Source organism: Sphingobium sp. LMA1-1-1.1, assembly GCF_040676365.1.
In the GTDB taxonomy this organism is placed as follows: domain Bacteria; phylum Pseudomonadota; class Alphaproteobacteria; order Sphingomonadales; family Sphingomonadaceae; genus Sphingobium.
The window spans coordinates 112,544-169,155 of sequence record NZ_JBEGHS010000067.1; the positions used below are offsets into that span (position 1 = coordinate 112,544).

Consider the following 56,612-nt stretch of genomic DNA (forward strand, 5'->3'; position numbering starts at 1 on the left):
CCATATGTCAGCCCCTCATCAGGCTCAGCCCGGTAGAGCAACGTAAATGCTTTACCTAATCGTCCCATGTCTATGACAACAGCTTCGCCATGCATCCTTGCACGATAAGGAGCGGTTGCCATCGGACCCGACATCTCTCGCAAGGAAACCTGTCTAACTGCTGATCCAGAAAACTTATGGCCATTAACGTATATTTCTGTTGTTATTCTATAGCTGAATCGAGTCTCTCCGATTGAGCATCCCGACAGGGGCAACAAAAAAGCAAAGGCGAGCATTGAATAGTGAAATGTAGATCGTATTCCCATGCCGGCTTTCGTCCACAATATTTCTAACGAAATTCTATCTTATAACCAAAAAAAGGAGAGGTTAACGAATGTTACCTTGCGGCATTATCGCAATGAAAGCTGCCGGCTCGCTCTCCACCCAAATCAGCCAGCCCGGTAAGGGTTCTTCAGCGATCCGGCTGCAGCAGGATGCCGCTCACCGAACCATTGCGGACCGAGCACACGAAGGGCACGGCGCCGCTGTCGCCAGATGGGCGGACCTCGCCTTCGACTTCCCATCCGGTCGACATGGTGCTGGCGGCGATCCGTCCCAGGATCCTGGCGCCTGGCCCGGCTTCCTCCCGCGCCTTGGCGGCGCAGGCATTGCGTGCTGCCGTCGCTGTCCGGATCGGTCCGTAGCCGGGCGAAACATAGGGTTGGCGCCTTGCGTCGCGCTCGGCCTGGCGGTCGCGGGCGATATCGCTGGCGATCGCGGCGTCCGCAGCGCGGTGGAGGTCGCGATAATCCTGCGCGCGCACGGGCAAGGCCAGTGCCAGGCCCAGTGCGCTCATGGCCACGGCACTCGCGCGCATGGTGAAGATGATCGTCTCTCGCATGATGTTTCTCCCCCGCTTATTTGAACAGGCTGCCCAGGATGCCGCGCACCAGTTGCCCCGCAATTCCGCCCGACCTGCGGCTCGACCCGCCAAAGACCGCGCGGCCCAGTTCATTGGCGACCTGACGCCCGACCGATGAGGCGGCCGAGCGGGTGGCGGACTGGATCGCCTTGTCGAAGGATGATGGCCTGGCGGCTTCGCGCGCGGCGGCGGCGTCCTGCCGGGCCTGTTCCTTGAGTTCAGCCTCGCGCTGTTTGGCCTCGACCTTGGCCTGCGCGGCGGCGGCCCTCTCGGCTTCGGCCTGGGCCTTGGCGGCCTGTGCCGCGGCGACAGCGGCCTGACCTTTCGCGGCAAGGATCTCCTCTGCGGATTCGCGGTTGACCGACACGTCATATTTACCGGCGCAGGGGGATATGGATTGGATGATCGCCCGTTCCTTCGCATCGAGCGGGCCAAGGCGCGAGCGGGGCGGCGCAATCAATGTGCGCTGGACGATGCCGGGCGATCCGTCCTCCTGCAGCAGCGACACCAGCGCCTCCCCCACCTTGAGTTCGGTGATCGCGGTTTCGACGTTCAGGTCCGGATTGACGCGGAAGGTATCCGCCGCTGCCTTGATCGCCTTCTGGTCGCGGGGGGTGAAGGCGCGCAGGGCGTGCTGCACCCTGTTGCCGAGCTGGCCCGCGACATCCTCCGGAATGTCGATCGGGTTCTGCGTCACGAAATAGACGCCCACGCCCTTGGAGCGGATCAGGCGCACGACCTGCTCGATCTTGTCGGTCAGCGCCTTGGGCGCATCGTCGAAGAGGAGATGGGCCTCGTCGAAGAAGAAGACGAGCACCGGCTTGTCCGGATCGCCCACTTCGGGCAGCGTCTCGAACAGTTCGGAAAGCAGCCAGAGCAGGAAGGTGGCGTAGAGCTTGGGGCTCTGCATCAGCTTGTCGGCGGCCAGGATGTTCACATAGCCGCGCCCTTTCTCGTCGACCTTCAGCATGTCGTGAATGTCGAGCGCCGGCTCGCCGAAGAAATGATCGCCGCCCTGCGCATCAAGCTGAAGCAATTGCCGCTGGATCGCGCCGACGCTGGCCTTGGTCACATTGCCGTAGCGGGCGGAGAGGCTGTCGGCATTTTCGGCGCAATAGGTCAGCATCGCCTGCAGGTCGCCCAGGTCGAGCAGCAGCAGCCCTTCCTCATCGGCATATTTGAAGGCGATGGAAAGCACGCCCTCCTGTGTCTCGTTGAGGTCCATCAGGCGGGAAAGCAGCAGCGGTCCCATTTCGCTGACGGTGGTGCGGATGGGATGTCCCTGTTCGCCATACAGATCCCAGAAGATGGCAGGGTTGTCGGCATAGCTGTAATTGTCGATGCCGATTTCCCGGGCGCGGGCGACCAGCTTGTCGGCATTTTTCGCGGTGGGGGAACCGGCCATGGAAATGCCCGCCAGGTCGCCCTTCACATCGGCAAGGAAAACGGGGACGCCCTGCGCGGAGAAGCCCTCGGCAATGCCCTGGAGCGTCACGGTCTTGCCCGTGCCGGTCGCGCCGGCGATCAGCCCGTGGCGGTTGGCCCGGCGCAGGTTCAGCGTCTGGGGGATGCCGCCGTCCTTGTCCGGCGCGCCAAGGCCGATGAAGATGCCGTCGCTCATTTCGCGTCATTCTCCCAAAAGGTGACGGGTCGCGCCCACCGGAGTCTGCCGTCCCTTTGTAGAGGCGAGGCAGCCCTTCCGGCAAGCGCGACCCGTAACGATCGGCTGGTTTTCAGTTCTTTGCCCGACGGGCGGTGCGCGCCTTATTTGTCGCGCAGCCGCACCGGCAGGAACACGGCCGGCTGGCCACGCCGCAGCACCTGAAGCAGGATCGCGCTGCGGCCTTGCGCCGACACCGCCTTCACCTGCGCGTCGAGTTCCGCCTGGGTGGCGACGGGGCGGTTGTTCGCGGTGATGATGACATCGCCGCGCCGCAGCCCCTTGGCGCCCGCATCGGTCGAACCGTCGACGGCGGTGATCACGATTCCCCGCGTATCGGCCGCGATGCCGAGCTGGCGGATGATGGTCGAGGTCAGCGGAATGGCCGAAATGCCGAGCGACTGCTGGCTGGCCTGCCCGTTGCTGGACGGGTTGTCCGGCTGCTGGCTGAAATCATCGTCCTGGCTCTGGGCGAAGGCGTTGAGTTCGTCTTCCGACGGGCGTTCGCCCACGACCGCCGTCACCGACTGGCGCTGGCCGTTACGCAGCAGCACGATGGGGACGCGCGCGCCGATCGGCTGGGAAGCCACGATGGAGGAGAGATTCTGGTCCGGCGTCACTTCCTGGCCCGCGACGCTGACGATCACGTCGCCCGCCTTGATCCCGGCCTTGTCGGCGCCCTTGCCCGGCTCCACGCCCTGGACGAACTCACCGCGATTCTTGGCGAGACCCAGGGAATCGGCCAGATCCTCGCCCAGAGGGCTGATCTGGATACCCAGATAGCCGCGCTTGACGGCCTGGCCCTTGCGCAGGGTGTCCACAATGGGCGCAGCCTGTTCCGAAGGAATGGCGAAGCCGATGCCGACATTGCCGCCGGAGGGCGAGAGGATCTGGCTGTTGATGCCGATCACATTGCCGCGCATGTCGAACATCGGGCCGCCGCTATTGCCCTGGTTGATCGACGCGTCGGTCTGGATGAACTTGTCGTAGGTGCCCCCGGTGCCGCGATGCACGGCGGAGATGATGCCGGCGGTCACCGTGCCCGACAGGGCGAAGGGATTGCCGATGGCGATCACCCAGTCACCGACGCGCGCCTTGGTGCTGTCGCCGAACTTGACGAAGGGCAGGGCCTTCTTCGGCTCGATCTTGAGCACGGCGATGTCGGTCGCGGGGTCGCGGCCCACCAGCTTGGCGGGATATTCCTCGCTGTTGGTCAGCGTGACGGTGATGGAATCGACGCTCGCGCCTTCCGCTCCGGCCGACACCACATGGTTGTTGGTGACGATATAGCCGTCAGCCGAAATGATGAAGCCCGACCCCAGCGATTGCGCCTGTCGGGTCTGGGGCTTTCCGCCCGGAGCGCCGAACAGGTCGCCAAAGGGCGTGCCGGCAAAGGGGTTCTGCACCTGGACGCGCTGCTTGGTGGAAATGTTGACCACCGCCGGTTGCAGCTTTTCGACCATGTCGGCCAGGCTCGCCGGGGCGCCGGCCGGCGCAGCGGCTTGCATGCCCTCATTCTGGGCGATCTGCGCGCCGACATTCGGGCTGGAGGTAACGGCTATGGCGGTGCCGCCGAGCAGCAGGGCGCCGGTAATGGCATAAGCGTAACGCACTCGTGACGGTCCTCTCATGAACTTGGCGAAGGAAAGGCGGGACTCTGCGATGAGCGGGATGCGCCGCCTAGCCTTAACCCTCATTGAATGACGCTGGTTCCGTAATGAAATCAGTGTCCCTGGAACTGCTTCAGGAAATCATTGTCCCGGGAAAGGACCATCGTGGTCGACCCCTGCCGGTCCGGAGCGAAAGTATAGCGATAGGCCTGCATGGCGCGATAGAAATCATAGAATTGGGCGTCCTTGCCGAAGCTTTCCGAATAGATGCGGGCGGCGTTGGCATCCGCTTCGGCGCGGATGATCTGCGCCTGCTTCGCGCCCTGGGCGCGGATGGTGAGCGCTTCCTGCTCCCGCGCCGTGCGCATGCGGGTGAACGCGCTTTCCAGCGGCGCGCCGTCGGGCAGGTCGGCGCGCTTGATCCGCACATCGACGATCTGCGCGCCATATTGCCGGGCGACGCGATTAAGGCCCGCCTCGATATTGTCCATCACCTGGCCCCGTTCAGGGGAGAGCAGCGCCGCGAAAGGCCGCTTGCCCAGTTCGTTGCGCAGCGCGGAGCCCAGAATCGGGCGCAGCGCGTCCGACACCCGGTCTTCGCTGCCCGCCGCGATGTACATGCGCAGCGGATCGACGATGCGGTACCGGGCGAAGGCGTCGACCTGGAGGCGCAACTGGTCGGTGGAAAGCACCTGCTGCCGCTCCATCTCCACCGACAGGACGCGCTTGTCGATCCAGACGACCTGGTCGATGAACGGCCAGCGCAGGATGATGCCCGCACCGGTCTTGCCGAAATCCTCGTTCGGGCGATAACGGTTGATGATCTTCTTGGGATCGCCAAAACGCACGATCACGCCCTGCTTGGTTTCGGGCACGATGGCGATGGTGCTGCCGATCAGCAGCAGCGCGGCGATGGCGAGCAGCGCCAGCGCGACGGGATGGCGGACAAGGTTCTGCATCACTGGCCCTCCACGGTCGCGCTGCCCTGCGCGGCAGTGCTCTGCGCCCGGCGCTTGAGTTCGGGAAGGGGCAGATAGGGCGTGACATTGCCGCTTTCGACGATGGTCTTGTCGACGTTCGACAGAACACCCTCCATGGTTTCATAATACATGCGGCGGCGGGTGACGTCGGGCGCGAGCCTGTACTGCTCATAGACCTTGTCGAAGGCGGCGGCTTCACCCTGCGCCTTGGCGGTCACCTGCTGCGCGGCGGCGCGGGCTTCGTTGAGATAGGTCTGCGCCGTCTGCTGCGCCGCGGACACCGCCTTGAACGCGTCGTTGACGGCGGTCGGCGGATCGGCCTGCTTGATCGCGACGCCCTGCACCCGGATGCCGGATCGGTAGCCGTCCAATATTTCCTGCATCCGCTGCTCGACCTGCTGCTCGATCTCGGTACGACCGGCGCCCAGCGCATCCTCCAGGCTGACGCTGGCGACGACGGAGCGCATGGCGCTTTCGGCGACTTCACGCACGGATGAGTCCGGGTCGGAAAGCTGGAACAGGTAAAGTTCCGGGCTGCGGATGTTCCAGCGCACCGAATAGGCGAGGTCGATGATGTTCTGGTCGCCGGTCAGGACCAGATTCTCGCTCTCTGCCCGGGTCGAACCGATGTCTATGGTGCGGATTTCCTCCACATCCACGGTCGTCACATTCTCCAGCGGCGCGGGCAGCGTCAGGCTGATGCCGGGGGAGAGGGTACGGCTGTATTTGCCCAGCAGGGTGACGACGCCGCGCTCCTGCGGACCCACGCGGTGGAAACAGGTCAGGACCAGCCACAGCACCACCAATATGCCGATGGCGGCGGGCCACAGCGCCTTGCCGGACGGGCGTGGCGGCAGATTGCCGAAGCCGCCGCCGCCCTGGCCGAAGCTTTCCTTGCTGCGGCGGAGCAGTTCCTCGATCGCCGAAGGGCCCTTGGCGCCGGGGCGTCCCGGCTGGGTCCAGGGGTTGCGCGGTCCATCGCGCCCCTTGCCTTCGTCGCCCTTGCCCTGGCCGTCACTGCCGTCCGGGCCGTCGCCCTTGCCGCCCCACGGACCCTGGACCATGGCGTTCGCTATGTCCGGTATCCACCCGAAAAATCTCTTCATACCCTCTCTATAGGTAGGCTCTCCGGCGAAAAACAGTGCCCATCGCAACGATTATTGTTTCGAATGATGTCGGTGGCGAAGAAAAACGGCCGCCTGCCGGTTTCGTCCGATGAGGAAATTCCCTAGATGGCCTGCCATGACTCAGCTTGAAGATTTCGCCGCCCGCCTCAAAACGCTGACCGACGGCCGCGCCAGCGCGCCGCGCCTCAAGGACGGGGTGATGTCGCTGGCGCTGGACGTGGCGGGCCTGTCGCCCGAGCAGCGTGATGCGGTGGCCGCCGCGATCCGCGAGGGCGGGCTGGCCGTGCCCGGCGTCGATGATGTGCGCATCGCCATGACGGCCGAGCGCAAGCCGCTGAGGATCGTTGCCGTCGCATCCGGCAAGGGCGGGGTCGGCAAATCGACCCTCTCGGCCAATCTTGCGGTCGCGCTGCGGCGGCTGGGGGTGAAGGTCGGACTGGTCGACGCCGACATTTACGGCCCCTCGCAGGCGCGCCTGATGGCGAGCGAGGACAGGAAACCGCAGGCGCGGGACAAGCAGCTTATCCCGGTGCAAAGCCCCCTCGGCATTCCGATGCTGTCCATGGGACATCTGGTCGAACCCGGAAAGGCGCTGGCCTGGCGCGGGCCGATGGCGGGCAATGCCCTGGCCCAGCTGATCGAGGCGGATTGGGGCGATGTGGAACTGTTGATCGTCGACATGCCGCCGGGCACGGGCGACGTCCAGCTTTCGATGGTGCAGAAGCACAAGCCGGTCGGCGCCGTCATCGTCTCCACGCCCCAGGATCTCGCGCTGATCGACGCGGTCCGGGCGGTGAGCCTGTTCGAACAGACGCAGGTGCCGATCATCGGTCTGGTCGAGAATATGGCCGGCTATGCCTGTCCCCATTGCGGGGAAATGTCCGATCCCTTCGGGCAGGGCGGTGCGGAAGCCGCCGCCGGGGAGATGGGCATGCCCTTCCTGGGGCGCATTCCGCTGGCCATCGACATTCGTCGCCGCTCCGATGCGGGCGATCCTCCTGCGGCCGACGCGGATGGGTACGGCGCCACCTTCCGCGCCATTGCGGAGAAGGTTGCGGCCTGGCTGGAGGGCAGGGCGGGCTCTTAAGCCTCGCCCGTGGTTGGGGGAACGGCTTGCGTCCCTCCCGCGTCCTTCCCATGTCATGGTAAATATGGAGGACCGCTGCATGCCGCTTACCGACGCGCAGGACATAGCTGATCTGTTGAACGAAACCCGCACTATAGCGCTGGTCGGGATTTCCGACCGGCCCGACCGGCCGAGCTATGGCGTGATGAAGACGCTGCAGGATCATGGTTATCGCGTGCTGCCGGTCAATCCGCAGATCGCCGGCGAGCATGTCCATGGCGAATTCGTCTGGGCCAGCCTGTCGGACATCGGCGTGCCGATCGACATGGTCGACATTTTCCGCCGCAGCGAGGCGGCGGGGGATGCGGTGGACGATGCCATAGCCGCCGGGGCCAAGGCCGTCTGGATGCAACTGGCCGTGATCAATGAGGCGGCCGCCGCCAGGGCGGAGGCGGCGGGACTCAAGGTGGTCATGGATCGCTGTCCCGCGATCGAGATACGCCGCCTCCGGCTCGACCCGGTCACGAACCGTTCGGCAGGCGCGCAATAGGGCTTTGCAGAGCTTCCAAGCCTCTTTATCAGCGGTTTCATGGGGCGCGCACCGCGGAAGCAGGGTCAGCAGACGAAAAGGGGCTTGAACCGGCGCAGCCTGCTTGTCGGCGGGGGCGCGACGGCGGGGCTTTTGCTGGCATGGGCGGTATGGCCCCGATCCTATCGCCCCAATCTCAACACCGCGCCGGGTGAGACGGCTTTCAACGCATTCCTGAAGATCGACCGGACCGGCCAGGTGGTCGTGATCGTGCCGCAGACGGAGATGGGGCAGGGTGTCACCACCCTGCTGCCGCAGATACTGGCGGACGAACTGGGGGCGGACTGGCGAACCGTTGGGGTGCAGAGCGCGCCGATCGGCCCGCTCTATGCCAATGTCCTGCTGGCGCGCGAATGGCTGGCCAGTGACTGGAGCCGGCTGGCGGGCGGAGCGGGCGAATGGACTATCGACCAATATGCGATCCGCCGCGCCCTGATGCTGACCGGAGCGGGCACGTCGATCCCGATGTTCCACCAGGCCTATCGGGAGGCGGGGGCGGCGGCGCGGGTTCTGCTGTGCAAGGCGGCGGCGGCCCGCTGGGACGTCGCCTGGGAAAGCTGCGATATCCAGAACGGCATCATTTCCGACGGCGGACAGCGCAGATTGAAGCTGGGCGAGGTGGTGGAGGATGCGGCCACCTACGACCTGCCCGAGATCCTGCCTTTCCGCCAGTCGGAGGTGGACCGGCTGGCGGGGCAGGAGCTGCCGCGGCTCGACACCCCGTCCAAGATCGACGGCAGCCATAATTTCGCGGCCGACATCCGCCTGCCCGACATGGTCTTCGCCTCCATCCGCCAGGGTCCCATCGGCGACGCCGTCCTGAAAAGCGTCAATGAGCGGGCGGCGAAATCCGTCACCGGATTCCTGAAGCTGGTGCGGCAGGAACGCTGGGTCGCGGTGGTGGCCAGCAACTGGTGGGCGGCAAACAGGGCGCTGGACCTGGCCGATCCCCTCTTCGCGCTGTCCGGCAAGCCGGTGGACAGTGCCGGGATCCAGGCAACGCTGGAGCAGGCCTTTTCCGGTTCCGGCGAACGGCTCTACGCGCAGGGTGATCTGGGGCCGCTGTTCGAGGATGCGACCATCCTCGCCAGTGAATATAGAGTGGCTCCAGGGCTGCACCTGGCGCCGGAGCCGATGTGCGCCACCGCCCGGATCAGCGAGGACAGCGCGGAGGTGTGGATGGCGACGCAGGCGCCCGGCCTGGCGCGCGCCGCCATCGCCCGCGCGCTGGGGCTGCCGGCGCAGGCGGTAACGCTATACCCGCTGCATGCCGGCGGGGGCTATGGACGCCGTATGGACTTCGACGCGGGTGTGCAGGCCGCGCTGCTTTCCCGCGAAATGGGGCGTCCCGTGCAACTGCTCTGGTCCCGGCTCGAGGATGTGATCCAGGACCGGCCCAGCGCCCCCGCCCATGCGCGCATGGCGGGCAAGCTGGGTCGCAACGGAGCGGTCGAAGGCTGGTCGGCGAAGGTTGCCGCCCCCTGCGCCATGACCCAGACATGGGCGCGCATTGCCCACGGCAAACCCGCATATGAAGCCAGCGCCGATGCTGCCGGCACGTCCACCCGGCTGGCGGTGGCGGGCATGGAACTGCCCTATGCCGTGCCCAATTGGGCGGTGGATCACTTTCCGGCCGATGTCGGCCTGCCCCTGGGGTTCGCGCGCGGCAACGCGCATCTGCACGGCGCTTTCTTCACCGAAAGCTTCATGGACGAACTTGCCCATCAGGCGCAGATGGAGGCGATGTCCTTCCGCATCCAGATGCTGGGCGGCAATCCCCGGCTCGCACATTGTCTGACCACGGTGGGCGCGATGGGCGGCTGGCAGGGCGGCATAGAGGGAAGCGGGCAGGGGCTGGCGGCGCATGTGATGAACGGCGCCTTCATCGCCGTCATGGTGGAGGCGGGCATAGCCGAGGGCAAGCTCCAGGTGTCGCGGATCATCGCTGCCGTTGATGGGGGGGAGCAGATCAATCCCGACGTCGCCAGACAGCAGGTCGAAAGCGGCCTGATCCACGGCCTGGCCTTCGCCATGGGTGCGTCCGTCCCCTATGCGAAGGGCATGCCGACGCGGGCGATTCTGGGCCGCATGGGTCTGCCCCGCCTCGGCGATGTGGGGGAGGTTACCGTTGAACTGGTGCGCAGCACCGCCCCCCCCGCCGGGCTGACGGATCTCGGCGCCCCGCTGGTGGCGCCTGCTGTCGCCAATGCACTGTTCACCACTGCCGGGCGGCGTTTCCGCACCGTGCCCCTGCTGATGGAAGGGTGAAGCCTGTGGGCAAGATCGGCCTGCTCCTTATCAATCTCGGCACGCCCGATGGCCCCGACCCTGCGTCGGTGCGGCGCTATCTTGCCGAATTCCTGTCCGACCGCCGCGTCGTGGAAATCCCGCCATTGCTGTGGCAGCCGATATTGCGCGGCCCGATCCTGCTGACGCGTCCCAGGAAATCCGCCCATGCCTATCGCCAGATCTGGATGAAGGAGGGGGGACCGCTCGCGGTTTACACGCGTGATACCGCCCATGCCATGCAGGAACGGATGGGTCCGGACGTGATGGTGGATTGGGCGATGCGCTATGGTAATCCGGCGGTCGGCGCGCGGCTGGAAGCCATGGTCGCCGCCGGGTGCAATCGCATCCTTCTGGCACCGCTTTATCCCCAATATTGCGCGGCGACGACGGCCAGTGCGCTCGACGCCGCCTATGCCGCGCTCGCAAAGATGCGGGCGCAACCGGCGATCCGCACGCTGCCGCCCTATCATGTCGATCCGGCTTATATCGAGGCGCTGCGCGCATCGACGCAGGCGCAACTCGCCTCGCTGGATTTCGCGCCGGACCTGCTGATCGCCAGCTTCCACGGCATGCCGGAGCGCACAAGGCAATTGGGCGATCCCTATCGCGACCAATGCGTCGATAGCGCAAGGCTGCTGGGCGAGGCATTGGGGCGGGAGGTGCGCGTCACCTTTCAATCGCGTTTTGGCCCTGCGAAATGGCTGGGTCCGGCGACGGATGAGGTGCTGCGCCAGCTCCCTTCCGAAAATGTCCGGAATGTTGCTGTCCTGACCCCCGGATTTTCGGCGGACTGCCTGGAAACCCTAGAGGAAATCGCCATTCGCGGTAAAGAGGACTTTATCGCTTCCGGCGGTAATAATTTTGTCCATTTGAGTTGTTTGAACGCGTCTTCGGACGCTATTAATCTGTATGAAGATCTGGCCCGTCGCGAACTGGCTGGCTGGTTGGAGAGATAAGTTTCGTCCCGTTTTTTGAAGGAGAGCCACCATGAGCAAAGTTGCAGTCGTCACGGGCGGAACACGTGGAATTGGCGAGGCAATCAGCCTGGCCCTCAAGGAGATGGGGTTCACGGTCGCGGCCAACTATGCCGGCAATGACGCCAAGGCGCAGGCCTTTTCGGAAAAGACCGGCATAGCCTCCTTCAAATGGGACGTGGGCGACCACCAGGCCTGCCTGGACGGCTGCGCGCAGGTGACAGAGGCGCTGGGACCGATCGATGTCGTGGTCAACAATGCCGGCATCACGCGCGACGGCGTGCTGGCGAAGATGAGCTTTGACGACTGGAACGAGGTGATGCGCATCAATCTGGGTGGTTGCTTCAACATGGCGAAGGCGACCTTCGGGGGAATGCGGGAGCGCGGCTGGGGCCGTTTCGTCAATATTGGTTCGATCAACGGCCAGGCGGGCCAATATGGTCAGGTCAACTATGCCGCCGCCAAGTCGGGCATCCATGGCTTCACCAAGGCGCTGGCGCAGGAAGGCGCAAAATATGGCGTCACCGTCAACGCGATCGCGCCGGGCTATATCGATACGGACATGGTTGCCGCGGTGCCGCCGCCGGTGCTGGAGAAGATCGTGGCCAAGATTCCCGTCGGCCGCCTGGGCCGCGCCGAGGAAATAGCCCGTGGGGTCGCCTTTTTCTGCAGCGAGGACGGCGGTTTCGTGACCGGCAGCACGCTGTCGATCAATGGCGGCCAGCACATGTACTGATGGAAGAGGAGGGGCGTTCCCAAGGCGCTTCGGCGTCGGCGACATCGCCCTTCGCTCCGCCGGTCAAGCGCAGCGTGACCATTGCGGGCCATCAGACCGCGATCAGCCTTGAGCCGATATTCTGGCAAGCCCTTCGCACGGCCGCTGCGCGAGAGGGTTTGCCGGTAAACGCGTTGATCGCGCGCATAGATGTGGCCCGCATGGCGGCGGCCGACCCACCCAACCTTGGCAGCGCCATAAGGTGCTGGCTCTTCGACGATACTATACGATCATAAAATAATAATTATTCGCAATAGCGTTGACTCTGCGAACAAGTCGCAATAGCAGGCCCCTCAAGTTTCAAGAAAGGGGTTCTGTTTTCATGTCCAAAGCACTGTCACGGCCTTCCTTCCTGGCGCTGAGCTGCGTCGGCGCCATGGCGTTCGCATCGTCCGCCCAAGCCCAGGATAATGCGCAGGGGCCCAGGCTCGGCGGGATGACGGTCACCGATACGGCGATCGACGAATCCCCCGTCAAGGTAGAGAAGGCCGAATCGCCCAAATATACTCGCCCGCTGCTCGATACGCCTCAGACCATCACCGTGATCGGCAAGGAAACCATCCAGCAGCAGAACCTGCTGACGCTGCGCGAAGTGCTGTCCACGGTTCCAGGCATCACCTTTGGCGCGGGCGAGGGCGGCTTCGGCTATGGCGATCGCATCATCCTGCGCGGGCAGGACGCGAAGAACGACGTGACGGTCGATGGCGTGCGATCCGGGGCATTCCTGAACCGCAACGAAGTCTATAATATCGAGCAGGTCGAAGTCACCAACGGCGCCAATTCGGTCATGAACGGTGGCGGTTCGGTTGCCGGCACGATCAACCTGGTTACGAAGCGCCCGCTGGCCGACGACCAGATCATCCTCAATGCAGGGATCGGCACCGACAACTATTATCGCGCGACCATCGATGCGAACAAGCGTGTCAACGACCTGATCGCGGTGCGCCTCAATGCCGTCTATCACGCCAATGACGTGCCCGGTCGCGATGTCGAGGATTACAAGCGCTGGGGCGTCGCGCCCGCCATCACGATCGGTATCGACAGCCCGACCAGCCTGACGCTGCAGGGGGAATATCTGGATGACAAGGCGATGCCGCAATATGGCATCCGCTATTTCCCGGCGCTGGGCGGCATCCTCAAGCAGTTCGACCGTTCCGGCTATTACGGCTTCGCCAATCTGGACCGGCAGGACAGCAAGACCAAGTCGTTGCAGGCGATCTTCAGCCATGCCTTCAGCGACACGGTCAAGGTCCGCAACCTGACGCGCTACGAACATATCCGCCAGGATACGGTGACCAGCCAGCCGAACGGCGTCTTCTGCCTCGACAACGGCACGGCGGCCGGCTTCAATCCGGACACCGGCGGCGCCTGCACCCAGCGCATCGGGACAACAGCGGCGGGCGAGACGTTGACCATTCCGGTGGGCTATTATGTACCGACGGGCGGTCGCGGGAACCAGCGTTTCATCACCAATGAGACCGCCTATAACCAGATCGACCTCAGCGCCGATTTCGACACTGGCGGCATCGGCCATACGCTGGTCGTCGGCGGCTCTGCCTTGTGGGAGCGTTACGATCAGTTGCAGGGCAGCCTGGGCCGCACCGCCAACGGCTTCGATCCCTATGCCGCGCCCTTTACGGCCCCGGCAAGCGGCGCGGGTGTGGCCAACCCGGCCTATAATGCCGCCGCCAGCCTGGGCTTCTACCTGCCGCTGGTGAACATAGCCGATCCGTCATCGGGCATCGTCGGCCCGGCCGCGACCACCGGCCTGGCGCGCGCCTATGGCAGCAACAATTATGTCGGCCCCGTCAACTTCACCCTCGGCACGCATAATGTGGGCGAGCAGACCAGCTATGCCGCCTATCTGTTCGACACGATGAAGTTCACCGACTGGTTCGAGATCAACGGCGGTATCCGTTATGAGAAGGTCCGGGGCTTCAACCGCACCTTCACCTACAACACGACCGGCGGGTCGGCGCAGCTCGGCCAGATCAGCACGGTCGGCAACCGGCTGGAGATCGATGACAATCTCTTCTCCTTCCGCGTGGGCGCTGTCGTGAAGCCGACGCCGGACACCAGCCTGTATGTCGCTTTCGGCAACTCCAAGCTGCCATCGAAATCGTCGGTCGACGGCAGCTGTACGGCGGACAATGTGGCCGGCGGTGGCGGCTCCTGCAATGTCAGGCCCGAGACCACGAAGAATTACGAGATCGGCGCGAAGGCGGACCTCTTCGACAAGCAGTTGCTGCTGACGCTGGCGCTGTTCCGCAATGATCGCAACCAGATCAAGGTCGTGTCAGGCGATCCGCTTCTGCCTGATCAGGCGACGGACGGTTTCCAGCGGGTGCAGGGCCTGTCCTTCGGCGCGTCGGGCAACATCACCAGCAACTGGACCATTTCGGCCAACTACATGTATCTCAAGAGCAAGATCAAGCAGGGCGTTTCCGACTATTGCCTTGCCCATCCCGGCGCGACCGATCCGGCGGCCGGCACCTGCGCGAACAGCACTGCCTTCCCCGATCCGACTGCGGGCTATTCGCTGACCAACACGCCGAAGCATTCGGGCAGCTTGTTCACCACCTACCGCTTCGGCTTCGGGCTGGAGCTGGGCTATGGCCTGACCTATCAGGGCAGCTTCCTGATGAACCAGCCTAGTCTCGCCCAGCTCGTCGCCAACAGCTATGTCGGCTACCGGGTGCCCAGCTACACCATTCACCGTTTCATGGCGTCCTATCCGATTACGGAAAAACTGAAGGCGCAGGTGAACGTGCAGAACTTCACCAACGAGAAATATGTGACCACCGTTCGCACCAACATCAACAACAGCTGGGCGCAGCCGGCCCCGACCCGATCGGCCGTGTTCAGCCTCAACTACATGTTCTGACGATCCTGTCCCCCGGCAATCGTCCCTTGCCGGGGGACACGGGCGGGTGGCGATGCACTCCTATCCTCCTCGGGTCGCCACCCGCCCGATCCCATATAAAGATGCGATTGAGTAGCATTAGGATTCGCGTTATGGACGGCCTTCGCCTGCACGGCGGCAAAGGGGATCTGGCATGCTTCGCGTAGCAGATAGATTTGTGGAAGAGGGTGGGGATGATGGGGTTGTCCCCCTGTTTGCCGCGCGGCCATCCCTTTCCAGCGTGCCGGTTCAACTCGACGCTGCTCCGGCCCGCTATGGTGCCCGGAGCGGGGTGAACGTCCCCGCCATCCTTGTCATCCTCCTGCTTCATGCCCTGATCATCGCCGCGCTGGTCCATGCCCGGCATCATGTGCATCGGATGCGGGAAGCCCGGCTGTCGGTCGTGAATCTCATGCCGCCGCCGCCTCCATCTGTGAAGGCTCCGCCGCCCCCGCCGCAGAGCAGGATCGTCGCGCCGCCGCCGCTGGTGAAAGTACCTCCGGCGCCGGTGCCGACCGTGGCGACCACGCCGACCATCGTTCCTCCTGCACCACCCGCGCCGCCGCTGGCAGTCCCCGCGCCCCCTGCGCCGCCCGCCATCTCCGTGGGGCCGAGCATCGTTCAGGGCGGCGACCTGGGCACGCAGATGATTGCGGGCAAGCCGCCCCGCTATCCGGTGGAGAGCCGTCGCAAGCGTGAGCAGGGGACCGTCCTTCTTGCGTTGACGCTGGGTCTGGATGGCGCGGTGGAAAGCCTCTCCATCGCGCAGAGCAGTGGTTTTGCCCGACTGGACAATGCCGCGCGCGACGCGGTACGCGGCTGGCGCTGGAAGCCCGTGATGCGCGACGGCCAGCCCGTGCGGGTCAAGGGCGTGGTCGAAATCCCCTTCGTCCTGCGCAGCGGAGTAGAGTGAGAGACATGGCCTGCATCCTTCGTGCCCGGATCCCTTCATCGGCATGCTGACCGTCATCCCCGACCTGCTGGACGACCAGGCCGTCACGCGCGTCCGCGCATTGATCGACGCGGCGCAATGGGTCGACGGCAACGTCACTTCCGGACATCAGTCGGCGCTCGCCAAGCACAACCTGCAATTGCCGGAGGATAGCGCTGAAGCGAAGCAGGCCGGGCAGATCGTGCTGGACGCCCTTGGTCGATCGCCCCTGTTCATCGCCGCCGCGCTGCCGCTCAAGGTCTTCCCTCCACTGTTCAACAGCTATGCGGGCGGGCAGGCCTTCGGCACCCATGTGGACAATGCCGTCAGGATACAGGCGGGTACCGGCTTTCGCGTCCGATCCGACCTGTCGATCACCGTTTTTCTGGAAGAGCCCGGCGGCTATGACGGCGGGGAATTGACGATCGAGACGAATTTCGGCGTGCAGCAGGTGAAATTGCCGACGGGCCATGCCGTGCTCTATCCATCATCGTCATTGCACAGGGTGGAGCCTGTGACCCGCGGACGGCGGGTGGCCAGCTTCTTCTGGCTCCAGTCGATGGTGCGGGACGATGCGGCGCGCCAGATGCTGTTCGATCTCGACAGCAGCATCCAGGCGCTGGCCAGCACGCTGGGGCATGAGGATGCGCAGGTCATCCGGCTGACTGGCGTATATCACAATCTGTTACGGCGGTGGGCAGACGCCTGATCGCGACAGGAATGGGGAGGAGGGCGGCACGCCATGCCCGACTATTCCAGCCGCGCAACTGCGTCCGCGTCGCAGCGCCGCTTTCCGATCCGCGCGGACGACCAGGCCGGAACCTGGATCGCCTGCCCCACCTTCAAGGGCGCGAAACGCTGACGGTCGATGCCGGCGCAGCGCAGATACAGTTCCAGCAATTTGGGCGGCGTGTCCCATTTCTCGTAGGAGAGATGAAAGGTCCCCCAGTGGATGGGGATCGCGGTTGAAGCATTCAGCGTCTTGAACAGCGTCACGGCCTGCTCCGGTCCGATATGCGCGTCCGACTGCATCTGTCCCGGCCAGAAGCGGAAAGCGCCGATAGGGATCAGCGCCAGCCTGATCGGCCCAAGCCGCGCCGCTTCCTCTGCCCATGCCATGTCGCCTGCGCCGGTGTCGCCCGCGAAGAAGATATTGCCCGCCCGCGTGCTGACGAAAAAGCCAGACCAGAGCGCCCGGTTTCTATCGGTGCCCCAGCGGCTGCTCCAATGATGATTGCGCACCACATGGACGCGATAATCCGGGCAATGCTCGTAATTCTCGCACTGGATCACGCTATTCTCGCCCAGGCCGTTCAGCGCAGCGCCGCTGGTCGAACGGCCCCAGTCCAGCGCCGTTGAAGGAATGCCGTTAGCCTTCAGGATGATGTCGTTGCCCAGGCTGGTGATGATCTTCGGCCTGTCCCGCTCCCACAATCTTTTCAGGGTGGGAATGTCCATATGATCATAATGATTGTGGCTGAGAAGGATGAGGTCGATCTTCGGCAGATCGTCGAAGCGCACGCCCGGCTGCGTCACCCGCTTCGGACCCAGCGGCGGGAAGGGGCTGGCATAGTCGGACCAGATAGGGTCCGTCAGGATATTGAGGCCGGCCGCCTGAACCAGCACAGTCGCATGTCCCACCCAGGTGGCGACCATGCCGCGTGGCGCGGCGAAGGCCGGAGGGCGGGAGGGCTTTACCGCCACCCTGTCGGGCCATGCGGGTCGGTCGTCCTGCCGCAGCAGCCAGCGGGCCACCAAGCCGCGCTGGTTATCGCCCGGCGGCGCGGGATAGCGCCTTTCCCCATCGGGATTGAAGAAACGCGCGCCGTCATAATGGCGGCTGACCGGCCCTTCATAATAGATGCGGTCGAGAAAGGGTGGAACGATGGTAACCGCCAGACACAGCGTCACCGCCAGAAACAGCAGCGCCGCGCCCAATCCCCTCATGATTTTCTCGACAACTGGGCCCATGCCATTTCCCGCTCCGATCAACAGCTTGGACATAGCGTCGATCAGGACATCGGCAAGCGCTGAGAATAGCCGCGCTTTCGAAGCGCGCGGCCGATCCTCAGACGCGCATCGGCATCAGGACGTAGAGTGCCGGGCTGCGGTCGTCTTCCCGGATCAGCGTCGGCGCGGCGGCGTCGGCGAGATGCAGTTCCACCAGTTCACTGTCGATCTGGCCGAGAATATCGAGCAGATAGCGAGCATTGAAACCGATATCGAAGCCTTCGCCCTGGAACGCGCCGGGCACTTCTTCGGCGGCGGTGCCGTTTTCCGGGCTGGTGACGGACAGGGTGATCTTGTCGCGGTCCAGCGTCATCTTGACGGCGCGCGTCTTTTCCGTGGCGATGGTGGCAACGCGGTCAACACCTTCCTCGAAGCTGCGCGGGTCGATCTTGAGCAGCTTGTCATTGGCGGTCGGGATGACCCGGCTGTAATCCGGGAAAGTGCCGTCGATCAGCTTGCTGGTCAGGATCGCGTTGCCCAGGCCGAAGCGGATCTTGCTGGCGGAGAGCGAAATCTGCACAGAACCTTCGACCTCGTCGAGCAGCTTGCGCAGTTCGCCGATGCACTTCCGCGGCACGATGATGCCCGGCATGCCGTCGGCGCCATCCGGACGCGGCACGGTGACGCGGGCGAGGCGATGGCCGTCGGTCGCGGCCGCCTTCAGCACGGGTTGCCCCTCGTCGGAAACATGGAAATAAATGCCGTTCAGATAATAGCGCGTCTCTTCGGTCGAGATGGCGAAGCGCGTCTTGTCGATGATCTGCTTCAGCGTTTCGGCCGGCAGTTCGAAGCTGGTCGGCAGGTCGCCTTCCGCGATCACCGGGAAATCGTCGCGCGGCAGGGTGGACAGGTTGAAGCGGGCGCGCCCCGCCTGGATCAGCATCTTGCCCTCGGCCGCCTGGAGCGAGACCTGCGATCCTTCGGGCAGCTTGCGAGCGATGTCGAACAGGGTGTGCGCGGAAATCGTGGTCGCGCCAGGCTGTTCGACCTGCGCGGCGACGCTTTCGACGATCTGGAGGTCGAGATCGGTCGCCATCAGCTTGATCGCGCCATCCGCCGATGCTTCGATCAGCACGTTGGACAGGATCGGAATCGTGTTGCGCCGCTCCACCACCGACTGGACGTGGCTGAGGCTCTTGAGCAGCGTTGCGCGTTCGATGGTGGCCTTCATGTCCCTGTTCTGTCCGTTTCTTTTCTGCGCAAAGCCCGAACTCGGTCGAATCCGGGCGACAATGATGGATGGTCCTTCATAGCCGCTGTGACGGCCCCTGCAAGCGCTGGGTGATCGTTTCGTTTGGCAAAGGGTTGCAAAAGGGATCAGCATGCGCTTTGCCGGTGATGTGAAAGCTCCATGGCTCCTCGTCCTGCCCTTCATGATGACTGGCGTCGCGGCCGAGGCGCGGGATTCGCTGGGCGTTTTCGAAGCATGGGGCGCGTTTCGCGATCCTGCCCTTCCTGATGCCAATGGTCCGCGCTGCTATGCGCTGTCCGTGCCGGTGGCGACCGGCGGCGACGGCTTTGCCGCGGTGGGAAGCTGGCCGCGCCAGCGGGTGCGGGGTCAGGTGCATTTCCGCCTGAGCCGGATGCGGGCGAGCGATGCGGCGGTGATCCTGAATGTGGGGGATCGCCGCTTTTCACTGGTGGCGGGGCAGGTCGATGCCTGGGCGCCCGATGCGCGGGTGGATGCTGCGATCGTCGCTGCGATGCGCTCTGCCACCAGCATGAGCGTGCAGACGCGGGACGGGCGCGGGCGCGGCTTTGCCGACACCTATGCGTTGCGCGGCGCGGCCACGGCGATCGATGCGGCGGCACTGGGATGCGCGCGATTGCGGTGAGCCGGGTGGAAGTGGGCGGGGTTCATGCGGTCGCCCTTCCAAATTCCCCCAAAATCCGCTATGGGCGCGGCCATGCAGACAGCCGCCAACCCCCTGATGCCGATTCCCGGCGCTATCGACCCTGTGCCCGTGCCCCGCGCCGTTACGCCCCGCGAGGATGGACGGATCGACCTCATGGGACTGTCGCGGCCGCAGATCAAGGATGTGCTGGAAGAGGCCGGGCTCGACGCCAGGCAGGCGAAGCTGCGGTCCAAGCAGCTTTTCCACTGGCTCTATCATCGCGGCGAGACTGATTTCGACGCCATGACTGACCTCGCCAAGCCGATGCGCGGCTGGATGGCGGAGCGTTTCGTCGTAGGGCGCCCGGAAGTGGTCGAGGCGCAGGTCTCCAGCGACGGCACGCGCAAGTGGCTGCTGCGCTCCGATGATGGCCAGGATTATGAGATGGTGTTCATCCCGGACGCGGATCGGGGCACGCTCTGCGTGTCGAGCCAGGTGGGCTGCACGCTCAACTGCCGTTTCTGCCATACCGGCACGATGCGGCTGGTGCGCAACCTGACGCCGGGCGAGATTGTGGGCCAGGTCATGCTGGCCCGCGATGCCCTTGGCGAATGGCCCAAGGGGAGCATGGCGTCGGCCAATGACGATGAGGCCGACGACGCCTCGCAATATACGACCGACGGTCGCATGCTGACCAACATCGTGATGATGGGGATGGGCGAGCCGCTCTACAATTTCGACCATGTGCGCGACGCGTTGAAGGTCGTGATGGACGGCGATGGCCTCGCCCTGTCGAAGCGGCGCATCACCCTCTCCACCTCCGGCGTCGTGCCGATGATGGCGCGGGCGGGCGAAGAGATCGGCGTCAACCTTGCCGTGTCGCTGCATGCCGTTACCAAGGATGTGCGCGACGAACTGGTGCCGCTCAACAGGAAGTTCGGCATCGATCAGCTTTTGCAGGCCTGCGCCGACTATCCGGGCGCGAACAATGCGCGGCGCATCACCTTCGAATATGTCATGATCAAGGACAAGAACGACAGCGACGAGGATGCGCGGGAACTGGTCCGCCTGCTCCGCCAGTACAAGCTGCCGGCGAAGGTCAATCTGATCCCGTTCAATCCCTGGCCGGGCACGGATTATGAATGTTCGACGCCCGAACGCATCAGGCGCTTTTCCGACATCGTGTTCGAGGGCGGGATCAGCGCGCCGGTGCGCACGCCCCGCGGACGGGACATCATGGCGGCCTGCGGGCAGCTCAAGTCCGCGAGCGAGAAGAAGAGTCGCGCAGAACTCGACCGGCTGGCGGCGGAGAAGCAAGCCGCGCTCGGATAGAGCGGGGCTGATGGTGCGCGCCCAAGTGGCACGAGAAACGAAACCCCGCCCGGAACGGCGGGGTTTTTCTTTGGCCCTTCGTCCGGGCGGCATGAAGAAGGGTGAATGGGAATGACGGACGAAGAGATTGAATGGATCGCGACGGGCTTTTGCGCGCGAACGCTCCCCAAGGAGGAGTGGACCCACAGGGCCCATTTTGCGATGGCATTATGGCTGATGCTGCGGCGGCCTGATCTGGTGCCGGAGCGCGACATGCCGGGGATGATCGCGGCCTATAATGAAAGCGTGGGCGGCGTGAACAGCGATACGTCCGGCTATCATGAGACGATCACACAGGCGTCGCTGGGCGCGGCGCGGGCGGTCCTGGCGGGATTGCCGGAAGGCGTGTCGCCAGGGCAAGCCTTTGCCGCGCTGATGGCCTCCCCCATGGCCGACAAGGATTGGCCGCTTGCCTATTGGTCGCGTGAGCGGTTGATGTCGGCGGAAGCGCGGCGGACCTGGATGGCGCCGGACCTGAAACCCCTGCCTTGGGCATAGAAAAAGGGCGGCCCGTCAGGACCGCCCTTTCCCTGTTCCATCCGAGAGGGATTAGAAACGGAAACCGACGCCGACGATGCCGGCATCACGGCTGACATTGTCCTCATACTCGCTGCGCTGATATTCAGCCGAGATGTAGGTGTTGCCGGTCACTGCGAATTCGATGCCACCGCCGTAGCGAACGCCTTCGATCGAACCACCGAAGTTGCTGTTCGACGCTTCGAGGCGGGTGTTGGCATAGCCGACCTTGCCGAAGGCGAGAACGCGCGGGGTCAGGATGTAGCCCAGACGGACCGAAGCAGCCAGGTCACGGCTGACTTCCGTGCCATTGCCGCCGACAGTGGTGTCGCTGAACGACACTTCCGGGCCGAAGGTGATGTTCGGGGTGACGGCCAGGTCGTAGCCGGTCGACACGCCATAAGCGAAGCCGTCGTTACCGCCGAGCTTGTCATAGCCGCCGATGACGCCCGCGCGCGGGCCAGTGAAGGGCGCGGCGTCCTGAGCGAAAGCGGGAGCGGAAATGGCGGCAGCAGCAAGGGCTGCGAAAATCACAGTCTTCATAAAATCCTCATATCATCAGAAACGAACAGTCCTGTAATTTGGACTGTCGTTTGTTCTTTTTACGGGATGACGTTACATGTCATTATTTGATCGTCATCTGGAACGCCGATATTGACCGGCCTATCCTCCCGTCCTGCATGCAGCGAAACTGATCGCTGACGACGCGCATATGTAACGAGATTGTCATTGTTGCAACATGGATATGAACTTTACAAATGTATGATGCTTTTTCGCAACAGTCTGACTTTGCATGAAAATGGGGCGGCTCCGCTGGGGCCGCCCCATTTTTGAATCGCGTCTCGCCTGGAGCGATTTCCAAGCGATCGGAATCGATCGCTGGTTAGGAAATCGCGGGAAACCCGCTCTAGAAGCGGAAGCCGACGCCCACTACGCCCGCGTCCCGACCGCCAAAATTATTTTCATATTCGGTCCGCTGATATTCGGCCGAGATATAGGTGCGCGGCGTTACCGAATATTCGAGGCCACCGCCATAGCGGACGCCTTCCAGCGTCTGATGGTCGCCGGGAATTTCGAAGCGGCTGTTGGCGTAGCCCACCTTGCCGAACGCCAGCACCTGCGGCGTCACGACATAGCCCAGGCGCACCGATGCGGCGAGATCGCGGCTCGCATCGACGCCGCCGAACTTGGCCGTGGAATCGCTGAACGACACTTCCGGACCGAAAGTTACGCGGGGGGTGACGGCCAGGTCATAGCCGGTGGATACACCGTAGCTGAAGCCGTCGCCGCCATGGACCTTGTCATAACCCATGGTGACGCCAGCGCGCGGCCCAGTAAAGGGTGTAGCATCCTGAGCAAAGGCAGGAACAGAAACGGTGGCAGCAGCAATCGCTGCGAAAATCGCAGTTTTCATGGTATTCCTCTTGACTTGTTCTATACCCTGAACCGGGTGAGATCGATTTATGTTCTCAATAGGTTTTTAAAAGAGACTGAGTTGTAAAATATTTTCCATTTCGTCCCTATTGAATTGACAGGGCATCGATCCATAGAAGCTTCAAAAGCCGGGAAATTGACTTGTTCCCGGCAGGGTGCTTATGGACCCGAAATCTGGCTCCCACATGAATGGAAGCATGAAAAATGATTCATGGGGCAGGGCAGCCCATCCTTTTTGACGCTGCTGGTGCAAAGGGGTAACAGTTGCCCATGGACCGTCTCTCATCCCAGGCAGGATCGGCCGAACCGAAGCTGGTGCTGCGCCACCGGTGGCCGACGCGTTTGTGGCATTGGCTGAATGCGTTGCTGCTCTACACGTTGTTCGCCAGCGGGCTTGGCATCTTCAACGCGCATCCCCGGCTCTATTGGGGGCAATATGGCGCGAATTTCGACCGGCCCTGGCTGGAACTTGGGCGGTTCGGACGCTGGCTGACCCTGCCCGCCCATTATGATCTGGCGATGTCGCGGCACTGGCATCTGACCGCCGCGCCGATCTTTGCCTTTGCGCTGCTCCTCTATATGCTCTGGAGCCTGTTCGGCGGGCATCTGGGGCGTGACCTCGCCTTCCGGCGGGGGGAGCTGGCGCCCCGCCACATCTGGCAGGACATCCGGGACCATGCCCGGCTGCGCTTCCCGACCGGCGAAGCGGCGCTGCGGTACAATGTATTGCAAAAGGGAAGCTATATCGGCGTGATCTTCGTCTTGCTGCCGCTCGTGATACTGACCGGGCTGACGATGGCGCCGGGGATGAACGCGGCATGGCCCTGGCTGGTCGACCTGTTCGGCGGTCGGCAATCGGCGCGCTCGATCCATTTCATCGCGGCCTTCACGCTGGTGGCTTTCTTCCTGGTGCATATGCTGATGGTGCTGCTTGCCGGCCCCCTGAACGAAATCCGCTCGATGATCAGCGGTCGATACCGCCTGCCCGAGGTGCGGCGATGAGCCTGATCCTCAACCGGCGCAGCCTGGTGCTGGGCGCCGCCGCGACGCTTGTGGGATGCGATCGGCTTGCGAAGAACGAGACAGTGCGCGACACGCTGTTTTCCGCCGCGAATTTCCACAAATGGGCGCAGCGCAGCCTGATGACCCGGGACGCGCTGGCGCGGGAGTTTCGGCCCGACCAGATCTCGCCCTTTTTCCGGCCCAACGGCACCGCCAATCCGAACACGCCCGAATATAAGGCGCTGTGGCGCCGCGATTTTGCCGACTGGCGGCTGGATGTAGCCGGACTCGTGGCACGGCCGCTGTCCCTTTCGCTGGCGCAGATCCGGACCTTGCCCCATCGCGAGCAGATCACGCGCCATGACTGCGTCGAGGGGTGGAGTGCCATCGGCAAATGGCGGGGCGTGCCGTTGAAGCGGATTCTGGACGCGGCGGGGCTGCGGGATGGGGCACGCTACATCGTCTTTCACTGCGCCGACGACATGGGCGGCGGAGGCGGCTATTATGAGAGCATCGATCTGGTGGACGCCTTTCACCCGCAGACCATCCTGGCCTTCGCGCTGAACGACCGGCCTCTGCGCGTGGCGAACGGCGCGCCGCTCCGGCTGAGGGTGGAGCGGCAACTGGGCTACAAGCAGGCGAAATATCTGATGAAGATTGAAGCGGTTGCAAGTCTCCACGGCATAGCAGGAGGGAAGGGCGGCTATTGGGAGGACCGCGCCGGCTATGATTGGTATGCAGGCATTTGACGCGAACGAAATGACCTGACAGGGTGGTCCCATGAAATTGTTCGATCGCGTCATCAAACGGCTCGTCACGCGGGGCCAGCTCGACATCTACTATCATGACGGCAGGAAGATCACGGTCGGGGTCGCCGAACCCGGCTTTCCTGCGCTGGCGCTGAAATTCCATGATGCGCGGGTGCCGTTCGACATCATCAAGGATCCGCGCCTGGGCATGGCCGAGGCGTTCATGGACGGGCGGGTCACCATAGAGGGCGGCGGGATCATGGAACTGATCTCGCTCATCCGCATGAACAATGCGTGGGAAACGGGCAAGTCGATCAGCGACCTGGGTTCCGTCAAGCGTGGTTTCAAGGCGATCCGCCGGAAGCTGTGGGCGGCCAATCACCGTTCCCGTGCGAAGGCCAATGTCGCGCATCACTATGATCTGTCGGGCGCGCTCTACGCGCTCTTTCTTGACCGTGACCGGCAATATAGCTGCGCCTATTTCCCCGATGCCGACAATGAGGCGGGCATCAGCCTGGAACAGGCACAGGAGGACAAGAAGGCCCATATCGCGGCCAAGCTGCACCTGAAGCCGGGGATGAAGGTGCTGGACATAGGCTGCGGCTGGGGTGGCATGGCGCTGTACCTGCATCGCACCTGCGGCGTCGACGTGACCGGCATCACCTTGTCGGAAGAGCAGTTGAAAGTCGCGCGACAGCGGGCGCAGGACCTGGGCGTGGCCGACCATGTGCGTTTCGAACTGATCGACTATCGCGACATAGAGGGGCCATTTGACCGCATCGTGTCGGTGGGCATGTTCGAGCATGTCGGGACCAAGGATTACCGCACCTTCTACAACAAATGCCGCGACCTGCTGACGCCCGACGGGGTCATGCTGATCCACACCATCGGGCGGGTCGACGGGCCGGGGATCACCGATGCCTTCACCCAGAAATATATCTTCCCCGGCGGCTATATCCCCGCCCTGTCGGAGATGATCCAGGGCAGCGAGGGCACGCGGCTGATGGTCACGGATGTGGAGGTGTTGCGGATGCATTACGGCCTCACCATCCGCGAATGGTACAAGCGGACCCTGGCGCACAAGGCCGACATCATCGCGCTTTATGACGAGCGGTTCTTCCGCCTCTGGACCTTCTATCTGGCGGGTGCCGCCACGGTGTTCGAGCATGGCAGCATGGTGAATTACCAGGTCCAATATGTCCGGGACCGCCGCAGCCTGCCGATCACGCGCGACTATATGCTGGAGGCGGAAGGCGCCCTGCGCGGCCGCTGAGAATCCATGAACGGGGGCTGACGACGTCGTTCCCGGACGGTTCAGTAAGGTCGGCGCATCTTCCCACCATGGCCCGGTGACGGGTGTCCATGTTGAGGAGAGACGGACATGAATATCTTGTGGAAGGGTGCGGCGGCTCTGGGCCTGGCGATCACCGCCATGGGGGTCGGTGCAGGCCCTGCACAGGCGCAATATTATGGCGGCTACGGTTATCGCGACGGATATCACGGCGACCGTTGGGATGACCGCCGTTGGGACGGCAGGCGCGACTGGCGCGATGACGACCGCCGTCACTGGCGCGGCGACCGCCGCTACTGGCGCGGGCATTATCGCCAGCGTTGCTGGACGGAGTGGCGCTACAACCATTATCGCGACCGTCGCGTAAAGGTGCGGGTCTGCAACTGAGCCGGGCGATCCTCCTTGTCTTGCGATGAGGAGGATCCGACCATCCGCCATTCACTCCAGCATGGCGGCAAGGGCAGGGGTCACATATTCCTGCCCCCTTCCTTGCAGCCTCCGGATCAGGCAGGCAGCGATCCCGTGGCGGGTGGCGAGGGTCATGCCGGCGTCATGGCCAAGGACGGTGATCGCCGTGGCCCAGGCATCGGCCCACATCGCGCTGTCGTGGAGCACCGTCACCGAGGCGACATCGTTGGCGATCGGCGCGCCGCGGGCGGGATCCATGCTGTGGGAGAGGCGAGCGCCTCCTTCTTCGCGGAAGCGGCGATAATCGCCGGACGTCGCGACGGACAGGCCGCAAAGAGCGATGCGGAGGCTTGGCAGCGAAAGACCGGGAGGGGCCTCCACATCCACCCACCAGGGCTGAAGATCAGGCCTGACGCCTTGTCCGCGCAATTCGCCGCCGATTTCGACAAGGAAATGTGCCGCGCCCAACTCGCGTAGCGTATCGGCGACCATGTCCACGGCAAAGCCCTTGGCGATGCCTGAAAAGTCCAATGTCACATCAGCCGTCCGCCGGGCGCTGTCGCCTTTGATCTCGATGACGCTCCAGGGGGAGGGGTGATGGGGCACGACGGAAAGGCCCGTCGGCCCGTTGGGACCAAAGCCCCATTTCTCCACCAGCCGGCCCACCGCCGGATCGAAGGCGCCGCCCGATATCCGGGCCATGTCCAGTCCGGCGCGCAGCACGGTCATCATGTCAGGGGGAAGCGGCATCCAATCGCCGACCGGCGCGGCGTTGAAGCGGCTAATGGCGGAATGCTCCTCCCAATTGCTCATCTGCGCAATGACCCGGCCCAGCACTGCCTCTATCGCCGCTCTGCTGTCGGGGGGTGCGTCCACGATGCGGGCGGACCAGCTTGTGCCCATGGTCGGACCGCCAAGGGCGCTGATCCTGCCCGCCCGATTGCTCGATTCGAACAGGGCGGGCGAGAGGCCGGGCGGGATGGCGATGCGGATCGCGTCGGGGATCAGCCCTGCACCTCTACCGTCATCGCATAGGTGGCGCGGTCCTGGGGCGGACCCATGAGCGGGCGGGGGCCGCCTTCACCCTGCGCCTGACCCTGCGGCCGCCCCGCGCCGGGCGCATTGCCTGTACCGCCCGCACCCGGACCAGGTCCGCGCCGTCCGCCGGAACTGATGCTGACCCAATACATGCCTGCTTCCGGCCAGGTGAAGCTGACCTTGCCGTTGGCGTCGGTTTTCACGTCCATCTGCCCGAGGTCCGACCGATACCGGATGCCGCCCGGAATGGCGACGACATCCATGCCAGCTGCCGGCTTGCCGTTCAGCAGGAACTGGAAGGTGGCGGGTTCACCCACCGCAAGGTCATTGGGATGGGTGACGGGCACCATCTCCAGCCCCGTGCCGGTCGTTGTGAAGACCTTTCGGTCCGGTTCGCCCGCTGTCACGAAGGTTTCGATCCGGGTGCGCGCCGTCGCCGTCTGCACGTCTGTCGCGCCCTGCGGCACGGCGGTCGCCAGCGTCGCGGCCGTGGTGCCGCGGGGCAGCATCTTGCGCTCGCCATCCAGCATGTAGCTGCCCATCAGCATCTCGTTGACGATGGCGATCTTGTAGGTGCCCTTGGTCTTGATGCCCAGGTCGAAGGTCTGGCGCAACTTGCCGACGCTACGATTTTCCACTTGGACTGCACTGCCGTCGGGTGCGGTCACCACCGGCTGCCAGTCCTGGCCCGGATGGTCGAAATAATAAAGATCGCTCGAAATGGCGGCGTCCACCGTTACCCATTCATTGCCGGAGCCGGCGAACATGGTTTCGGAGGGCAGCATCCAGGGCCGCGCCGCGCCCGCCATTTGCGGCAGAGCCATGGCGACCGTCGCGGCGAGCAGGAACAGCGGTTTGCGGAACTTCATCATGACTTCCTCCCCTCAGCGCGACAGCACGGCGTTGACCGCGCCCAGCTCGAACTGCCCACTGCCGCTGCCCTTGGCGCCGGCCGCCGTCACGTTGAGCGGGACGCGAACCACCTCGCGTCCTCCGGATTCGCGCGCGGCCTCCACCACCAGCGTGTATTTGCCGGGGGACAATGCCGGCATGCCGCCCTTGCCAGCGGGGAAGCTCAGCTTATGGGTGCCGGGTGCGCGGGTGGCGCCGGATATGCCGTCGGCAGGCAGGGTCAGCGAACGACCGGAGGCGCGCCACCACATGCGAATGTCGCGCAGCCATTTGACGCCGCCATTGTTGCGCTTGTCGACATCGTAGAGCACGGACAGGGTGCGGGCGGGCGTGCCTTCCTTCTCCAGCCAGATCGCCACATAGGGGCGGTGATATTCCGCCACCGACAGGCGCGGCAGGGTGAGCGTGACGTCCAGCGTCTGCGCGGCCGCAGGCAGGGCGATTGCACTCGCGCCCATGGCTGCGCCAGTCAGGACGATCTTGTGGTTGATCTGCATGCGGTGAGGAACTCCCCCTTTAATGGATGAAGATGACGGCCAATATGGCCGGAATGGCGAGGCCCGCGGCGACCAGCGGCCAGGTGGTCGGGCGCTTCCTGGCGTGGAGCCAGAGCAGCAGCAGGCCGGTCAGGGCGAAGAGGAAGCAGGCAATGGCGAAGATGTCGATGAACCACTTCCAGACATCACCGGCATTGCGGCCCTTGTGCAGGTCGTTGAGATAGCTGATCCAGCCGCGGCTGGTCGCCTCGCTGGTGACCTCGCCGCTATGCCGGTCGATCGATATCCAGCCGTCGCCGCCGGGGCGCGGCAAGGCAAGATAGACTTCATCCGCTGACCATTCCGCTTCGCCCGCGCCGCTTTGGCCGATCGTCTTCTCCACCCATTGGGCGATCGGAGCAGGCAGCGGCTTCCTGGCGTCGGGCGCATCGTCGGGCGCCACCTGCCCGCGCAGGGCAGGCGGCAGGATGGCGGATTTGCTCACCGTCTGCGGCGCGCCCTCCACATCGGCGGCGTGGTTCAGCGTGATGCCGGTGAAGGCGAACAGCAGCAGTCCGATCAGGCTGATCGCTGAACTCACCCAATGCCAGGTATGAAGCTGTTTCAGCCAGAAGGCCTTGGGGCTCTTCTTCTTGTTCGGCTGAGTGCGGACGGGGGCGTGCATCGGAAGCGGGACGAGTCCTGTAGAGAAGAGGCGGCCTCCATAACGCGAACGACTCGCAATTGCAAACAGGGGGCACGGCAAATTTGTATCAAAATGTATGCGACCGGATCGTTGCCGATGAACGGCGGTCCGGCGCAGGGGGCGACGTCATGCTATTGACGCGTGACCCCTTGGCAACTAGCCGCCTTTGATGACGAGCGTGACACGGAAAATGTCATCAGTCGCAAAGGCCTGCCTGCAAGGAATGACGATATGCTGACGCCGGCCATAGCCGCTGGAATGCTGATGATGGGGGTACAAGCGGGACCGGAAGGGACGATGGCGCCGGCCTCCCCTGTGTCCACCGCCCCAGCGGTCGCCCCCCCTGCGATCGCTGCACCGGCGTCCGGAGCCTCCGTGGACCCGCAGGCGGCACAGGATGGTGCGTCGCCGGTGCTGGTCGTACCGCCTCCGCCGGTCATGCCGAACCTGCCGGGCAGCACCGCACCCGCGGCGGCAGCGCCGCAGCCGGGCGAGATCGTGGTGACTGGCCACACCCGGCCGCCGCCGGGCGATCCGCTGGAGCGGCTGAACGAAAAGAGCTTCGAGGCGGTGCAGTCCGTCGACAAGGCCGTGGTGGAGCCGGTCGCCAAGGCCTATAACAAGGGTCTGCCCAAGCCTGCGCGCAAGGGACTGCGCAATTTCTTCTCCAACCTGCAGGAGCCTGTGGTCTTCCTGGCCTATCTGCTCGAATTCAAGCCGGGCAAGGCGGTGGAGACGGCCGGCCGCTTCACCATCAACACCACGCTGGGGGTGGCGGGACTGTTCGACGTGGCGAAGCGCAAGCCCTTCTTCCTGCCCTATCGGCCCAACGGCCTTGCCAATGTGCTCGGCTATTATGGGGTAGGTCCGGGGCCTTACATGTATCTGCCGATCGTCGGCCCCACGACCCTGCGCGACATCATCGGTGACACGGTCGACAAGATGATCGTGCCCTTTGCCATCGGCAAGCCGTTCAACGAACCCAAATATGTCATCCCCGCGACGATTCTGAACCAGCTTGGCGAACGCGCCGCCTTTGACGAGACGATCCAGCAGATCCGCGACGAGGAAAATCCCTACGCTTATTATCGCGAACTATATCTGAAGCAGCGCAAGGCCGAGATCGAGGCGCTGCACGGGCGCGTGGTGGAGCCGCTGACGCCGGTCTATGGGCCGGGAATGGGCAAAGGGCCGGTGACGGCCGAGCCGGACGCGGCCGAATAAGTCTCTTCGATTGCCGCCCTTCCTGTCTTTGCGGAAGGGCGGCAATCGAGGGAAAGCGCTTTACCGCCCCAGCAATCCGCGCGCCTGGCCGGCAATTTCCGCCAGCATCGCGACATTGGGCGTCGCTGCCCCCTTGGCGCGTTGGACAAGGGCGCGGAACTGCTGGATCCGCGCACCCTTTGCCTTCAGCCAGGATTCGACATGATGGGCGATATCCTTGCCTGACCCCTGGGCGAGGAAGTCGAGCCGCACCTGCTGCATGTCGCGCGCCACCCCGGAAATCAGCAGACGTTCCCATGGATCGGACGGGGCCATGCGCGCGGCGGTGGACTGGACCCAGTCAATGCCGACCGCTTCGCCCAGATGGGTGAAGGCGCGGGTGAGGGCGACCTCGTCGAGTGACAGGCGTCCGGCCAGCGCCGCGATGCCGACCGCGCCATCCAGCTTGAACAGCCCGGCGGTGCGGCGGGTCAGCGCTTCCGGCGCGCCCAGGGACAGCAGGCGGTCGGAGACGGCCGTGACCCGGCGCAGCGCTTCGCTGGTGAGCAGGTCGTCCACCCGCTTCGCCAGCTTGTCCACGCCCTTGGCCAGTGCGCCATGCCCTGCCTGCGGCAAGGCGCCGGACGGGAGGCTGCGGAGAATGTCTGCGATCTGCGCCCGCATGCCATTGGCGATGTCGCCGAACAGCGCGAGGCGCGCCGCTTCGGACATCTCCGCCGCGTCGATATCCTCCCATAGCTGGCGGATGTCGTAGAGCCGCTCCGCGATCAGGAAGGCGCTGGCAAGGTCGGCCAGCGAACAGCCTTCTTCCTCCGCCAGTTCGAAAGGATGGATAAGGCCCAGCCGGTTGACGATCCGGTTCGCGACCTTGGTGGCGATGATCTCCTTCCTCAGCGCATGGGCGACGATGGCGTCCGCTTCCTTCTTGCGCATGGCAGGTGGGAAGGCCTGGGCGAGTTCGTCGTCCATGCTGGGATCGGTGGCCAGGTTGCCATGCTCGATCGCGTCCTGCAGGGCCAGCTTGGCGGTCGAGAGCAGCACCGCCAGTTCAGGCCGGGTGAGGCCAAGCCCGTCCTGCCCGCGCCGCAGCAACTGGTCGTTGGCGGCCAGGCCCTCCACCTGCCGATCGAGCCGGCCTGACTCTTCGAAGGTTTCGATCAGCCGCACATAGCTCGCCAGCTCCGCCGCGCCGCCCGCCTCCGCGATGGACAGGCCGAGTGCCTGGAGGCGATTGTCCTCCAGCACGATGTCGGCCACGGCATCGGTCATGCTGACCAGCAGCTTGTTGCGGTCGTCGAAGGTCAGGCGGCCTTCCGCCATTTCCTTGTTGAGCGCGATCTTGATATTCACCTCATTGTCCGAACAGTCTACGCCCGCCGAATTGTCGATGAAGTCGGTGTTGATCCGTCCGCCGCGCAGCGAAAAGGCGATGCGCGCCGCCTGGGTAACGCCCAGATTGGCTCCTTCGCCCACGACTTTCACGCGAAGCTGCTCGGCATTGACGCGCAGGCGGTCGTTGGCCGGATCGCCCACGTCGCCATGGCTTTGCGCAGCGGCCTTCACATACGTGCCGATGCCGCCGAACCAGAGCAGGTCGTTGGGGCTTTTCAGGATCGCGGAGATGAGCGCACCAGGCTCCATTTCCGTGTCGGTGACGCCCAATATCGCCTGCACTTCCGCAGTAAGGGGAATGCTCTTCAGGCTGCGCGGGAAGACGCCGCCGCCCTTGGAGATCAGCTTCTTGTCATAATCGTCCCAGCTTGAGCGGGGCAGTTGGAACAGGCGGTTGCGTTCCTCCCAGCTTTTCGCCGGATCGGGATCGGGATCGAGGAAGATGTGGCGATGATCGAAGGCGGCGACCAGCCTGATCGCCTGGCTGAGCAGCATGCCATTTCCGAACACGTCGCCCGACATGTCGCCGCAGCCGACGACGCGGACCGGTTCGCTCTGCACATCGACGCCCATTTCCGCGAAATGGCGCTTCACGCTGATCCACGCGCCCTTCGCGGTAATGCCCATCGCCTTGTGGTCATAGCCATTGGAGCCGCCGCTGGCGAAGGCATCGCCCAGCCAGAAGTCCCGCTCCAGCGCCAGGGCGTTGGCGACGTCGGAAAAGGTGGCAGTGCCCTTGTCGGCGGCGACGACGAAATAGGGGTCGTCGCGGTCATGGATGACGACCTGCGCCGGGTGCTTCACCTTGCCCTTGACGATATTGTCGGTGACCGACAGCAGCGCGCGGATGAAGATGCGATAGCTTTCCGTGCCCTCGGCGAACCAGGCGTCGCGATCGACCTGCGGACTGGGAAGCTGCTTGGGATAGAAGCCCCCCTTCGCGCCGGTCGGCACGATGACGGCGTTCTTCACCCGCTGCGCTTTCATGAGACCCAGGATCTCCGTGCGGAAATCGTCCCGCCGGTCGGACCAGCGCAGCCCGCCGCGCGCAACGGGGCCAGCGCGCAGATGGATGCCCTCCACCCGTGGCGAATAGACCCAGATTTCGCGCCATGGCAGCGGCGCGGGCAGGCCGGGGATCTGCGCGCTGTCGAGCTTGAACGCCAGCGCCTCCTGCGCGGCCGCGCTGTAGAAATTGGTGCGCAGGGTTGCGGCGATCACGGCGCGCAGCAGGCGCAGAACGCGATCCTCGTCGATGGCGGTGACCTTCCCCAGTCCCGCCTCGATCTCCCGTTGCGCGGCGGCGGCGCGGGCGGCGCCATCCTTCGCCTCGGGATTGTGCAGCGCTTCGAACAGTTCGATGAGCTGGCGGGCGATGCCCTGTTCCCGCCGCAGCGTTTCGGCAAATGTCGCCATGCCATAGGCCATGCCGGTCTGCCGCAGATAGCGGAACAGGGCGCGCAGCAGCACGACCGATCGCTGGTCAAGCCCGGCGGTGACGATCAGCTCGTTGAAGCGGTCATTTTCCGCCACACCCTCTGTGACTTGGGCGATCGCCTCCGTAACGACATCAGCGCGGGCGATCACGCTTTCGGCATCGCCCCCCGCCGGCAGTTCCAAGACGAAGCGCTGGACATGGCCAAGCGCACCTTCCTGCCCCTTGGCATCAACGGCCGTCAGCATCTCGTCGATGACGCGGAAACCGAAATTCTCGAAGGCGGGGACCACTTCGGACAGGGCGATGGCGTCATGGCTGTAGAGCTTCAGCCGCAGCCGTTCGGGCTCATCCTCTTCATTGCGATAGATACGGATCGATTTGTCGCCAGGCCCCGAAAGGCTGTGGAGCAGACGGATGTCTATGGCTGCCTCCGCCGGGCCGGCGCCGTTGCGATAGCCCATGGGGAAACCGGGAGCGTAACGCTGCGCCAGCGTTGCGGCGCGGCCCGCCTCCTCGCTTTCGGCCAATGCCTCCTCGACGGCGGGCAGCCAGCCCCGCACCATCTGTTTCAATTGCCGGTCGAGCGGCTGTTCATCGGGCACCACGCCACCGTCGCGCAGATCGAGCGTGATGCGCAGCAGCGCCAGGCCGCTTTCCTCCAGCGCGATCGACCAACTCAGCACCGGGCCGTTGCAGGCCTGGCTCAACATGTCCTGCACCGCGACGCGTCGCGCCGTGGTCAGTTCCTCACGCGGCAACCAGGCGAAGGCGTAGAGATGGCGGGCGAGCGCGCTCGTCCCCAGCACCAGCTTCGGGCGCGGCCGGTCGGTCAGCGACATGAAGGTCAGCACCAGCCGTTCCAGGGTCTCGCGGTCGAAGCCGATGAGGATGTCGTGGGGCAGGGCAGTCAGCGCATGGGTCAGCACCTTGCCCGCATGGCCGTGCGGATCGAAATCGAACTTGTCCATCAGCGCCGACAGGGCCGACCGCAGCAGAGGCACCTTGTCAGGCGTCGTCGCCAGCCCGGCACTGGTCCACATGCCAGCGTGGATAGACAGCGCCGTCACCTGCTTGCCCTCCCGCACTGGTACGATGATCATGTCCAGCAGGACGGGCCGATGGACCCGAGAGAGGCGGTTCGACTTGATGATGAGGGGCGCGCGCCTGCCTTCCTCGAACCAGTTGAACGCCGCCTCCAGCGTGGCGGGTGCCAGCATGGGCCGGTCGCGCAGGCCGCAGACGCCGATGCGTGCGCCCGCCTTCCCGTCGCGATGACGCACTTCATGGCCGATCTGGGTGAAGTGACGGGCAAGGAACCAGCGCAGCAGCGCCGCGCCTTCCTCGTCTGGCGCTGCGTCTGCGTCGGCGCCCATCGCCTCCCGCATCTTCGGCCAGTCGATAACCGCGGCGCGAACGTCGGCCAGCGTTTCCTCCAACGCTTTCTCAAGCGTCCGGCGAGCCTTCGCATCGGCGCGGTCCGCCTCGATATAGATCATTGATTCCCGACGCGCGCCGGCGGCGTCATTGTCCAGGATCGCCTTCAAATGGCCGTTGCCGTCCCGCTCGACCGACAACACGGGATGCAGCAGGCGGTGGATGATGATGTCGGCTGCCGCCAGCGCATTTGCGATGGAATCGACCAGAAACGGCATGTCGTCATTGATGATGGCGATGCGCATGTAGCGGCCATTCGCCCCTTCGCCCAGCGTTTCCATGGCGATGGCGACGTTGCCTGGCCGGCGGGTCGCTGCAGTGCCGGCGATGAAGGCGGCTGCCGACAGCATCGCGTGCTGGTCGAAGCCTTCGCTTTCGCCAGGCAATGTGCCTCGTGCCAGCGCTGCCTCCAGCGCGTCGCTTATGCCCCGATCAACTTGCTTCGATTCAGCCAATGCCGTCATGCGCCTGCCTCTTGCCCGCGGGTTCAGTCCCGCTTCTGTCAACGGAGAAGACGCCGGAGAACCGCCGCGCGACTTCTCAAACCGATGCCGTCCACTATGCGCCACTGCATCCGGAGGCTCAACCCAGAATAAGAAATAAAGTTACATAAAATTGAAATATTATGTGCGGTGCAGCATGGGGCGGATGGCCCGTGAGGATAGGTCAGGAAATCGGGGCATGATCCCGTTCTGTCAATCTGCCGCGGCGGTTTCTGCCGATGGACAGGGCTTGAGCCGCGATGGGAACCCATTTGCGGCTTGGGAAGATCGCCCGAAGGCCATGCTGGCAAAAACCCGTCTGGAGGCGACGGGTTTCGAACGAACCGGGTGGATCAATGACGTCGCGGGTCGCGTGTTCAACCGGCAGCGGCGGTAATGGCGCGCTGGCTGATTTCCGATCCTTCCGGCAGAGCGCCGACGATGGCGAGCGATCCGTCCCTTTCCCGCCGGGCGATTACCACGGCCAGCCCGTCGCCGTCGGTGGCGATCGCGAAGGGATCAAGCGCGGCGGCCGTCCTCATCGCCGCGCGGGCGGTCTGCTGGCGATCGGGTCGGGCCGGACCGTCGGTGCGGCGCTGGGCGCGTTCGTTGCGGACCAGTGCTTTCAGCCCGCCATCATAATTGGCGAGATAATCGCCAAAGCTGCCCAAGGCGACATCGTTGGCACGGGCATGATCCAGGGCCGTGGCATATTCGGTGATGCGCGTCTTGTCGTAGCTGGAGCCGAAGACCAGCTTGACGACAGCGGTCATCGGCGCGCGCGCCTGGACCTTGAGGCCGCTATCCTCCAGCAGTTCGGCATATTCGTCGGGCCGGGCAAGCGTGACCAGCGCAAAGTCGTAGCTGAGGCCGATGGCGCGATAGAGCGCCGCATGGCTGCGCGCTTCGCTGGTGCGTGCCTGCTCCGCACTGTCGCGGGCGAGGGCCAGCCAGTCGGCAAGGGGTGCGTCCTCATTCGGGCTTTCCATGCCGCCCAGGTCGAGCGTGTCGAACCCGTCGACCGCCGGACCGTCCGCCCAGATCGGTGCGACGGGCGGCGCGGCGGGGCTGGATAGCAGGGCGGCCTCCACCTCCCGATCGATTTCGGCCGTGACGGCCTGGCTTGCCGCTTCCTTCCAGTTGATGACGCCGAAGACGAAGTCGATCGTCTCGTCGTCGGAGGAGAAGGGCATCAAAATGCCGCGATAGAGGATTTCAGCGCCGCGCTGGTTGATGAAGCCGGCCTCGAACCCGATGGGTGCGGCATTGGCGATGATCTGCAGATAATGATCGGTCAGCCGTGACAGCAACGATCGGGCCGGCACATCATTGATATACTGGATGGAGCCCTCGATCTCGCACTCCTCGCGCAAGGCGGTGCCAAGATAGACGATGGCGGGATTCTCCAGCCCGGTGCTGAAATCCAGCAGGACGCTGTAAGGGCCGAAATCCTCCAGATCCTGAGGCGCGAGATCCTCAATGGACGGCAGGCTGCGGTCGCCGAGCAGCGACGCCCAATAATTATAGGCGCGCACCTGCATCCGGCGCTCATCCGCGCCGACAAGCGGCGGCGTTTCGATAGCCGCGTCGTCGGCAGGACCGAAATCATCCTCGTCATCGGCGATTTCATGCCCCCGCAGAGTGTCCATTCCATCGGTCCTTGGTTCAGGTAAAGCTTTTCCTTGAGAATCGACGGTGCCACGGGATGGTAAAGATGACGTAAAGGCGGGACAAAATGATGATCCGAAGCGGTCTGATGACGAGCAGGACCGGCAAATCGCATTTGCCTCCTTGTCCTTCCCGTCAAGCGCTGTTATCTGCCCGCCCCAATGCCGCTTTAGCTCAGTTGGTAGAGCATCGCATTCGTAATGCGGGGGTCACGTGTTCGAGTCACGTAAGCGGCACCACTAACTCTAACACATTGAATTTGTTAGAGAAAATCCGCAAAACAGGGCTTGTTGCGACTGTCTGCTACAAACGTAGCAGGTGATTCTTGTCGACATATCTCCTTAAGCGCGAGGGCGGTTCCTACTATTTTCGGCGCGCTATCCCTGCGAATCTCCGTCCCTTCATTGGTGGAAGGAGGGAATGGGTTAAGTCCCTTGGCACCAAGAGCAGGACGGAAGCGAAGCAGCGCATTCCGCAACTGGTGATAGAGACAGACCGGGAACTGCGTCGGGCCGTTGCCATGTTGAACGGCAGAGCATGTTTGGATGACAGGCCAACCGAACAGCCGTCAATGTCGATCCATAGGGCGGCGGAGCCTTCTTCTGATGCCCTTGTAAGGGTTCCTGTGCCCCTTCTGGAAACGCTGGAAGCTTATATCCAAGAGCAGCGGATAAAGCCTTCTACGGCCTCCGAGTGGCGATCCATCATGAAGAAGCTGGTAGCCTTTGTAGGTCATGATGATGCCAGCCGAATAAGCGTGGAGGAGTTGGACCGATGGCGGGACATGCTTCTTACAGAGACTACGAAGCGGGGAACCCTACGTGACCCCGGAACGGTCAAAGACAAATATCTAGCGGCAGTAAGAGCTACCTTGAATTGGGCTGTCGAAAAGCGGCGCATTTCTGAAAATGTAGCAACAAAGGTTTTTGTTAGGGTGCCTAGAAAGGCGCTGCTTAGAACAAGGGACTTTAACCCCGATGAGGTAAAGGCAATTTTATCTGCTACTTTATCTGGTCCTTGGGATGGCATTGATGAACTAAAGGCACTTTCAAGAAGGTGGATACCTTGGATTTGTGCCTATACCGGCGCAAGGGTTAACGAGATTAGTCAGATAAGATGCGATGATATCTACAAGATAGGTGATGTATGGGTGTTTAAGATAACACCAGAGGCCGGAACAGTTAAGTCAAATGTCACTCGCATCATTCCCATTCATAGCCATCTTATTGAACAGGGTATTATTGGTGATCTTAAGAGAGGTCGGGGGGCTATATTCTATGATCCGTCCCGGCGTCGGAATGGCGACGCTAATGTTCGATATTTTAAGAAGGTGGGTGAGAGCCTCAGGGACTGGATTAGAAGTGAGGTGGGCATCGCAGACCCTCATGTCCAGCCTAATCACGGATGGCGTCATACTTTCAAAACACTGGCGCTAGAAGCAGGTATACCGGAAAGGGTGACGGATTTTATACAGGGGCACGCGCCTAGGACTGTTGGGCAGTCATATGGAAGTGTATCTCTACCACTTCTAGTGTCAGCGATATCAAAAATTCCACCCTACGATATTAGATAATGGTTTCCCGTCTTAAAGCTTGCTGGCGCAAATCTTGATAATTTGGGCACATAGGTAGCTAAACCTCTACAATTGCTTCCTACGGTCTTCTGAGAGCAATCTAGAGCATATCCAAGATGGTCAATGCAGTCCCGTTAAGTTGGATGAGGTTTTCTGGTAATAATCCCGGTAAGTCGGCGGCAGCCAGACAAGACACCCGCTAAGTGTATAAACACTAAGATCAGTCTTAACGTAATACTTATATTACAAGGCGTTTACCCGCCGCTAGCTGCCGCTATGCTGTGATTCGTCGGCGGGGAATGGTCCCTGCCGCGAACAAGGACTGAATACGTGAATACTGTTTACCCGTTATCCGCCGCCTGTATCCGCTGGCTGGACAAGACCTTCTGCCACCCTGCTCTTGCGGAACCCGGTGGCACCGTGGTCAGAAAGATCAGCGCTGTTCCTCGCTTTATCACCCAAACCGTGTTGGCGGGTGTTGCAAGGCTCAAAGGGTTTGAAGTCAAGGTGCATGGTTCGCTTTACCTAATCTCACGGCCTGCCGTTACTGCTGCCAAATTGGTCGGCAGCGATGCCGTCATTGAAGCTGGGGTATTGCCATATCTGATGGGCAAGCGAGCATTAGCCAAGGGTTGATGCTCATGTGCGGGATGGTTGTCCGTCCCGCGCTGCCCTTCTCACGCGCCCAGCGCTGCTCAATTCGATTGCAAGGGTGAATTTGGACATTCCGACCGGCGACCGCATGTTCATCATCAGGAAAAGGGTTGAATTGAGCCTGTTTCCGGGGCGGGCATGTATATCGGTGACGCCGACCCCATTACCCAGCCCATCAACCCCGCGCCACAAGGAGGTCCACAGGCTCTTTCTCATTGTTAAATTTGCTGAATGGGTGGCAGGGTCCGGGCTAGGCGGATTGTGGAATGGCAGATCGCAGCCGCCTCGCTTAAAAGCCCGTCATATTGCTATATGGGACATGCAATGAGCCACGCCATAGCCATTGGAATCTTCGTCAGTTGCTCTGCTCTCTCCATTCTTTCTGGACTGTGCGTGATCATACCGGTGATCCGTAAGAAATTTTGGTGGGCAATGCTGATTGTAGTAATTGGCGCAGTGATAGGAATTGGAGGATTATATTCGCTGTATGTCGCCAACGAGATGAAAATGGATGAATTTCGTATTGCCACTGGCAAAGAACCGAATGATTATTCTGGGCTGTGGCCGATAATTTATTTTGCATTTGGTGCATTATATTTCTTTTTAATCTCCTGCTGCGTTTCAACTATTTGGCTAATATCGAAAATTTTATCATGGCGAAGGTCGAAGATCACTGCGGAAGAGTAATGTAGATAGTCAACCAGCTTGTAGAGGGTCGACTGTTCGCTTCCAGTGGTAACAGAGGGTCATTTCTGCCTCCGATCTACAATAACCGTGAGCTTTGGCATTCCTACCACCGATTGTTGATCCAACAGCCGTTCCAACCGTCCTAATTGGTTTCTTAATGGCTGTTTTGCGTGGGTTCTCAATCCGCCCGTTGTTAAGTCTAAACTTAGCCGCGCATTCCTTCTCGCTATTTTAACCCGGATATTAATTCCGCACCTAAACAAAGGCATAACTTACGTAAACAAAACAGCTTCTTACCCGGTCTACCTTGGCACCGGACTTACAAAGGGGATTGCTTTCCATCTTAAAGGGTAAGGCCTTCGGCACTTCGTTCACCGGAGATTTCATTTGGAGAGAGATCAAATAGAAAAATACAATGATATGATAATCGGGTTTTATCTATTAATATGCTCAATATAAATTCATTAAGAAAATAACATTAAAAAATTTCACTAAGCCTTTATGTGAAATGAAAATCCTGTAATTTCCAATTCTCAAGGAAATTTAGGTGTTTTTCCATTACATATATGGATTTTCACCTAGATTTTGATTTTGAAAAGGAAATTTATGGTTCTTAATGATTTTTGTTCTGGTTTAAGTATTTCTGATTCTGAAATCTCTTTTTCATGGCTTTCTCTTTCTTCAACATCAATCCCGGCTAAGCCTTTTTCAAAGGCATTCTCTGCCCTGCAAAAGGTCATGGAAGAGTGCCTTCATTCCCGATGTAAGTCCGATTTCTATATCTTCTCCGGTGATCCCGGCACCTGCAAATCCACTACTGTTCATGGCTTTATTCGCAGGTGGAAACAGGCAGGCTTTCCCGGTGCTGGCAGTGTCATCATCATGCTTGGCACCTTCGATGAGATAGACAGCTACCGGCGGGGTTGTGGTCTAGGCGATTTCGATTTTGCCTGTGTGTCGGCGGATGCAAAATATAATGCCTATGGGCTTGGTCGGGATCGTGCTGGCGAGGCGCGGGTGCTGTTCACCACGCATCAGCAGGTCCGGCAGCGTATGTTGGAATTTGGCGGCTTTGAAGGGATCGACCTGTTTCATTATCAGGGCAGGCCAAGGAGTCTACGGTTCTGGGATGAGGGCCTAGATGCTGCGCTTCCTGTGTCTTTTAGCCTTGAAGCTGTCGATGCTCTTCCTGCCTTCCTAAGAGGGGTCAAGGGTAGTGCGGCCCTGATCGATGCCATTCGCCTGTTCAGGTTCGACGCCGCCCAGCGCAAGACAGGTAATATTATTTCCGTCCCTGCCGATCTGCGCGACCCTGCCCGTAATATGGTGCTGGCATTGAAGGACGTTAGCGTTCCTGTCGATATCCTTAGAGCCTTGGAAGGCTTGGCTTACTTGGCAGGGCAACAGGCCGTGTTGCGGCGGGGGACATTCCGTAAGGACGGCGATCTTGATGGGCTGGTGATCGTCGGTGGGGGTCAGCCGTTACCAGATGATCTGGCTCCGCTAATAATATTGGACGGGTCGGCGCGTCTTCGTCCATCCTATAGGTATTGGGCTATGAGGTCCGGTAACGTCACCTTCCTGCCCAAGGCGATTGCAGACTATTCTTCCATGGAGTTGCATTGGTGGAACAAGGGGGCGGGTAAAACCCTGCTGGCTGATCCGGTAGAACGGGAAAAGATCGTCAATGCCGCCGTCGAGCTATTGAACGGTAGCGGTGAGGAATGGCTTGTCATCCACCAGAAGAAGGTCATGCCCTATCTGACCAACCCCGGCTTCTGCGTGGCGGAAGAAATCAAGGCCAAGCTGGATAATACGGGAAAGGTGCACTTTCTGCATTGGGGTAAGCATCTGGCCAGCAACGCCTACCGCAATATCGGGAATGTCCTTATCATCGGCGGTAATGATTATGCCCATGAAAGCTATGAAGCGATCTACATGGCAGCGACGGGCAAACTTACCGACATAGATAATGGTTCGGTGCGGACCATTGGTGCCTATGAATTCGCGCACCATGTCTATCAGGCTGCTTGCCGGTCAAACCTGCGCAATATGGTTCATGAAACTGCCGGTAGAGCAAAGGTCTACCTGATCGCGGCGAACAGGCGTGGACGCCAAGAAGCCCTTGCAGAAGCCTTTGAAGGCTGCGCCATGCATGATTGGCTTCCGGTCACGAAGAAGCCGACCAAGAAGGACAAGGCCGTTATGGATGCCATATCGGCGCTGTTCGATGATGGGCGGACTAGCATTACCACCAAGGAAATTTGGATGGCCTGCGGGGCAAAGGATGCCAGCTATCTTACCGGCATCTGGAAGAAGCCTGTCGTGGTCCAGTTCATGGCTAAGAATGGTATTAGCAAGGTTGGTAATAGCTTGAGGAAGATTGGAGAGCCTGAACGCACCATCCATTGAAGGGTGTGAGGATGGTATAAAACAAGGGCGGCACTCAGAACGCGATAGTAATGACTTTTTAGTGCCGCTCTAAGAGGTATGGGGTGCCTTACAGGCCGAAGGTTGGATCGCGCTTAATATCGGCAATATTCTTCTCGAACATTTTAATAATCTTTTCCTTTTCCTTAGGAGGAAGGCCGCCCTTCATCGCATCTTCAAAACCTTTTTGCGACTCCACTAACATACAACGTCCAGAGCCTATCACATAACTTTTCAGATCATCTGATTGCAGGTGGGATCGCCCCTGATAATATGAGAAGTCCTCCGACCCCGCATAACCCCCGTAAGAATTCTTTGCGTTGACCTTGCCGCAGGCCACCTGTTCCTTGGCATAAGCCTTTACGTCCTCGAACTTTGCGGAGTCCGGGTCTTTGAGGCTTCTACGAACGTCCGCTTCCACCTGTTGGGCAAATGCTTCATCCGGCGTCGGCTTAGTAGCTGCACAGGCTGCAAGGGTCATCAGCGGAATAATGATGATGACGGACCTCATGGAAGAACTCCTGCCCGCCTCAGTTCGTAGTCGCGGTTAATCGCTTCTAATTCTCTGTTATAATCTTCGTTCGCTTTCCATGTCTGAAACTCATAATCCCTATATTCTGGACTATCTCGGTAAGTGGAAGTAGACTTAGGAAGCTCTCTGGTCGGATAAAGACGGCTACAATCTGGTCTTGGTTTATCCGGTCTATATGAAGCTATACATTTCACCCAAGGCTGTAGTTCTTCCTTTGTATATTCTTCTGCCATTGCTGGCGCGACGCAGGTCGTGAACAAACCGGCGATGAGCAAGGCGACAATTCGCATATCTGATCCTCTCCACATCATAGAAGGGGCTGCTTTGCGGACGCCGTAGAGCCATCCGAATAGGTCGTTAAAAGCTCCACGGTCTTACCCTTCACCTTGAAGGTCAGCACTTCATCGGCAGGATGATCTCGCCAGCGACCGGGGATAACGTCAACCGACCGCCACATTATCTGATGGCCTTGTAGCTTGCAGTCGTTGGTCCACAGTTTTCCATCATCAGGACGGCGGTATAGAACGCGGGTGACGCCCCCGAACGGTGCGGTCTTCATGATCTTCGGCGAATGGCCGAAGAGTTCGGCTATCGCCGCCTTGCATACGGACGCGGTTTCGGCGGGCGTCAGGAGCTTGGCTGGTTCGACCTTGGTAGGCACAACCCCCATATCGGCATCAGCCCTAGCAAGATCCGCTGCTGATGGTCTTGCCTCTTGGGGGCTAGGCTGAGGGGTGGAGTCCGAACAGGCCGATAGGGCAAGGACAATGGCGATGGTGCCTGCCTTCCTCATGCACCTGCCCCTTCTTTCATGGAGCAAACCAAGTCTGCTTCAAGGGCGAGGCTCATTGGGTCAACATATTCATCGGCAAGCGTGCAACCGGTCACAAGCTGGGCAACTTCGCGGTTCCAGTCCCGGATTATCGCGCCTCTCTTTCGGCCGAAAACGGTGGGCACATGATAAACCCAAACCTTCTTGCCGAAGTTCTTAACCTCGTAAGTTTCGCCTTCGTGCTTGACCTTGTGCTTCTTGCCGTCAGCAGGAACCGTTGTGGCTCCCGCACTGGTCGCCGCCGCCCAAGCGACGGCAGCCGTCATCAACAAACGACGCATTCATTCACCCTGTGCCCCACCGCACCACCCCGCCAGCCGGGACGGTTGATCGACGCGAACACAGGAACACGCCTCCCGCGTATTTCCCGAAGGTATTATATTCCGCAGGCCGCCCGACCGTATGGCCGAGAGCCTGTGTTCGCCGCCGATTGCGGGCTTCCTCTTCCGATCAAAGTCGAGGAAGCAACGACGCTATTAGGTCATGGAAGCGCATGAGTCTATTACGCTTTCGATCCGTCTTCTTACCGCTTCCAGACCCTTACTGCCTTCACCAAAGCGGCAAGTCCCGTAAGGACGGCTGCCACGCCCATCAAAAATGAACCATCGATATTGCCCATTGCCGACTCCTTTCCTGCTGCGTATGTTCTTCTTTTGTTCTCATGTAGGAAAGGCGATTCTCATGGCGGTCAGGATAGAGCCAATCCCGGAAACGGTTCGCGTTCGGATCAGCGGCGACATAGAGACGGTTTTGTCAGTGCCCTATGAAGATGACGACAGGTTCCTTGTGGGCCTCAGCGACGGAACCCTTCTGGTGGGCAGCTATGATGACAACCTGCGGTGCAAGTTTGATGTGGCGCGTGATGGAGCAGGCATCATTCAGTTTGATAACGGTGCAGCAGTAATAAACTGGAAGGTGGAATGGGCTACGGTGTCCGCATATAATGCAACAATGGTGGAACTACCTGATCCAACGCCAATGCCTTTATTCCCATATTTAGAGAACCTGATGAATTAATATTACAACTACCTTTTGATAGTTATTGGGTTTATTTTATGTTTGGCAACGAATATTTTATGGTAGGCGCTTTTAAAGCCCATGAAGGCCCTTTGATTTGCGAGAGGTAGGGTAGTAGCCTAAAGGTTCATTTCGATGCCTGGTGGGCTTCTGAGAGGCTTTAAAGCCCATTTCAGATAGATGAGTCGGGTTCATTGGCGTTGGCAGAAGCAAGTTGCTGTTTTGTAATGAAAAGCTGGCTATCTTTGCACACGTTCAAGCTGTATCGATGATGCTCCTGTCCACGGGGGGCAGGATGACCCCGGCATCTGGTTCCCAAAGCCCCGCAGGGGTCAATCTATCTGCTACCGATGTCAGCGCCGCCCATGTGTGGATGGCAAAGAGGGGTGGTTTTCGGACTGTCGGCTTTTGGTCGGTATTCGTTGAAAGCGGACCTCATAGGCAGGGCCCGTTAGAACCCCATCTGTCGCTATGAACTGATATCGGCAAACGATGCCGGGCCTGCGTCCAGATCAAACTCATTTCCTGTTGGATAAGCTCTAATTCTGCCCTGTTTCGCGCTTCTTCGTCCTTTGGTGCATCCGCATGTAAAAGTGTAATTGCAGCTTCACGCTTTGCCCCGCACCTCACTATCGCGGCTGCCATAGCTTCAACCGGCGATCCAGGTGGAGCCTCATCCTGTCGGCTACCTATTAAGCACTTTTTATATTCGGTCAGAGAGTTAGTTGGCGGCAGCGGCGACGCAGACGCTGCTAATAACAAAATGAATATCGTCATCCCACACCGTCGCCATTCTGTAGACCCAAAGGTGTCCACAGTTTTGAGGTAACGACGGATGTCGGGAAAGCAAAAACTGTCTGCGGACGGCGATTTCTGGTCGTTCTGAACTGGCAGCAGAGGCCAATAATCGGCTAAGGGATGGGCATGAAAGTTCGAGCTTCCATTGAGTTGATCCCGACGGAGAGGGGAGGCGCTGGCCACCCTCTACGTGGTTGCTTTCGTCCCAATCATCGGTTCGGCTCCGATGACTTCGTGGTTGGAGAAGTCGAGCAGGCTCCCGACGAAGTCATTGCGCCAGGTGAGTGTGCAAATCGTATCGTCGCCTTTCTTCCCGATGGTTTGCCCATGCTAATAGCAGGGACGCAGTGGGAGATATTCGAAGGCCCGCAAAAGCTGATTGGACACGGAACGGTCTTGGAACTGCTTGAAGGCTAATGTCAGCTTCCAGATGAGGTGGTGCTGCTGCCTCTGAATGACAAATAATGGTCGTTAGCGGAAATGTAAGACGGCCTGAGCAAACAAACCTCCGGCCGCGATTCCACACGCAGCGACAAACATCCAAAACCTAACAGGCTCAACGTCTCGGTCGATGATGCACCCGCCCCGTAATGTGACGCGGCCAGCGAGGGCAGTGAAGAATGTCGTAGCCAACATTACAGTCGCAATTATCCAATTGAAGGCGCTGCCCGGCATCATGCGGCTAATATCGCCTATTTGTCGAATGTCCGCAATTGGGGAGCAAACACAACCGCTCAGAGGGCAATTTCTGGTCGCTTGCTGCCCGGCAGCTTGTCCGCACCGGGCTGGGTCATTGCATTTCCAATAGGATCATAGGTCTGTGAGGCGCAACGGGTGCACCCTTGCTAGTGCAGGTTCAGAACCTCTTGAACCGCAAGATCGATTGCCTTGAATGATTGCATGACCATTGCAACGGCGTATCCGATTAGCGCCGCGATGAAGGCCCAGCCCAGCCAATCACCATCTCCGAAAATCCGAACGCCCAGCGCGGCTAAGACGATGAATAGCGTGACCGCCGCCAAACGAGGCAGAGCCAACGGAAATGAATAAAGGATACATTCAGCGCGCCGACTTTCGTCCCCAATCTGCGCCGGGGAGAGCAACCGTGGTAGCATCCGAAGGCCGAAACCCCAATCAAACAGGAGCAGAGTGCCGCCAAGCGCAAGAGGCAAGCCTGTGGCACGTGGGAGAGTCCCGTTACTTAATCCCCATGTCGCCGGGAGTGTAACGGCCACAGCGAGAAGCAGCGTGAACCAGACGGACTGAAATAAGCGCATTTGCATATTTTGTCCGGCCGAAGGAATGTCCGCAAGTGGCATTCAGAAGATGGCCCTTAAGCGGCAATTTTTGGTCGCTTGCCGAAAGGCAGCTATGCGCCCGCCGTCATAAGAATAATATATAGCCCAATAATACGCCTATCAGCATCCCTACCGGGGCAAGTATGAACATGCTGATGGGCGGCGTCGTTACCGGGTTGAACCGCAGGCGCGGGCCTTCGCATTCATCCAGCGACTTTAAACGCCTTTTCGCGGCGAAATGGTCGAATGTCTGCCATGTTGCCCCTTTCCCCCATAGCGCTGCATGATCATGCCCCTATGCAGTCCTCTTTTCCACCCATTGGATAACGCATGGGTCATAAGTTCTGACTTCTGACCGCGCTCGCCGTGCAGCGCTACCTTGGCACACAACATAGAGAATGATCCTATGTGCCAGCCCGTAGGGCAGGGGGTAAGAAATGAGCGGCGGTATGTTCGATTAGGGTTTACATGATGAGACATAGCCTAAGAGACACAGATCTTATGCATGAAAGTGTCTCAATAGAGTTGACGAATCATTCTGATACGTGGATGAAGGAGTGGTCTAGAACCTAATGAGACAGGTAAGCCATGCTAGTAGGGTACGCGCGTGTAAGTTCAGTAGGTCAGTCGCTGGATATCCAGTTGGATGCCTTGAAAGACGCGGGGTGCGAAAAGGTCTTTAGCGAGAAGAAGACCGGCACGGCGGCGGACGGAAGGCAGGCACTTCAAGATGCTCTGGATTTTTGCCGTGAAGGAGACACCCTCCTAGTCACCCGCCTTGATCGTCTGGCAAGGTCATCTGTCGATCTGCATAACATTGTCGCTAAGCTGGAAACCAAAGGCGTTCGCTTCCGCTGCCTTCAACAGAGTGGGGTCGATACAGATACGGGCATGGGTAAGCTGGTGCTGGCGATCTTGGGCGCGGTCGCCGCCTTTGAAACCGACATACGGAAAGAGCGGCAGAGAGAAGGCATCGACAAGGCTAAGGCTAACGGGGTGTATAAAGGTCGTAAGCCATCGGTTGATGTAGAAGAAGTCCGCAAGCTTAAGTCCGAAGGTATGCGACCGACTGATATTGCTAAGAGCCTCAATATAGGTCGTGCAAGCGTGTACCGTGCCCTAGAAATATAGGTAAAGACGGAACAGTTACATCAGTACAAGCCGTTGCCATTTTCAGAAATGCCATTTAAACGGGCAGCACCTACTCAATGGATGCGATAGCAATTCGGTTTCGCTATACAGAACGGAGGTAAATCTGGAATGACAAATAATGAAAATGACTACGCCAAAACAGGCAATAAGCCTGAAATGTAAAGACTGTAATCACGACGAACTATCCGCAGGTACTTTTTTAGAGCAAACCGCCGCCTGCGTTTGCGTTAATTGCCCCCTCCATTGAGCACAGGCCCGTCCCCCGCTCCTGTCGTACAAACGGGAACTTTGATCCAGCCGCTATCGCTGCTGTCAGGGAAAAGCTTGAACGTGTAAATCGGGCGCGTGCGGCTCGTTAGGCCGCTAGAAACTTCCGGTTTCATTCCACGGTGCTGGAAGGGGCCTCGCCCTATTGCAAGGTCCTTTCTCAAACTCCGACTTTAGCGACACGAACGGCTTCGGTACGCCGTTTCCGTCTAGATGCATAGCTCTTGTCAGGCTCAGCCTTTTGGTTAGATATGAACCAAGGGGGATCAATGAGTTACGCTGTTCTTTCAGAGACTGCACTTGCAGGAGTGGTTCGTGCGGGCGACTCTCGGCGTTTCAATGTCGATCTAAGGCTTCATAGACAGCTTATCATTTCTGGGGCATCCACTAATGCCCTTGCAGCTACGATCTGTTTAAAAGATTTTACGACGACCAAGTTGAAGGGTCGCACTTACATATCATATCGTGAATATGAAAAAGTTCTTTTAGTGCGAGCAGTTGCAAAGCATTTGAAAAGACGCCTTGCTATAAAAATGCCCGACCGTAACAACGCGGTGAAGGGCATCATTTCCGCACTGATAGATTCAACGCCTTTTCATGTTGTTAGGTGCGACATATCATCTTTCTATGAGTCTATCGAAGTTGAACCGTTAAAAGAACTTCTACTATACGACACGTCGAGTTCGCAGATAGTTAGAGATTATCTTAAAAAGTTCTTTGATGTGCATTGTACAGCAAAGTTTGGCCTTCCCAGAGGCGCGGGCATAAGTGCCGTTTTGTCGGAAATAGCGCTCCGGAATTTCGATAAGGGGGTCGTGGCGTTGGCAGGGGTGTATCGATATTATCGATATGCCGATGACATCGTGTTGTTTACCACAGGGTGTCCAAAGCAACTGCTTGCCGACGTTAGCAAGCTGCTTCCGCGAGGAATGAAGCTCAACCGGAACAAGGATAAGAGCTACTTTAGAAGCTTCAATATGACCAAGTCGGGCAACAAGGGTGTCGTTGTAGCGGACACGGTTTTCGATTTTCTGGGGTACCAGTTTGCAACTACTCCTATCTCCGGTGCCTCTGCCAGCCGGAAGGTAGACGTATCTATTTCCGACAAAAAAATCAGGAAAATTAAAACAAAGATATTCATGTCGCTTTTGAACTATCGAAAGGACATGGATAATCGTGCGCTTCTTGATAGGTTATTTTTTATATCCAGTAATTATATTGTTAAAAGGTTCGGGGTAACGCATTATAAATCTAAGAAATTTGCCTATTCGGGCGTGTATTTCAATTATATAAATTGCGGTACTTATAAAATAAACAAGAGATCGGAGATCGTAAAAGGTGAATATAATTGTAACCAGCTAAAACAGGTCGACGGATATCTTCGTAATCTTTTATTTAGTAGAAAAAGCGAATTCTCTTCATATATAAGATTTGGATTTAGGGGATTGGATAGGCAAAAGCTGAATAATATCTCTTTAAATATGGGATATAGAAAGAAAATGATTATCAGATTTAGCCCAGAGAGAATTGCCTATCTTAAGAGGGCTTGGCGCAATGAGTAAGGTCGATGATCTTAGGGCGCGGTACCGCGCCGTTCTAACCGACACATTGCCATACGAAGTGCCTGTTATATTCTCCAACGATCGATTGTTTGCAAATGCTATTTATGATGGGGCAGGGTCCAGTAGTGAAGCTGACAAGCTTGTAACCAAGGTATTTGATATACGAGCGGAAAATAGTAAACCGCTTTCTTATGCGATATTTAAGGATACGAAGCGGCTAACGCGCCTGGGCATCGTACATCCAAATATGCAGCTTCGAATGTCTGCATTTTATCAAGCGTTCCAGCTTGCGATGCTGGCAGGCTGCCAAAAAAGTAACTTTTCGCTTCGCCGTCCGGTTGGCGAGACACCGCTATACTCTTCGGAAGAAATGTCAGGAGAAAAGGCATTCAAACATGGCATTCCTCACGTTGATCCTGCTGATGGCGAGATAGATGTTTCGCGTGTGGTTTCCTACTTTTCTTACGGGAAGTACAACCTCTTAGGGAAGTTTTACGACTCCGTGGAGTTTCGTAGATTGGAGAAGCGCTTTCGGTTTATGAAAGCGATTGATGTCTCCCGCTGTTTTTTTAATATATATACCCATAGTATTGCTTGGGCGGTAAAGGGAAAGCCATATTCCAAAGACAACAGGGATGCCTTCTCGTTTGAAGCAGAGTTTGACCGCCTCATGCAAGAATGTAACTATGGCGAGACTAATGGTATCGTTGTCGGCCCGGAAATTTCACGTATATTCGCAGAAATAATTATGCAGAATATTGACGTGCGCGTAGAGCAGGCCTTGCCAAAGCTTCAAAATAATAAGGATTATGCGGTCAGAAGGTACGTAGACGATTTTATCATATTCTCCAACTCTGTTGATGATATGGATAAGATCGAACATGAGATAGCGAAAAATTTGGAAGAATTTAAGCTATTCTTAAACGATAACAAGACGGAAAGTTTCGTTAGGCCTTTTGTTTCGCCAACTTCCAGATTGAGAGGAGAGATAGCTGTTCAAATTCAATGTATATATGACGATATTGAAGAAGCTATCTCATCTGTCGATTCTAAAAATATCCACAACAAAGCTAGGTCAATAGGCCGAAGACTGGACGATATTAGAAGGTCTAGTGCTACTCATTCGGTTCCTCTGCATTCTGTAAGCGGATGGATACTGAGCAATCTGCGAAATGTTCTTTCTAAATCGATCAGTCATGCAGCAAAGTGCGGTAAAGATTGCGAGAACGCTCTATTCCATCTTATATCTTCTCTTATAGATTTTATATTCCATCTGTGTTCTTTGGATTTGAGAGTAAGGACGACATATAGTCTGTGTCAAATACTGGAGCAAATCCGTTACCTAAAGGATTTGCAACATTCCGACTTGATCGATCGTGTCATGCATCTCGTTTCGGAAGAGATGTCTATCCTAATTCGTAGTTGCCTTTCGCTTCCTCATGATCTCAAGGGAGGCGTTGAATTGTGCAATCTCCTGATTGGAGGAAGACACTATTTAGGTAATGATTTTATTAGAACAGAATCATTTAAGGATGCTATAAGTTACATAGTTGAGTTGAGTGCAGTATCATATTTTCAATTTGTTACGGTAAAATTCTGTTTAGGGCATGAATCGAAGTTTGATGTTACTGGGTTTGATAAGAAAATATTCGATAAATTAACGAGCGACAAAAGTTGTTTAGGGAAAGATGCTGAATCTTTCATGCTATTTTGCGATTTTTTATCGTGCCCGTACATTGCTGAGTCAGAAAAGCGGAAACTGTTTGTTTTTTTCTTTGAGGGTAATCCGTCTAAACAAGGTGTATTAGAGGCGGGAGCGAGGTTGGGGTTCATTGATTGGACCGGCCTCTCTATCCGCCACACTCTTGCAAGGAAGGCATTGCGTCCCGTCTACAGTTGGGCTTAATGAGCTTGGAGCTATCATCTTGCCAAAGATATCGCTCAGTGTAGCTTTCGGGCGCAGCATTGGGAATGATTACGTTACTCTGTGTCACCGCGCGTGGTGATGTACGAGGAAGCGGGCGGGGGTGGATTTCTTATGAAGTTGCGTTCGCACACACATTTCGGTGTTGGTAGCTCCACCCTCTCACCTAATCAGCAGAGTTAGGTTGGTTGCCTGACAGGCTTGTCATTCCAGAGTATTTGCTACAAAGGTTTGTAGCAACCGTAGCAGGCGGTCTCACGTAACCCTTTGTTTTTTCGTAATGCGAGGGTCACGTGTTCGAGTCACGTAAGCGGCACCACTAACTCTAACACATTGAATTTGTTAGAGAAAATCCGCAAAATAGGGTTTGTTACGACTTTCTGCTGCAAACGTAGCAGGCGATTCTTGTCGACATATCTCCTTAGGCGCGACGGCGGCTCATACTATTTCCGGCGCGCTATCCCTGCGAATCTCCGTCCTTTCATCGGTGGAAGGCGGAAATGGATTAAGTCTCTTGGCACTAAGAGCAGGAGGGGCTGGGCGTTGAGCAGCGTCGCGCAGAAGACATCGGGATGATCATGCTTCATGCAAGGGCGTCATCGACATCCACGCCGAGATTCTGACGCACGCGATCGCTCCCACGTCATTGTCGATCAATATGGGCTGGCGCGGGACACCCATTCTCTTTCGACCTCCTCAGCTGCCGGTGCTGACGGCCAATTCGTCCAATAATCAAGTTGGCTATCCTAACGGCTTTCGATTTGGCATGCTTAGCTCCAGTACGACAGCACGGTCCTTCGACTCCGTAATGAGGGGAAATGATGAACGATCTATCGGCATCGGCTACCTGGGGCGACACTGCGGAATATTTCATGGCGCGCCAGGAAAGCCATCGCGGTGGCGTATTTCCCGTCCATTCGCACGATCATTTCGAAGCGCTGCTGATCCTCTCTGGTCGCCGCATGCAGCATTATGGCAGTTCGGAGATTGAAGCCAATCCCGGCAGCCTGATCTTCACCCCGCCAGGGCTGCGCCATGGCGCGACCATCGTCGGGCACACCGCCAGCCTTTCCATCCAGTTCAATCTGAAATTCCTGCATCCCGAACTGCCGGCGGATGCCCAACGCCTGTGGTCGCACCCCAGTACGCTGAGCGCGGCCCCTGAACTTCTGCCCTTCGTAGCGCAGAAGCAGATGCGCTATGAATGCGATCCCTGCCTGACGGAGAAGCTCCAGGGGATCTGGACCTCGCTGATCGAACGCAACGGCTCGCAAAGCCTGGGCGCTGAGCAATATGCGCGCGCGCAGCTTTCCATCCTGCTGCTTGAGGTGGTGGAGGCATTTGAGAGCGAGATCGTCGAGGTGGCCGAGATGGAGCAGCATGAAGGTGCTTCGGACAAGATCGACGAGTTGCGTCAGTTCATTGACGCCAATCTGGCCGAGCGCCTGTCGATCCACGAAGCGGCCCGCCACCTTGCAATCTCTTCCAGCTGCTTGGCCGCCCGCATCAAGCGGGTGACCGGGCAGACATTCGGCGAGCTTCTGCTCAAGGCGCGGCTGCAGCATGCGCGTGAGTTGTTGATCTATACCGACAGGCGGGTGTCCCAGGTGGCGTTTGAATGCGGGTTCGACGATCACGCCTATTTCTCGCGGCGGTTCCGGCAGGATCTGGGTGTGTCGCCACTCGAATTCCGGCGTCGGCAGCTATCGGAGATCGATTTGTCTGCGATCAGCGCCCAGCGCCATTGATTGGGGGAGGGCGGCGAAGCCAGCCGATAGTTGATCTGTTCGGAAAGTTGCTTTCAGCAGGTCTGTTCCCCTGGTCGAGGGCGGCCAACAGGCCCCCATTTCGCTGAAGTTTGAATATTGCAAGGAGTATGGGGCATGACACAGTCCACCAACACCGAAGATCTCGCCCGACGGATTCGCGTCAACGCCGTTAATATGGTTGATATTCAGGGCTTCGGCTATCTGGGCCAGGCGCTCGGCACGGCGGAGATCATGGCAGTGATCTTCGGCGAAAATTACTGGCGGCAGGGCGTGGACCGCTTCGTGCTGTCGCCGGGGCACTATGCCATTACTTTCTATGCCGTCGCCGCGGAGATCGGCCTTCTCCCGCGCGAGGCGCTGGCCGACTATGGCAAGGACGAAGCATTGCTGGAAGCGATCAGTACGGAACGCACGCCGATTGTCGACATCACCTGCGGTTCGCTGGCGCAGGGGCTTTCCGGCGGCATTGGCCTGGCGCTCGCCCAGAGGTTTGCTGGCGAAAGCGGACGAACGATCGCGCTGATCAGCGATGGCGAGATGGAAGAAGGACAGACCTGGGAAGCGGCCATGTTCGCCGCTCATCACAAGGTCAACAATCTGATTGCGGTGATGGACGTCAACAATTCCCAGGTTGACGGGCCGATCACCTTCGTCACCACGGTCGAACCAATTGCTGACAAATGGCGTTCCTTCGGATGGAACGTCGTCGAATGCGATGGCCATGACATTGATGCGCTCCGGCAGGGCATGGATGATGCGCTTGCGTCGGATCGGCCGACGGTAATCCTGGCGAAGACCGACATATTGGGCGGGCTCACATCTTTTCCGCCGACCGTCGATGGGCATTTCATCAAGCTCACTCCCGAATTGACCCGGGACGTCCTCAAGGAACTGTCCGCCGAGCCGGCGTGATCAGGATCTGTTGACCACTGTTAAGCCTACCGATCTGACGCGTGTCTGATCGATGGCTGAAGTGTCCGGTGATGGGCTGGATCGATGTGGACGATCCAGCCCATCACCTGCGCGGTTGTCGGCGCGTACTCGATCTCGGTGCTGCGGAGGCCGATCATGCCGCCATTACGGTATCGAGCATTTGGAACTGGGTCGGAAAACTTCGCCACGTTTCGATGACCGTTGTGAACTTAAATATATTTGCGTCTCGGGCTGGGGGTATTGGTTGTCTACATTGAGCTATCATCCCCAGGTGATGACGGTTCTATCCATGTGTGCGGCGACACCCCCCGTCTCCGCACCGGAGGTGCGATACAATCCGCTGAAGTATGTTCAGAATACCAAAGATCACGTCGCGATCGAAGAATAGAGTGATTTCCAAGCGATCGGAACCGATCGCTGGTTAAGAAATCGCGGAAGCCAAAGAATTCAGAGCGGCGATCTGATTCAATCAGATCGAAACCCGCTCTAGAAAGTTACTTTGCACGCTGTGCAGCAGACAAAGTAGTTCAAGCGATCAAGCCTTCAATCCTAACGGCGACGGCCATTCAGCCCTTATTCTCTTACAAAGTTCGCCGAGTGTGGGTCCTCGGCGTAGCGACTGAAATACGCGACGAGCCTGAAGATAGGGGATTTGGGCATGGCATTTCATGAAGCATTGCGCGCGACCGGTGGGCAGCGGCCACCTAACTATCTGACCGAAATCAGGCTCTGGATTCGCCCCTGCGGATTCGCCCTGTGCGCATTTTGATACGGCGTCTGCCGACGAATACGCACCTGTTTAATTGGACCATTGGAGAGCGACATGTGTAGCCACCCTCAACACATCCATTGTACTCCGGAGATGCTGCCGGAGGAATTCAAGCGGGGTGCTTCGCAAAATGCGATCATGGCCGTGGATTGGGAGAATCGGGTCGATTTCGACCGGCTTCGCAAATATCGGTTCAAGCGCGTTCAGGACCAGCTGAAGACGTCGAACATGGGCGCCGTGCTGTTGTTCGACATGAACAACATCCGCTATACGACTGCGGCGCACATCGGCAATTGGGCGCGCGACAAATATTTTCGCTGCGCGCTCATCATGCGCGATCGCGAACCGATCATGTGGGATATCGGCTCGGCCGCCAAGCAGCATCAGAAGCATAATCCCTGGATCAGCCCCGAAAATTGGCGCCCGGTGGTATCAAGCTGGCGCGGCTCGATCATGGAAGAGGTTGGCGTTGAGAAGGCGAACGCGAAGCGGATCGCGGACGTGCTGCGCGATGCTGGCCTCATCAACGAGCCGCTGGGCATAGATGTCGTTGAAATTCCGGTGCTCCGGGCGCTGGAGGCCGAAGGGGTGACGATCGTCAATGCAGAAGGGCTGATGCAACGCGCCCGCGTCATCAAGTCGATCGACGAGGTCTCGTTGCTGGAGACCGCCGCGTGCCTGGTCGATTCCGCCTATGACGAGTTGTTCCGCGTGTTGCGCCCGGGCGTCAAGGAAAGCGAGGCCGTCGCCGTCGTCAATCACGTGCTCTACAATATGGGTTCGGAGAATGTGGAGGCGGTGAACGCGATTTCGGGCGAACGCTGCGCGCCGCATCCCCATGTGTTCTCGGACCGTTACATGCGGCCGGGCGACATGGCCTATTTCGACATCATTCACTCCTATATGGGCTATCGCACCTGCTATTACCGCACGATCAATATTGGCGGCGCGACCCGCAAGCAGCGGGACGTGTACAAGAAGACGCGTGAAATCCTCGACGAAGCGATTGCGGAGATCAAGGTAGGCGCGTCTTCGGCCGATATCGCCAAGAAGTTCCCGGCCGCCCAGGAATTCGGCATGGCGAACGAGGAGGAGGCGTTCGGGCTGCAATATGCGCATGGCATCGGCGTTGGCCTGTGGGAACAGCCGCTGATCAGCCGCTATCACTCGATCGAACACCCGATCACGATCGAGGAAGGGATGGTCTTTGCGATCGAGACCTACT

50 protein-coding genes, 1 tRNA gene and 1 pseudogene (1 of these 52 cut by a window edge) are annotated in these 56,612 nt (G+C 59.8%); 31 read left to right on the plus strand and 21 right to left on the minus strand.

Annotated features, from left to right (window positions below; translation table 11 throughout):
- The 6 genes from MRBLMA1_RS20595 to hflK all read right to left on the minus strand — a co-directional run.
- Positions 1 to 122 carry the 5' end (the start) of a hypothetical protein gene (locus MRBLMA1_RS20595; protein ID WP_363739462.1) on the minus strand. Its footprint begins 400 nt before the window's first position, so the window shows 122 of its 522 coding nt (coding positions 1–122); its start codon is at positions 120 to 122; its stop codon lies beyond the left edge, outside the window.
- 329 nt (positions 123 to 451) lie between these two features.
- On the minus strand, positions 452 to 880 hold the full coding sequence (locus MRBLMA1_RS20600; protein ID WP_363739464.1) for a hypothetical protein: 429 nt from the start codon (positions 878 to 880) through the stop codon (positions 452 to 454).
- Between the two features lie 16 nt (positions 881 to 896).
- The gene (locus tag MRBLMA1_RS20605; RefSeq protein WP_363739466.1) at positions 897 to 2,522 is read right to left on the minus strand and encodes a helicase HerA-like domain-containing protein; all 1,626 of its coding nucleotides are present in this window, start codon (positions 2,520 to 2,522) and stop codon (positions 897 to 899) included.
- Positions 2,523 to 2,665: 143 nt separating this feature from the next.
- Positions 2,666 to 4,174 (minus strand): Do family serine endopeptidase, encoded by a 1,509-nt coding sequence (locus MRBLMA1_RS20610; protein WP_363739468.1) that lies wholly within the window; start codon positions 4,172 to 4,174, stop codon positions 2,666 to 2,668.
- Positions 4,175 to 4,284: 110 nt separating this feature from the next.
- Complete coding sequence (gene hflC, locus MRBLMA1_RS20615; RefSeq protein ID WP_363739470.1) at positions 4,285 to 5,130, minus strand: protease modulator HflC; 846 nt, start codon at positions 5,128 to 5,130, stop codon at positions 4,285 to 4,287.
- Positions 5,130 to 6,257, minus strand: a complete 1,128-nt coding sequence (hflK, locus tag MRBLMA1_RS20620) for an FtsH protease activity modulator HflK (RefSeq protein ID WP_363739472.1) — start codon at positions 6,255 to 6,257, stop codon at positions 5,130 to 5,132. Before hflK ends, hflC begins: the two co-directional genes overlap by 1 nt.
- A gap of 334 nt (positions 6,258 to 6,591) precedes the next feature.
- Between hflK and MRBLMA1_RS20625 the strand changes: the two genes are divergently transcribed.
- The 9 genes from MRBLMA1_RS20625 to MRBLMA1_RS20665 all read left to right on the plus strand — a co-directional run bounded on the left by MRBLMA1_RS20625 (position 6,592) and on the right by MRBLMA1_RS20665 (position 16,513).
- Positions 6,592 to 7,365 (plus strand): Mrp/NBP35 family ATP-binding protein, encoded by a 774-nt coding sequence (locus tag MRBLMA1_RS20625; protein WP_414714667.1) that lies wholly within the window; start codon positions 6,592 to 6,594, stop codon positions 7,363 to 7,365.
- A 79-nt stretch (positions 7,366 to 7,444) separates the two neighbouring features.
- On the plus strand, positions 7,445 to 7,894 hold the full coding sequence (locus MRBLMA1_RS20630; RefSeq protein WP_363739476.1) for a CoA-binding protein: 450 nt from the start codon (positions 7,445 to 7,447) through the stop codon (positions 7,892 to 7,894).
- 39 nt (positions 7,895 to 7,933) lie between these two features.
- A complete protein-coding gene (locus tag MRBLMA1_RS20635) occupies positions 7,934 to 10,201 on the plus strand; it encodes a molybdopterin cofactor-binding domain-containing protein (protein WP_363739478.1) in 2,268 nt (755 codons plus the stop codon).
- A gap of 5 nt (positions 10,202 to 10,206) precedes the next feature.
- On the plus strand, positions 10,207 to 11,178 hold the full coding sequence (hemH, locus tag MRBLMA1_RS20640; RefSeq protein ID WP_363739561.1) for a ferrochelatase: 972 nt from the start codon (positions 10,207 to 10,209) through the stop codon (positions 11,176 to 11,178).
- Positions 11,179 to 11,209: 31 nt separating this feature from the next.
- Positions 11,210 to 11,932 (plus strand): acetoacetyl-CoA reductase, encoded by a 723-nt coding sequence (gene phbB, locus MRBLMA1_RS20645; RefSeq protein WP_363739480.1) that lies wholly within the window; start codon positions 11,210 to 11,212, stop codon positions 11,930 to 11,932.
- Positions 11,932 to 12,207, plus strand: coding sequence for a ribbon-helix-helix domain-containing protein (locus tag MRBLMA1_RS20650; protein ID WP_363739482.1), 276 nt, complete (start codon positions 11,932 to 11,934; stop codon positions 12,205 to 12,207). The genes phbB and MRBLMA1_RS20650 overlap by 1 nt, the downstream gene beginning before the upstream one ends.
- A gap of 86 nt (positions 12,208 to 12,293) precedes the next feature.
- The gene (locus MRBLMA1_RS20655; RefSeq protein ID WP_363739484.1) at positions 12,294 to 14,855 is read left to right on the plus strand and encodes a TonB-dependent receptor; all 2,562 of its coding nucleotides are present in this window, start codon (positions 12,294 to 12,296) and stop codon (positions 14,853 to 14,855) included.
- A gap of 172 nt (positions 14,856 to 15,027) precedes the next feature.
- The gene (locus MRBLMA1_RS20660) at positions 15,028 to 15,786 is read left to right on the plus strand and encodes an energy transducer TonB (protein WP_363739486.1); all 759 of its coding nucleotides are present in this window, start codon (positions 15,028 to 15,030) and stop codon (positions 15,784 to 15,786) included.
- A gap of 43 nt (positions 15,787 to 15,829) precedes the next feature.
- The gene (locus tag MRBLMA1_RS20665) at positions 15,830 to 16,513 is read left to right on the plus strand and encodes a Fe2+-dependent dioxygenase (protein WP_363739488.1); all 684 of its coding nucleotides are present in this window, start codon (positions 15,830 to 15,832) and stop codon (positions 16,511 to 16,513) included.
- A 41-nt stretch (positions 16,514 to 16,554) separates the two neighbouring features.
- Here the strand turns inward: MRBLMA1_RS20665 and MRBLMA1_RS20670 are convergent, their stop codons facing one another.
- Positions 16,555 to 17,775 carry an MBL fold metallo-hydrolase gene (locus MRBLMA1_RS20670; RefSeq protein WP_363739489.1) on the minus strand — a complete coding sequence of 407 codons (1,221 nt, stop codon included), beginning with the start codon at positions 17,773 to 17,775 and terminating at the stop codon, positions 16,555 to 16,557.
- 97 nt (positions 17,776 to 17,872) lie between these two features.
- A complete protein-coding gene (dnaN, locus tag MRBLMA1_RS20675; RefSeq protein ID WP_133653354.1) occupies positions 17,873 to 18,985 on the minus strand; it encodes a DNA polymerase III subunit beta in 1,113 nt (370 codons plus the stop codon).
- Between the two features lie 151 nt (positions 18,986 to 19,136).
- On the opposite strand from dnaN, the gene MRBLMA1_RS20680 reads away from it, so the two are divergent.
- The 3 genes from MRBLMA1_RS20680 (at position 19,137) to MRBLMA1_RS20690 (ending at position 21,518) form a co-directional block, all read left to right on the plus strand.
- Positions 19,137 to 19,649 carry a hypothetical protein gene (locus MRBLMA1_RS20680; RefSeq protein ID WP_133653353.1) on the plus strand — a complete coding sequence of 171 codons (513 nt, stop codon included), beginning with the start codon at positions 19,137 to 19,139 and terminating at the stop codon, positions 19,647 to 19,649.
- Between the two features lie 72 nt (positions 19,650 to 19,721).
- The gene (gene rlmN / locus MRBLMA1_RS20685) at positions 19,722 to 20,981 is read left to right on the plus strand and encodes a 23S rRNA (adenine(2503)-C(2))-methyltransferase RlmN (protein WP_363739492.1); all 1,260 of its coding nucleotides are present in this window, start codon (positions 19,722 to 19,724) and stop codon (positions 20,979 to 20,981) included.
- A gap of 111 nt (positions 20,982 to 21,092) precedes the next feature.
- Entirely contained in the window at positions 21,093 to 21,518 is a 426-nt protein-coding gene (locus tag MRBLMA1_RS20690; RefSeq protein WP_363739494.1) for a hypothetical protein, read from the plus strand.
- Between the two features lie 51 nt (positions 21,519 to 21,569).
- On the opposite strand, the gene MRBLMA1_RS20695 is transcribed toward MRBLMA1_RS20690, so the two are convergent.
- On the minus strand, positions 21,570 to 22,079 hold the full coding sequence (locus MRBLMA1_RS20695) for an outer membrane protein (RefSeq protein WP_363739496.1): 510 nt from the start codon (positions 22,077 to 22,079) through the stop codon (positions 21,570 to 21,572).
- 364 nt (positions 22,080 to 22,443) lie between these two features.
- Entirely contained in the window at positions 22,444 to 22,950 is a 507-nt protein-coding gene (locus MRBLMA1_RS20700; protein WP_363739498.1) for a porin family protein, read from the minus strand.
- A gap of 290 nt (positions 22,951 to 23,240) precedes the next feature.
- Between MRBLMA1_RS20700 and MRBLMA1_RS20705 the strand changes: the two genes are divergently transcribed.
- The 4 genes from MRBLMA1_RS20705 (at position 23,241) to MRBLMA1_RS20720 (ending at position 26,399) form a co-directional block, all read left to right on the plus strand.
- A complete protein-coding gene (locus MRBLMA1_RS20705) occupies positions 23,241 to 23,972 on the plus strand; it encodes a cytochrome b/b6 domain-containing protein (RefSeq protein WP_363739500.1) in 732 nt (243 codons plus the stop codon).
- The gene (locus MRBLMA1_RS20710) at positions 23,969 to 24,721 is read left to right on the plus strand and encodes a molybdopterin-binding protein (RefSeq protein ID WP_363739502.1); all 753 of its coding nucleotides are present in this window, start codon (positions 23,969 to 23,971) and stop codon (positions 24,719 to 24,721) included. The genes MRBLMA1_RS20705 and MRBLMA1_RS20710 overlap by 4 nt, the downstream gene beginning before the upstream one ends.
- Positions 24,722 to 24,752: 31 nt before the next feature.
- Positions 24,753 to 25,994, plus strand: coding sequence for a cyclopropane-fatty-acyl-phospholipid synthase family protein (locus MRBLMA1_RS20715; protein ID WP_363739504.1), 1,242 nt, complete (start codon positions 24,753 to 24,755; stop codon positions 25,992 to 25,994).
- A gap of 108 nt (positions 25,995 to 26,102) precedes the next feature.
- Positions 26,103 to 26,399, plus strand: a complete 297-nt coding sequence (locus tag MRBLMA1_RS20720) for a hypothetical protein (RefSeq protein WP_363739506.1) — start codon at positions 26,103 to 26,105, stop codon at positions 26,397 to 26,399.
- Between the two features lie 51 nt (positions 26,400 to 26,450).
- Here MRBLMA1_RS20720 and MRBLMA1_RS20725 read toward each other — a convergent pair whose 3' ends face one another.
- The 4 genes from MRBLMA1_RS20725 to MRBLMA1_RS20740 form a co-directional block, all read right to left on the minus strand.
- Complete coding sequence (locus MRBLMA1_RS20725) at positions 26,451 to 27,323, minus strand: FAD:protein FMN transferase (protein WP_363739508.1); 873 nt, start codon at positions 27,321 to 27,323, stop codon at positions 26,451 to 26,453.
- Positions 27,324 to 27,424: 101 nt separating this feature from the next.
- Positions 27,425 to 28,330, minus strand: coding sequence for a DUF4198 domain-containing protein (locus MRBLMA1_RS20730; protein ID WP_363739510.1), 906 nt, complete (start codon positions 28,328 to 28,330; stop codon positions 27,425 to 27,427).
- 12 nt (positions 28,331 to 28,342) lie between these two features.
- Positions 28,343 to 28,867 (minus strand): DUF2271 domain-containing protein, encoded by a 525-nt coding sequence (locus MRBLMA1_RS20735; RefSeq protein ID WP_363739512.1) that lies wholly within the window; start codon positions 28,865 to 28,867, stop codon positions 28,343 to 28,345.
- A 19-nt stretch (positions 28,868 to 28,886) separates the two neighbouring features.
- On the minus strand, positions 28,887 to 29,531 hold the full coding sequence (locus MRBLMA1_RS20740) for a PepSY-associated TM helix domain-containing protein (protein WP_363739514.1): 645 nt from the start codon (positions 29,529 to 29,531) through the stop codon (positions 28,887 to 28,889).
- A gap of 252 nt (positions 29,532 to 29,783) precedes the next feature.
- On the opposite strand from MRBLMA1_RS20740, the gene MRBLMA1_RS20745 reads away from it, so the two are divergent.
- Positions 29,784 to 30,776 carry an MlaA family lipoprotein gene (locus MRBLMA1_RS20745; protein WP_363739516.1) on the plus strand — a complete coding sequence of 331 codons (993 nt, stop codon included), beginning with the start codon at positions 29,784 to 29,786 and terminating at the stop codon, positions 30,774 to 30,776.
- A gap of 60 nt (positions 30,777 to 30,836) precedes the next feature.
- On the opposite strand, the gene MRBLMA1_RS20750 is transcribed toward MRBLMA1_RS20745, so the two are convergent.
- On the minus strand, positions 30,837 to 35,504 hold the full coding sequence (locus tag MRBLMA1_RS20750; protein WP_363739518.1) for an NAD-glutamate dehydrogenase: 4,668 nt from the start codon (positions 35,502 to 35,504) through the stop codon (positions 30,837 to 30,839).
- Positions 35,505 to 35,899: 395 nt separating this feature from the next.
- Entirely contained in the window at positions 35,900 to 37,171 is a 1,272-nt protein-coding gene (locus MRBLMA1_RS20755; RefSeq protein WP_363739520.1) for a PAS domain-containing protein, read from the minus strand.
- Positions 37,172 to 37,353: 182 nt separating this feature from the next.
- On the opposite strand from MRBLMA1_RS20755, the gene MRBLMA1_RS20760 reads away from it, so the two are divergent.
- The 6 genes and pseudogenes from MRBLMA1_RS20760 to MRBLMA1_RS20785 all read left to right on the plus strand — a co-directional run bounded on the left by MRBLMA1_RS20760 (position 37,354) and on the right by MRBLMA1_RS20785 (position 42,516).
- A tRNA-Thr gene (locus tag MRBLMA1_RS20760) sits at positions 37,354 to 37,429 on the plus strand.
- An 86-nt stretch (positions 37,430 to 37,515) separates the two neighbouring features.
- Positions 37,516 to 37,689, plus strand: a pseudogene (locus MRBLMA1_RS20765) (DUF6538 domain-containing protein); the annotation flags it as partial.
- Between the two features lie 207 nt (positions 37,690 to 37,896).
- Positions 37,897 to 38,763, plus strand: a complete 867-nt coding sequence (locus MRBLMA1_RS20770) for a tyrosine-type recombinase/integrase (protein ID WP_363739563.1) — start codon at positions 37,897 to 37,899, stop codon at positions 38,761 to 38,763.
- A 330-nt stretch (positions 38,764 to 39,093) separates the two neighbouring features.
- Complete coding sequence (locus MRBLMA1_RS20775; RefSeq protein WP_363739522.1) at positions 39,094 to 39,399, plus strand: hypothetical protein; 306 nt, start codon at positions 39,094 to 39,096, stop codon at positions 39,397 to 39,399.
- A gap of 279 nt (positions 39,400 to 39,678) precedes the next feature.
- The gene (locus tag MRBLMA1_RS20780; RefSeq protein ID WP_363739525.1) at positions 39,679 to 40,104 is read left to right on the plus strand and encodes a hypothetical protein; all 426 of its coding nucleotides are present in this window, start codon (positions 39,679 to 39,681) and stop codon (positions 40,102 to 40,104) included.
- Positions 40,105 to 40,710: 606 nt separating this feature from the next.
- Complete coding sequence (locus MRBLMA1_RS20785) at positions 40,711 to 42,516, plus strand: hypothetical protein (protein ID WP_363739528.1); 1,806 nt, start codon at positions 40,711 to 40,713, stop codon at positions 42,514 to 42,516.
- A gap of 88 nt (positions 42,517 to 42,604) precedes the next feature.
- Here the strand turns inward: MRBLMA1_RS20785 and MRBLMA1_RS20790 are convergent, their stop codons facing one another.
- The 4 genes from MRBLMA1_RS20790 to MRBLMA1_RS20805 are packed head-to-tail and all read right to left on the minus strand — an operon-like array spanning position 42,605 to position 44,179.
- The gene (locus MRBLMA1_RS20790) at positions 42,605 to 43,045 is read right to left on the minus strand and encodes a hypothetical protein (RefSeq protein WP_363739530.1); all 441 of its coding nucleotides are present in this window, start codon (positions 43,043 to 43,045) and stop codon (positions 42,605 to 42,607) included.
- Positions 43,042 to 43,356 (minus strand): hypothetical protein, encoded by a 315-nt coding sequence (locus tag MRBLMA1_RS20795; RefSeq protein WP_363739532.1) that lies wholly within the window; start codon positions 43,354 to 43,356, stop codon positions 43,042 to 43,044. Before MRBLMA1_RS20795 ends, MRBLMA1_RS20790 begins: the two co-directional genes overlap by 4 nt.
- A 17-nt stretch (positions 43,357 to 43,373) precedes the next feature.
- Positions 43,374 to 43,859 (minus strand): hypothetical protein, encoded by a 486-nt coding sequence (locus MRBLMA1_RS20800; RefSeq protein ID WP_363739534.1) that lies wholly within the window; start codon positions 43,857 to 43,859, stop codon positions 43,374 to 43,376.
- Entirely contained in the window at positions 43,856 to 44,179 is a 324-nt protein-coding gene (locus MRBLMA1_RS20805) for a hypothetical protein (RefSeq protein ID WP_363739536.1), read from the minus strand. The genes MRBLMA1_RS20800 and MRBLMA1_RS20805 overlap by 4 nt, the downstream gene beginning before the upstream one ends.
- Positions 44,180 to 44,579: 400 nt before the next feature.
- Here MRBLMA1_RS20805 and MRBLMA1_RS20810 point away from each other — a divergent pair, with 400 nt between their 5' ends.
- Complete coding sequence (locus MRBLMA1_RS20810) at positions 44,580 to 44,915, plus strand: hypothetical protein (protein WP_363739538.1); 336 nt, start codon at positions 44,580 to 44,582, stop codon at positions 44,913 to 44,915.
- Positions 44,916 to 46,558: 1,643 nt separating this feature from the next.
- Here the strand turns inward: MRBLMA1_RS20810 and MRBLMA1_RS20815 are convergent.
- On the minus strand, positions 46,559 to 47,032 hold the full coding sequence (locus tag MRBLMA1_RS20815) for a hypothetical protein (RefSeq protein ID WP_363739539.1): 474 nt from the start codon (positions 47,030 to 47,032) through the stop codon (positions 46,559 to 46,561).
- 567 nt (positions 47,033 to 47,599) lie between these two features.
- Here MRBLMA1_RS20815 and MRBLMA1_RS20820 point away from each other — a divergent pair.
- The 7 genes from MRBLMA1_RS20820 to MRBLMA1_RS20850 form a co-directional block, all read left to right on the plus strand.
- Positions 47,600 to 48,142, plus strand: a complete 543-nt coding sequence (locus tag MRBLMA1_RS20820; RefSeq protein WP_363739541.1) for a recombinase family protein — start codon at positions 47,600 to 47,602, stop codon at positions 48,140 to 48,142.
- A gap of 557 nt (positions 48,143 to 48,699) precedes the next feature.
- Positions 48,700 to 49,992, plus strand: coding sequence for an antiviral reverse transcriptase Drt3a (gene drt3a / locus MRBLMA1_RS20825; RefSeq protein ID WP_363739543.1), 1,293 nt, complete (start codon positions 48,700 to 48,702; stop codon positions 49,990 to 49,992).
- Positions 49,985 to 51,898, plus strand: coding sequence for an antiviral reverse transcriptase Drt3b (gene drt3b, locus MRBLMA1_RS20830; protein ID WP_363739545.1), 1,914 nt, complete (start codon positions 49,985 to 49,987; stop codon positions 51,896 to 51,898). The genes drt3a and drt3b overlap by 8 nt, the downstream gene beginning before the upstream one ends.
- Positions 51,899 to 52,321: 423 nt before the next feature.
- Positions 52,322 to 52,492 carry a DUF6538 domain-containing protein gene (locus tag MRBLMA1_RS20835; RefSeq protein WP_363739547.1) on the plus strand — a complete coding sequence of 57 codons (171 nt, stop codon included), beginning with the start codon at positions 52,322 to 52,324 and terminating at the stop codon, positions 52,490 to 52,492.
- A gap of 242 nt (positions 52,493 to 52,734) precedes the next feature.
- Entirely contained in the window at positions 52,735 to 53,664 is a 930-nt protein-coding gene (locus tag MRBLMA1_RS20840) for an AraC family transcriptional regulator (RefSeq protein ID WP_363739549.1), read from the plus strand.
- A gap of 135 nt (positions 53,665 to 53,799) precedes the next feature.
- On the plus strand, positions 53,800 to 54,597 hold the full coding sequence (locus MRBLMA1_RS20845; protein WP_363739551.1) for a transketolase: 798 nt from the start codon (positions 53,800 to 53,802) through the stop codon (positions 54,595 to 54,597).
- An 844-nt stretch (positions 54,598 to 55,441) separates the two neighbouring features.
- Positions 55,442 to 56,612: M24 family metallopeptidase (locus tag MRBLMA1_RS20850; RefSeq protein ID WP_363739553.1), on the plus strand; the 1,171-nt coding region annotated here is incomplete at its 3' end.

Coding starts and splice junctions, on each gene's coding strand:
- MRBLMA1_RS20680 (WP_133653353.1), top strand. CDS start 19,137: ATGCGCTTTGCCGGTGATGTGAAAGCTCCATGGCTCCTCGTCCTGCCC.
- MRBLMA1_RS20735 (WP_363739512.1), bottom strand. CDS start 28,867: ATGCAGATCAACCACAAGATCGTCCTGACTGGCGCAGCCATGGGCGCG.
- MRBLMA1_RS20810 (WP_363739538.1), top strand. CDS start 44,580: ATGGCGGTCAGGATAGAGCCAATCCCGGAAACGGTTCGCGTTCGGATC.
- MRBLMA1_RS20705 (WP_363739500.1), top strand. CDS start 23,241: ATGGACCGTCTCTCATCCCAGGCAGGATCGGCCGAACCGAAGCTGGTG.
- MRBLMA1_RS20800 (WP_363739534.1), bottom strand. CDS start 43,859: ATGAGGAAGGCAGGCACCATCGCCATTGTCCTTGCCCTATCGGCCTGT.
- MRBLMA1_RS20700 (WP_363739498.1), bottom strand. CDS start 22,950: ATGAAAACTGCGATTTTCGCAGCGATTGCTGCTGCCACCGTTTCTGTT.
- MRBLMA1_RS20815 (WP_363739539.1), bottom strand. CDS start 47,032: ATGCCACTTGCGGACATTCCTTCGGCCGGACAAAATATGCAAATGCGC.
- MRBLMA1_RS20650 (WP_363739482.1), top strand. CDS start 11,932: ATGGAAGAGGAGGGGCGTTCCCAAGGCGCTTCGGCGTCGGCGACATCG.
- MRBLMA1_RS20670 (WP_363739489.1), bottom strand. CDS start 17,775: ATGGGCCCAGTTGTCGAGAAAATCATGAGGGGATTGGGCGCGGCGCTG.
- MRBLMA1_RS20665 (WP_363739488.1), top strand. CDS start 15,830: ATGCTGACCGTCATCCCCGACCTGCTGGACGACCAGGCCGTCACGCGC.
- MRBLMA1_RS20740 (WP_363739514.1), bottom strand. CDS start 29,531: ATGCACGCCCCCGTCCGCACTCAGCCGAACAAGAAGAAGAGCCCCAAG.
- phbB (WP_363739480.1), top strand. CDS start 11,210: ATGAGCAAAGTTGCAGTCGTCACGGGCGGAACACGTGGAATTGGCGAG.
- MRBLMA1_RS20660 (WP_363739486.1), top strand. CDS start 15,028: ATGCTTCGCGTAGCAGATAGATTTGTGGAAGAGGGTGGGGATGATGGG.
- MRBLMA1_RS20840 (WP_363739549.1), top strand. CDS start 52,735: ATGATGAACGATCTATCGGCATCGGCTACCTGGGGCGACACTGCGGAA.
- MRBLMA1_RS20750 (WP_363739518.1), bottom strand. CDS start 35,504: ATGACGGCATTGGCTGAATCGAAGCAAGTTGATCGGGGCATAAGCGAC.
- MRBLMA1_RS20720 (WP_363739506.1), top strand. CDS start 26,103: ATGAATATCTTGTGGAAGGGTGCGGCGGCTCTGGGCCTGGCGATCACC.
- drt3b (WP_363739545.1), top strand. CDS start 49,985: ATGAGTAAGGTCGATGATCTTAGGGCGCGGTACCGCGCCGTTCTAACC.
- MRBLMA1_RS20600 (WP_363739464.1), bottom strand. CDS start 880: ATGCGAGAGACGATCATCTTCACCATGCGCGCGAGTGCCGTGGCCATG.
- hflK (WP_363739472.1), bottom strand. CDS start 6,257: ATGAAGAGATTTTTCGGGTGGATACCGGACATAGCGAACGCCATGGTC.
- MRBLMA1_RS20625 (WP_414714667.1), top strand. CDS start 6,592: ATGACGGCCGAGCGCAAGCCGCTGAGGATCGTTGCCGTCGCATCCGGC.
- hflC (WP_363739470.1), bottom strand. CDS start 5,130: ATGCAGAACCTTGTCCGCCATCCCGTCGCGCTGGCGCTGCTCGCCATC.
- MRBLMA1_RS20785 (WP_363739528.1), top strand. CDS start 40,711: ATGGTTCTTAATGATTTTTGTTCTGGTTTAAGTATTTCTGATTCTGAA.
- drt3a (WP_363739543.1), top strand. CDS start 48,700: ATGAGTTACGCTGTTCTTTCAGAGACTGCACTTGCAGGAGTGGTTCGT.
- MRBLMA1_RS20690 (WP_363739494.1), top strand. CDS start 21,093: ATGACGGACGAAGAGATTGAATGGATCGCGACGGGCTTTTGCGCGCGA.
- MRBLMA1_RS20805 (WP_363739536.1), bottom strand. CDS start 44,179: ATGCGTCGTTTGTTGATGACGGCTGCCGTCGCTTGGGCGGCGGCGACC.
- rlmN (WP_363739492.1), top strand. CDS start 19,722: ATGCAGACAGCCGCCAACCCCCTGATGCCGATTCCCGGCGCTATCGAC.
- MRBLMA1_RS20790 (WP_363739530.1), bottom strand. CDS start 43,045: ATGAGGTCCGTCATCATCATTATTCCGCTGATGACCCTTGCAGCCTGT.
- MRBLMA1_RS20820 (WP_363739541.1), top strand. CDS start 47,600: ATGCTAGTAGGGTACGCGCGTGTAAGTTCAGTAGGTCAGTCGCTGGAT.
- MRBLMA1_RS20730 (WP_363739510.1), bottom strand. CDS start 28,330: ATGATGAAGTTCCGCAAACCGCTGTTCCTGCTCGCCGCGACGGTCGCC.
- MRBLMA1_RS20795 (WP_363739532.1), bottom strand. CDS start 43,356: ATGCGAATTGTCGCCTTGCTCATCGCCGGTTTGTTCACGACCTGCGTC.
- MRBLMA1_RS20770 (WP_363739563.1), top strand. CDS start 37,897: ATGAAGAAGCTGGTAGCCTTTGTAGGTCATGATGATGCCAGCCGAATA.
- MRBLMA1_RS20715 (WP_363739504.1), top strand. CDS start 24,753: ATGAAATTGTTCGATCGCGTCATCAAACGGCTCGTCACGCGGGGCCAG.
- MRBLMA1_RS20755 (WP_363739520.1), bottom strand. CDS start 37,171: ATGGACACTCTGCGGGGGCATGAAATCGCCGATGACGAGGATGATTTC.
- dnaN (WP_133653354.1), bottom strand. CDS start 18,985: ATGAAGGCCACCATCGAACGCGCAACGCTGCTCAAGAGCCTCAGCCAC.
- MRBLMA1_RS20630 (WP_363739476.1), top strand. CDS start 7,445: ATGCCGCTTACCGACGCGCAGGACATAGCTGATCTGTTGAACGAAACC.
- MRBLMA1_RS20745 (WP_363739516.1), top strand. CDS start 29,784: ATGCTGACGCCGGCCATAGCCGCTGGAATGCTGATGATGGGGGTACAA.
- MRBLMA1_RS20725 (WP_363739508.1), bottom strand. CDS start 27,323: ATGGGCACAAGCTGGTCCGCCCGCATCGTGGACGCACCCCCCGACAGC.
- MRBLMA1_RS20655 (WP_363739484.1), top strand. CDS start 12,294: ATGTCCAAAGCACTGTCACGGCCTTCCTTCCTGGCGCTGAGCTGCGTC.
- MRBLMA1_RS20605 (WP_363739466.1), bottom strand. CDS start 2,522: ATGAGCGACGGCATCTTCATCGGCCTTGGCGCGCCGGACAAGGACGGC.
- MRBLMA1_RS20845 (WP_363739551.1), top strand. CDS start 53,800: ATGACACAGTCCACCAACACCGAAGATCTCGCCCGACGGATTCGCGTC.
- MRBLMA1_RS20635 (WP_363739478.1), top strand. CDS start 7,934: ATGGGGCGCGCACCGCGGAAGCAGGGTCAGCAGACGAAAAGGGGCTTG.
- MRBLMA1_RS20710 (WP_363739502.1), top strand. CDS start 23,969: ATGAGCCTGATCCTCAACCGGCGCAGCCTGGTGCTGGGCGCCGCCGCG.
- MRBLMA1_RS20695 (WP_363739496.1), bottom strand. CDS start 22,079: ATGAAGACTGTGATTTTCGCAGCCCTTGCTGCTGCCGCCATTTCCGCT.